We start from the raw sequence: 57,671 nt of genomic DNA, 5'->3' as shown, positions 1-57,671 counted from the left end.
AGGTAGATCACCTGTATGTTGTCCTTTGGGATTGAGTCGTCCATGTTCATGTCCTTCTGGATTCAGATGTGATCCTGCTGTAGCGAAGTCGTTATTCGTAATAGCTGATTGGTGAACATGAATCCCGTGTTTACCTGCGGGTAGATTTTTGACATTCACTTTGATATTCACATTATTCTGATCTTGTGTAAGGATGGCTGTTCCTATCGACTCACCTTTGCTATTTTTGATCTCTACCACTGGACTGTTAACAGAAATCGTTGCAGATTGAGGTTCCCAGTACATTTTGTTACCTAGAAGATCGCTCACATGGCGAATCGGTACATATGTAGTACCACTATATCTAAAAGACTCTGGAACCATACTACCTTGATTATTGTATTGTGCTGAAGTGGTTTTTTGTTCACCATCTACATAAAATTTTAACGCCTCTGTATTCGGAGTCACCGTTGTAGCATCTGCTGCAAATGAAATACCTGAAAAAAATAAAGCTCCACCTAGAAAAGAAAGGACGAGATGTTTTTTACCTAAAGGTTTTTTCATTACGATTATTCCTCCTGTAATTAAAATAGGTTCTTTTTACATTTATACCCTTAAAATTACATTGTAAGCAGAAGGACTCAAAGTTATCCAGAATCTATATACACAATAATATTTAGCATATGTAACCATTTTATTATAAATAAAATATAAGTTATCGATTTTAAGAAGAAAGGGGAAGACATACATATTAGAACGAAATCGAATCAAACCGGTATAAATATATAGAAATAAAAAACAGTAGAATGATTAAATAATCATAATAAGTATTAAAATTATACGTATAATAGAATAATTTCATTAAAATATACCCCATTTGTGTTAAAAATCGTATAAAATAACCGATCATTTTAAAATCCCTTAATTGTATATAATGTTAAATATTAGTTGATAATACCTTAAGTTTGTAATATATTATTTCAGGAATTAAAATTATATCCAAAGGGAGAAATGATGATGAAAAGTATTTCGTTAAAGTTTGTTCTAGTTTTACTTGCAGTATTTATGCTTCAGTTCAACCATGCTTCAGCTGCATCTGCTAAAAGTACACTGAACGTTGGCGAGACATTGGCTAAAGGTCAGATGTTATCGTCCCCAAGCGGTAGATTTAATTTGGTCATGCAAAATGATGGCAACTTGGTATTGTATCGTGATGCTGGCATTCCAATGTGGGATACGAATACTGATGGTGATGTATTCAAATACTATGACACATTTTTAGGTCGTGAATTTCAACGATATCCAGAAGCGTTAACACTTTTCCCTAACACACTACGCGTTACTGATCCTTCTAAAGGTATCGTATTTTGGACAGCAGATGTGAAAGGATGGAGTAATGCACATTATAAAGGTAATGTACCTGCTGGATTAATTGGAGATAGCCTGGTGGTACAAGATGATGGAAACGTTGTTCTTTATGCTACTGGCAAAGGTCCAGTATGGGCTTCGAATACAGGCGGATATTAATACATACACGAGAGCCGTGTTTAGCGGCTCTTTTGTTTTGTTTTATATTGTATAATGAGTTTAAATGGACAGAACATTGTAGTTTGTCGCCAAAAGTAAATGCGTCGAGGAGGTTACAGGTGATGCGCCAAAATATTTATGATGACCCGACTTTTTTTGAATATTATAAAGAGTTACGGAGCACAGGGATTACTTTTAATGATTTTGTAGAGCAACCTGCTTTGAAAGCATTATTGCCGGATTTAAAAGGATTAACAGTACTTGATATGGGTTGTGGATTCGGTAAGTTAGCTTCATATATGGTAGAACAGGGAGCAGCGCATGTGACTGGCGCGGATATCTCGAGCAAAATGTTAAGTATTGCACCCAAGCTTCCAGAGATTACATATATTCATACACCGATAGAAGAATTGGATTTTGAAGCTAAATCGTTTGATCTGATTGTCAGTTCTTTAGCTTTTCATTATGTCGCTGATTATGATCGCCTGATGGCGCAGATTGCGAAATGGTTACGTTCCGGAGGAACATTGGTCTTTTCAACCGAGCATCCAATAACCACAGCCAAGTTAGATATGGAAGGTTGGGTAGAAGATGAGCACGGAGAGAGATTGCATTATGCGATAGATAATTATGGGGAAGAAGGGCAACGTAACACTCATTGGGTTGTTGATAATGTGATTAAGTATCACCGGAAAGTATCTACACTGGTAAATGGCATGATTGCTCATGATTTGATCGTACAACACATCGATGAACCGGAGTCTATTCCAGAAGGTTTGGAGAAAATGCCGAAGCTCACACAAGAGCGTCGCAAGCCTTCTTTTATTTTATTCAAAGCGGTAAAAAAGTAAATGAATAAAGGAAAGTATAAGTGGATGATTGAATGTCTGCTGGTAACGCTAAAGATCAATATAGATCTATAACAAAGGAGAGCAATCTCCTTTTTATTTTGGGAAATGTTAATCTAGAGTAATAAAATGACCGATAGATAAAAAGAAATACCATTATAATAGACGCAGAAAGAAGGTCAATTATGCATTTTTATGAAATTGATATTGCTAAAGTTATGAAAAATCGACAACCATTTATGCTGAATCCTACAAATTATATTTTGACGACAGATGATGAATTGTATCAGTTAGCCGAGCTACCAGCAGGTGTGCCTTACATAACGCAGGAACAGATGATAGAGCAATTGTATAAGCAAAGTGTAGATGAAATAGAGCAATTTATATCTTCTGAGTATAATAAAGATGTGTATATAATTGCTATTGCTACTAGTGAATATTATGATTTTCAATTGTACATAAATACAGAGGAACGATTTAAACATTCTCAAGAAAAATATCTTACAGAAGAAAAAGATATAGTGGAATTGAATTACAGTAAGTATAATTTAGGGAATTTCTCTTTTGATAATCAACTTCATAATGATGAAATTTTAGATATTTTAACTGGAGTACACGTAATTGAGGACAAGGTATCTGACTTTGAAGTCGATGAATTGTATGTTCCGTTGTATGAAGGAGATTTCAATAATATTTCAATAATTATAAACGAATCTCTTATTAAATTTGGTCATTATATTGCAGTACAAGAAGTAGCCAAGCGTTTAAAAGATACAGATATTGAAGCAAAAATAAATAAGACTTCTGATTTTATTTTTTTTGGTGCTATTGGTGATGCCGGAACTGATCGAAGTATTATGATGAGACAAACTGTTGAACGTGAAGTACTGTACAAAGCTCTTCCTGAATTACATCAAGGTGATTTTCAATTTGAACAATTGAAGATGGACTTACAACAACGTTTATTTAATGAACAAGTCAATTACTGGCTTCAAGAGATCAAGAACAATGAGAATCGGATAGGTCAAAGTGTTTTTGAACATTATTACAAAACAGAATATCATGCAATTGAAGCTTTAGCCGAAAATATAGATGATATTGCGAATGATCTATTACCTGCATGGAAAAAAGAAGTAACCAATTATATAGAGTCAGGCGAAGAATCAATAGCACTATTTTATCTCAGTTATGTACTTAGTGAATTTGAAGAAGAAAAGCAAATATATATCACAGAAATCCAAGATCATTTGAACATGATAGAACAAGCAGAGCAACTACAAGAGGAATCTCAAGGCAATATAAAAATGATTCGTGATATTCTGTTGGTAGAATAATTAAATTTTCCGGTAACAATATAGTATTAAAATAATGAAAAAGAGAGAGAAATCTCTCTTTTTTTGTGTTCTTAAAAAAAAAACTGTTTATACACTTTGATTGTCTTATATATATGAATATTTAGATAGCGAAAAGGAAGTGTCATCATGGAGGAACATGAATGGGCGGTGGCTGCTTGTAAAGGGGATGAGCAAGCATTTTATCATCTTGTGTCGTCACATCGTCGAAGGTTATATGGGATTGCTTACAGTTATATGCATAATGAAGCAGATGCACTAGATATTTTACAAGAAACCACATATCGAGGATGGTCTAAATGTCATAAATTAAGTCATCCAGAAGCTTTTATTCCTTGGCTTATTCGAATTCTGATTAACTGCTGTATGGATGAACTGAAACGTCGTAAACGTAATGTTCCTTTGTTAGAAAGACATATGATTGGTAAAGTATCTGAAATGGTACATGATGACAAACTCGATTTGGAACGTGCTTTGGATCGTCTCAAGCCTAATTATCGACATGTATTAATTCTTAAATACTATGATGATATGACTCTTGCTGAAATAGCTAAAGTATTAGGGAAATCAGAAGGAACAGTTAAGACATGGCTTCATCAGGGACTCAAACAAATCAGAACCAAGATTGATATAGGAGGTGAAGTTAGAAATGAAAAATTCGAATGAGTTGCAGCTACATAAACAAGCTCAAGAGATAAAAGAGATTAGTAAACAAGTGGCAGAACAACATTTAGAAAAATCGATCATGCAAGGTATAGAACGTGCTAACCGCCAAAAACAACAAAAGTCGTGGCAATGGAAACGTCCTATTTGGATCACTACTATGGTAGCTATTCTAATATGCACAGTGGGAGGAATATGGATTTCGCATGCTCCAATATCTAACACATCTGTCTCTTTGATTCGTTCGGGATTACCTGATTATATGAATACATTATATAGGCAGAATGGGTTAACCAAATCATTAAAAAGTGCAGTAGATCATGGACTATATCAGCCTATTAATCAAAAAGTAGAATCTGAAAATTATACTTTGAGTATAGAAGGCGTTGTCGCAGATAGTAGCAGAGTGATGATCTTTTATACAGCGAAAAATCGAATCAATGATCAAGGTCGAGCGGAGATTGATAGTGAAGAACATCCTATCCTGATGAATCAGTCGCAAGGTATGAATGTCGGCAACTACTTTGACAATATTATTCTGCCTGATCAGGATAAACTGGAAAATAAAAGGTCAAGTCATGGCTTATTAATTTTTGATTTTGCAAGTTGGAGTGAAGTACCTGATCATATAACATTATCAGCTAAAGTGCATAATGGATTTTATAAAAATAAAGAAGAAACATTAAATATCCCGTTTCAGATTGACACACAGAAATTCGAAGGCTTGAAAAAAGAAACAATATTTAATAAATCGTATACTGTTCAAGGATATACATTTAAACTACTCAAAGTGTCCCAGACACCTTTACGCACAGATACCGAGTTTGCATGGGAACCACAATCTAAAGGAACACTTCAAGGTATCTATTCTAACGTATTTGCTTATGAGCCTAGCGGGAGAATTAAAAGTCCTTTTGTGATTAATAAGTACACTACGTATAAAGAAGGAAGTGCTACTCATTTTATAAATTATAGTGAAAGTAATTATTATGCTTCAGATCAAAGATTATGGGTGGATATCGAAAAAATCAAGCCTGCTTTGGCTAAACCTATATCAATTACTATAAATACTGAGGAAAAGAAAATTCAAGCTACAAGAGATAACAAAATTGAAGTTTCTTCTGTAACACAACAAGATAGTCATATTAAAATAGCATTATCGTACGCTGTGAGTGATCCAGATGCTACTTATATTTTTGACATGAAATCTACTTTTAAAGACGGACTTGGAAAAGAGTATCCTTTAGAAGGAAGGATGCTTTATGGAAACCAAGAAGGACAATATGAATTAAGCTTTGAAAACAAATTTTTAAAACAACCGTTAACTTTTGAAATCTTAGACTATGGTGGAGCACTTCTATATATGAATACACCTATCAAAGAGCAAATTAGAAAATAAATAAAAAAACCATTCCTACTTTCTAAGGAATGGTTTTTTTGATCTTCAAGAAGCCAAAAGTCATCAACATCTAATCATTTATCTTCGCTTTTCAACCAACTGTAATGCATAATCTAAGCTTTCTAAAGTCATAGACACCAGCCCATGCATATAATCTTGATCAGGTTCTTTCAACATGTGAAGTTCTGCCATGTGTTCTACAGGAATGTATTCCAGACAAGCGTTGTACAAATCTTTAACTTGTTCTGAATGTATTTGATCGCCTGTTAAAGCAATCTTCTCCGGGTTAATTGTAGCGATTAAGCTGATTAGCATTTTGGCGGCTAAAGGAATAAAGGTTGAAGACTGATGAAGTTGAGTATATTGTTCTTCTCGTGTTATGCCGAAAGGGAGAAAAGAAATTTCACCTGCAAATCGAGTATTTCCTTTGTGAATATGCCCATCGATCATTAATCCTGCACCGGGGAAGCTTCCTTTGATAAAAGTTACTACTGCTATCGTTTTATCTTGATCATACTGTTGTTTTTGATAAAATCCATAAGCGGTCAGATTCATATCATTTTCAATAATAATATCGATGCCATACTTTTCGTTCAATTGAGATTCTAAAGGAACCCCAATCAGTTCTGAAGCATCACAGATCTGTATCATCCCTTGATGCGCTACACCCGGAATCCCTATCCCGATTGCTTTGATATTGCCATAGGTATGAATCAATCGTTCGATCAAATGATCAATTATTGTCGCATTCACAGAAGACACCTCTTCATGCCCGCTTTCGATATATTCACCTATGGAATTAGCTACAGTATACGTCAGCGAGTGCCGAGTTTCTTCTGCTTTGATATAGATACAAGCAATATAAGAAAAGTGAGCATTATACATAAACTTCTTCGCAGGACGACCACCATGAGAATCTTCTTGTTCATGTTCTAATACTTCGCCCGTTGTTAGTAATTCATTGAGTATTGTTCCACAGGTAGCGATACTTAATCCTGTAGCTTGAGCTAGATTAGCTTTGGTCGCTGAAGTGAGCGATTTTAGAGTTTTTTTAATCACTTCTGTATTGATTTGTTTTACATGTATCGTGTTATGGATAAACGGTTGTATGAGTATCACCTCTATCGAATTTTGATAATAGTTATTAAAAGTATTATAATAAGTAATATTATAATTTAATACCCCATCATTGTCTAATGAAATAAGCAGATACAGGTGGATATTCAAGGAGGCAATCGTATACATGGCAACAGACAAAGAAAAGATGCTGGCCCAGAAATTATATATGGCTGGTGTAGGCGAATTAGCAACAGATAATAAGAAATCTCGGATGCTTACTCGATTATTTAACAACACAACCGAAGAGCAGTGGGAGTATCGGACTGAATTACTTCAGCAATTGTTAGAATCCGCAGGTAAGAACGTATTTATTGAACCACCATTCCGTTGTGATTATGGTTGTCATATTACAATTGGTAATAACTTTTATGCCAATTATGATTGTATTATTATTGATGTTGCCAAAGTAAAGATAGGCAACAATGTGTTTTTTGGCCCACGAGTAGGTGTATATACAGCAGGGCATCCTATCGACCCTGATGTACGCAATACCCTTTTAGAATTTGGTAAAGAAATCACAATAGGTAATGATGTCTGGATCGGAGCAAATGCAGTGATTAACCCGGGTGTAACGATTGGGAACAATGTAATAATCGGTTCAGGCTCGGTGGTCACCAAAGACATTCCAGACAATGTGATTGCTGTAGGAAATCCTTGCAAAGTCTTACGAGCGATTACTGCTGAAGATAAGCAATACTGGGAACAGCAAAAAGCAGAGTATGAAGCAGATATCGAGCATTAAGATTAGACTTGGATCGGTAAGCTATCGGCAATACTAGATCAATACCAAACCAAAAAGGCATGAATACTCTTATGAATCCCAGAGTGCTCATGCCTTTTTATTTTGTTTCTATCTAGCAACGGATACGATCTGCTGATTGCTTATTATTTAGCGCTAACCAACCATTTTACACAATACGCTTCCGAATCCAACCCGAGATTAGATCGGTTAAGATAACCAGTACGATGATTCCTAACAGAATCACACCTACACGATTCCAATTACGCATATTTAGAGCAAAAATCAGTGGTGTTCCGATACCACCAGCGCCCACTAGACCCAGTGTTGTAGCTGAGCGAATATTAATCTCGAACCGATACAACGAATACGAGAGAAATTGAGGAATTACTTGAGGCAATACGGCAAACCATAGAATTTGTAATCGCGTGGCTCCAGCAGCCGTTAAGGCTTCACTAGGGCCTGTTTCAATACTTTCTATCGTTTCTGAAAATAACTTGGCAAGCATACCGATCGAATGGATACCAAGTGCAAGCACACCGGCAAAAGAACCCGGGCCAACAGCTTTGATAAATAAGATCGCAACAATCATTTCAGGAAAGACGCGAATTACACTAAGACTGAACTTACCTGTTCCTGAAACTGGACGACGACGACTCATATTGGTTGCTGCCCAAAAAGCAAAAGGAATACACAGAAAAGCAGAAATAAATGTACCTAAGATTGAAATGACTAAAGTATCAAGTAGTCCACGTAATAAATCTTCACCCGCAGGATCATAGACAAATGACCAATCAGGATGCATAAATCCATCTAAAATAGAGAGGGAGACACTTTTGGCAGTGGATTGAATCCCTTCGAATTTGAGACCATTAAATGCCCAGATATACACAACAACCAGAAAAATAACCCAACACCACGGACGGATTTTGTGCCAGAGTGGCTTAGCCGGTAACGTATGATTCATAGTAATTTCCTCCGCAATACAGTACTTCCGTAATCAATAACCAGTACAATCACAAGCGTTAGCAAAATAATCATAGCTGCGCGATCATATCGGAATAATCCAAGAGAGCGATCCAGTAACAGACCAATACCACCAGCACCCACTAGACCTAGAACAGAAGCTGCTCGTACATTAATTTCAAAAGCATACAACAGATAAGACATGTAATAAGGCAATGCTTGAGGGATTACGCCAAAGACGATTAATTGAATTTTATTGGCACCTACAGCCGTCATAGCTTCCATAGGACCTGGATCAATCGCTTCGATCGCTTCAAAAGTAAGCTTAGCAATAAGTCCAAATGAGAAAAATAGAATCGCTAACATTCCGGCAAATGGTCCTATCCCGAAAATTGCTACAAAAATCGCAGCAAACAATAGATCAGGAATGGTACGCACTAAATTCAGAATCAAGCGTACAGGCAAAGAAACCAAACGACTTTGCACAATATTGTAGGCACAGAGTAACGATACAGGGATTGCTAACAATCCACCTAGCATCGTACCGACCAGTGCAATCTGTACAGTTTCAACCATCGGCTTCCAGATCGTAGGCAAGTAACTCCAATCCGGTGGGAACATTTCACTTAACAAAATGCCCATTTGTGGTAATCCACGGATCAATTGATAAGGAGTAACTTCAGTCTGAATACTACAAAGGACAAGCACGACTATAAAAAATAGCCATGTGAGTATCTTTTTATATTTCTTAGGAGCCGCAGGGGCTTCAATCATCATATTCATAACGGTTCTCCAGAAGTCGCTTTGATATCTGCCGCATCTGGAATCACAGTCACGATATCTTCGCCAGGTGCATTAGCGCCTAATACTTCATCACGATGGATCGGGCGTCCGTAAATATGAGAAAACACATCATCTGTAGCTTCTTCCGGTGTTCCATCGAATACAATTTCTCCTGCCCGTAACCCGATAATCCGAGTCGCATATTCACGTGCCAAATCTATAAAATGCAGATTAATAATCGTAGTAATTTGAAGCTCTTGATTAATACGTTGAAGATCATCCATTACTTGACGAGTTGTTAACGGATCAAGAGAAGCTACCGGTTCATCGGCTAGAATAATCTGTGGTTGTTGTGCTAACGCTCGTGCGATAGACACCCGTTGTTGCTGTCCACCGGATAACTGATCTGCACGACTATATGCTTTTTCTTGCAAATTAACGCGTGCTAACGCATCTAAAGCAAGTTCATGGTCTTCTTTGGGGAACATACCGAATACAGTGCGTAGTGTAGAATGATGACCTACACGACCGGACAATACATTACGCATTACAGTCGAACGTTTCACTAGATTAAAACTTTGGAAAATCATACCGATCCCACGGCGAATACGGCGCAATTTGGCACCTGAAGCCGAAGTGATCGATTGACCGTTAATCTGAATATCACCTTCGCTAATATCGATCAACCGATTGATCGAACGAAGTAAAGTTGATTTACCTGCGCCGGACAGTCCGACAATGACGACTAATTCGCCTTCGTTAATCGTTAGATTGATATGGTTAAGCCCTTTGGTTCCATTAGGATACACTTTGGAAACGTCATTGAATGTAATCATGATTTGCCAACTTTCTATATTCAGAATAATGTACTTCATTAGTCGCATCGTACCTATAGATGAACTCAACAAGCAGATTGCTATGTAAAATAGCAAACACCGTCCGAAAAGAAGGACGGTGCTGCCAAGTGCTCACTACATTCTTTGTTTACTTGGTTGCTTGACCTACAGCTTCTGCATATTTACGAACAGGATCGAAGTTTTTATCGTCGCCTTTTTCATAACCTACATGACTGTAGATTTCTTCAATAATTTTGCTACCTTCTGGATCGTTACCAATATCGATAAAGGCTTGACTGATTTTGTCGCGCCATGCTTGATCCATATCAGAACGTACGCTGATCGTATCGTTAGGAATAGGAGCAGTGAAGTGAAGGACACGTGTTTGTTCAAATACGTCTGGAACATCTTTTTTAACATTGTTACGAGCATCTTGGAAGATCGCTACGGCATCAACTTGACCATTAAGCAGAGCCATTACAGCCGCATCATGACCTTTAATCGTGATACCTTGTACGTCTGTATCTGGATCAATACCTGCTGCTTTCATTTCAGCTGCCGGGAATACATAACCTGCGGAAGAAGTCACATCTTGCCATCCCATTTTTTTACCTTTTAGATCAGCAAGTGTTTTGATGTCCGAATCTTTTTTAACGATAATCATTGATTTGTAAAAGTTTACTTTATCTGTAGTCGGTTGACCTGTCTCATCATTTACACCGAAACGAAGAGCTTGTAGCAATAAGTCTGCTGCTTTACGGTTGTCATGAGCAAGTACGTAAGCATTCGGTGGTAAAAATCCAACATCAATTTGTTTGGAAGCCATTGCTTCTACGATTGTATTGTAATCAGGAGACACTGTTACTTTGACAGGAATCCCTAATTTGTCGCCTAGTAATTGTTCAAGTGGTTTGGCTTTGGCTTCAAGCGTGTCTGCATTTTGTGAAGGCACGAATTGAACTTTTAATTCAGTCGGCACATAGCTAGAAGACTCTGCTGCATTACCTGTTCCTGTAGATGCCGCTTGATTACCACAAGCTGCAAGTCCTGTTGCCAGAGCAACGGTCATACTTAACATTAATATTTTTTTGAACACTTTTATTTCCCCCTAGAAAAGTAGTCTTACTGGTTGTGTAGGTAAAGCTGTGCATGATATAGACTGTAGGCACCGTTTGAAGTATGCAAAACTCCCTTATGTAATCATTTGTAGGTTAGATATTTACTATTTACGATAAGCTAAGGTATAACTATGATAGTTAATATCACTTTTAAAGTTGTTATACATTTGTAAATGATGATAAACAACCCACAAAATTTATTCTACGTTTTTATTGGGAAAGAAGGGTCAGCGCAAATGATGACTTCTGTCAATTATTTGTAAAATATTAAACAGTGGTCAAATGTTTTGTAAAATGGTTACTATTATGAGAGTGAAAGAAGGAGTCTAGAATGAATACCAAGCATCCGATTACAGCTCAATTGCGTTTATTAGGAACAACTGATCTGCATGTGAGTCTGACAGGATATGATTACTATCGTAATGAAGAGACTGTAGATATTGGACTATCTCGTACAGCGACTTTGATTCACCAAGCACGTAAAGAAGTGGAAAATCATATGCTGTTTGATAACGGAGATATTTTACAGGGGAATCCATTAGGCGATTACGCAGCTTCCAGTCTGTTCTGGCAACAAGATTCTTATATAGAAGCAACAGACAAAGTACATCCGATTCATCAATTAATGAATACGTTATCGTATGATGCAGCAACCGTAGGCAATCATGAATTTAATTATGGATTGGATTATTTACAGCAGTGTATAGAAGGTGCCCAGTTCCCATATACGAATGCTAATATTTATCATGCTTCTAAGGATTCAGCAACAGCTCAAGAATCAGATAAGCTACCTGATACATTGTTGCCACCTTACTTAATTTTAGAACGACAAATTTTAGACGATCATGGAGATATACATAATATTCATATCGGTGTGATAGGCGTAGTGCCTCCTCAGATTATGCAATGGGACAAGGCTCATTTAGAAGACAACATCACAGTGCAAGATATGGTGAAAGCGACACAGTATTGGATTCCACAGATGCGTACAGCAGGAGCAGATCTGATTGTGATTCTTGCTCATACTGGATATGTAGACTCTGACGATACAACAGTTCTCAGTGAAAATGCTGTTTTACCGCTAAGTGAGATTGAAGGGATCGATGCGATCTTTTTCGGGCATGCGCATAAGTTATTTCCGGGCAATGAATTTGCTGGTAAACAAGGAGTGGATCTTGAGCAAGGTACGATTAACGGTGTGCCTGCGGTAGAAGCAGGCGTGTGGGGGAGTCATCTAGGCATCATCGATCTGCAATTGCACTATAAGAATGATGTGTGGAGTGTAGAACAAGGTATATCTCAATTGCGTGCGATTTATGATCGTGAACAAAGAGTATCTACTGTAGAACCAGATCTAGAATTAGAACAGATTGCTGCTATTCCGCACCAAATCATATTGGATCATATTCATACACCTGTAGGAGAAAGTACGATTCCGTTATACAGTTATTTTGCATTAGTAATGGATAGTGCTTATGTACAAATTATTAATAACGCTCAAATCTGGTATGCACAACAAGTATTGGCAGATACATTGTACAGTCATCTTCCTATCGTGTCGGCTGCTTCTGCTTTCAAAACAGGTGGACGGTATGGACCACAATATTACGCTTATATTGAAGCTGGCAAAATGACACTACAACATACATCGGATATTTATAATTACGCGAATACGTTATGTGCAGTACGTCTAACCGGGGCAGAGATTCGTGAATGGTTAGAATGGTCAGCAGGGCTTTATCAGCATATTGATCCACAGGTTACTGAAGAACAATCATTGCTTCATCCCGATTTTCCTTCGTTTAATTTCGATATCATCGACGGAATGACGTATCAGATCAATGTGTGTCAGCCACCACGGTATAGTGCAGCAGGACAATTATTGAACAAAGATGCTCATCGTATTGAACAGTTACGTTATGAAGGCAAAGACGTAGAAGATCATGCAGAGTATATCGTGGTGACCAATCAATACCGGGCATATTCGACTCTATTTGCTAATCCTGATGGAAATCGTGTTATTTTAGATGTGCCTGTAGAGAATCGAGAAGTATTGATTCAGTATATTCGTGCACAAAAGGTGATTCATCCAGAAGCCGATCATAACTGGTCGCTTACATTAGGATCATCCTCTGATAAAGAACTGGGATTATCTAAGCCGATGATTACTGTTCCTTCTTCACCGGATGCACAAAAAATCCTATCCGCTCATCCACAGTTAACGTACGCTGGAATGAACGGGGAAGGATTTGCTATTTACCGTATAGAATTATAGTTCAGGATCAGACTCAGGTAGTGGTGTACCTGGTTGTAGAATACTCTTCATATAATGCCGAAGAGTAAAGTCAATAATGTGCTGTTTGTACGGGGATATACTGTTGTCTTTTTTAGACAGTGTATCCTTTTGCTGTGTTTGTGGTTCGTCTTGCTCTTGACCAATCCGTTCGGAAAAGCTAGATAATGTCGTAGTTAACCCGTGTAACATCGCCCAGAGTGAGCGTACAATGATATCTGCTTCGACATCTACAATATATTGTTGATCAATTGCGATCTGTACCGCTTCATGGAGAAAAGTATATCCATTAAGTCGATCGTTCACATCAAGTTCTGCATTTGATACGGATTCTAGATTGCTGATAAACATAATATCATAATGATCAGGATGCATAATCCCATATTCTACATACGTTTTGGATACTAGAAATAGGCGTGCAGGAATATCGTAACCATGTTCTTCTAATTGATTCGCTTGCTTCGTTAACACAGTAAAAAATTGAGAATAGACTTCACGCAATAACTCCTGCACAATGGCTTCTTTATTCGCAAAATAGTGATAAATAGTGGTCGGTGAATATTCGATACGATCTGCAATTTTACGCATCGATACGTGAGCATATCCTTCAGTGACAAAAAGAGTACGTGCCGCATCCATAATTTTGCTTCGTAATTGTTCGTTATCTCGTTCTCTTCTAGCGTGGTGCTTCATGATCGTTTAATTCCTTTCTAAAAATAACAGTTAGCTATACAAATGGAGTACATAAATGGTTAAACAAAATAAAAAGTTATTAATCAGTAATATTTTTCGACAAAAAGAGGCTACGGTTTATCTATCATACTGCAATGTATCACACTCATGCCAATCGCAACTCTGTAAATCTCCTATATTTTGATAAAAAATGACAAAGGTAGTAATGTATATTTCGGCATATGATCGACATTTGTAAAGTGATAAATGAAGCTTATACAAATATTTAATCGCTTACATGATAAAAAATAATTGGGAGTGCTGTCGATATTGCTTTAAAATACCATTATAAGACGAATATGATCCTATCCCAATAGTGGAGGCTGATGTTATGGAAATATATACTAACATTTTATCCAGTGCACGTAAGCAGTTTTTATATTACAAAACGCTCGGTGATAAAGCGATGTCACAATTAGAAGAAGATCAGTTATTTGTTATTCCCAGTGAAGAAAGTAATAGTATTGCGATGATTGTAAAACATTTATGGGGCAATATGCTTTCACGATGGACAGAAATATTTACAACCGATGGTGAAAAGGAATGGCGTAATCGAGATGCTGAGTTTGAAAATGATCTTGCTACAGCGGCTGATATGATCAGCAAGTGGGAAGAAGGGTGGAAGTGTTTATTAGATACGCTGGACCAAGTTGAACCTCAGCAGTTAGAACAGATCATCTATATTCGTAATGAAGGGCATACTTTACTTGAAGCGATCAATCGACAGCTTGCTCATTATCCATATCATGTTGGACAGATTGTATATATTGCCAAAATGCTCAAAACCAGTGAATGGAATAGCTTATCAATCCCACGTCAAAGTTCTGCCACGTATAATCAGAACAAATTTGAACAAGAAAAAGGCATTCGCCATTTTACAGATAGTGAGCTAGAACGATAATGAACAATAGAGAAAGGATAGGAAAGATAGGGCGATGTCATGTATACTAAGGGATAACACATCAACAAGGAGTGCTTGAAAATGACAAACGCTAATATAGGAACTTGGGATATTACACTAGAGGACGATAAACATGATCAGGTACTGCGTTTGCAATTTGACGATCAGATTCAATTGCAGAAATTTATTCTTTCATTAACGGTAGAACAATTACTCACTTCTCATATTTATGATCCAGACCAACGGAGTATGAATGGGAAGACCTATCTATATCATTGTTTTGAATAGATAAAACGATCTGGAAAATGGAGGTATACCGATGGAAATGTTATTTCGCTATAACTGGCAAGTACGTCAAGAGTGGTTCGATTGGTGTGAATCCGTATCAATAGAAGAATTGCTCCAACAACGTACCGGTGGCGTAGGCAGTATTTTGTATACGCTCTATCATATTGTAGATGTAGAATATAGCTGGATTAATGACCTTAGAGATCAACATAGCTTACTCACTGATTTTGAAGACTACCATACAGTCGCTCAATTACGGGCTTTGTCTGATCAATTGCATGTAGAAGTAGGCGGATATGTACAAGCATGGACATCCGATCAAGAAAACCATATTCTTCACAATATACGCAAAGACGGATCAAGCGAATCATTGACCTATGGTGAAGTAATGCGTCATGTGATTGCCCATGAGATTCATCATATCGGTCAGTTATCCATCTGGGCACGAGAATTAGGACGTGAGCCTGTCAGTGCCAATCTGATTCGTAGGGGGCTGACTGTATAAAGGAGCTAATGTATAGACTTCTTGAGGATAAATAAACAGAGCATGTCTACGTTTGTTGGTTCTATGATCAAGCTATCGGTATAGGGGGAATATAGTGTTGTTGAAACGAAAGATTATTGAAACACAGTCTCATTGGGGAACAACATGCAGACATATACATATCACACAAGGTTCCTCTACACTTGTTATTTTATTTCCAGGTAAAAGCTATTCTTGTGATCGTTCTTTACTGTATTATGCGACCCAAAGTGCTTTAGAAAAAGGAAACGATGTTCTTCAATTAGAGTATGGTTATCAGGCAGCTCGAACTGAACTGGAATCTGACCAAATGGATATTTTGGTTAAAGAGTGTACAGAAGTGATCCGTCAATCCAATGCATACAACTACACCAATTACACCAGTATTAGCAAAAGTCTGGGGACGGTAGTAGCAGGAGGCGTATTTGACCAATACAAAGCATTACCTCTACGTCATCTATTTCTAACTCCGCTCGATCAGACATTGCCTTATATTACTCAGTCGCAAGGATTATTGCTATACGGTACCGATGATCCGATGTTCAGTCAGATCAGTCGTGAAAAAGTAAAACATCTGCAACAGATGGAGACGATTGTATTGCCAGAAGCTAATCATTCTTTGGAGTCGTCCAATACAGAGAAGTCGCTACAATTTTTGAGACAAGTGGTTATCCATTATAATGAATTTTTATAATATTAGAGGATTATACCTATAGATTATTTATCTGATTATCATTAAAGCTTTTTATATCCTTTGGATGGACAGTTATCTTTCAAAGGAATAGAAGGCTTTTTGGTGTAGATATATATTTAAAAAATGAAAATTGAAACGTTTAGATTCATTAAAGCAAATACTATGTTATATTTATAAATGAGAATTATTCTCAATAAATAAAAGGAGTGAAAAAATGAATTTATTATCATTACGCAAAGTCTTTCCTATATTCATCCTTATCTTATGTATAGTTGTAGCAGGTTGCGGTGCTACAAGCTCATCTGAATCATCAATGGTTACAAGTCAAACCGATGCTACACAGACTCAATCGGTAGAGCATCTATTCGGAACGACAGCGATTCCATTACATCCTAAGCGTATCGCTTCATACAATCTTGAAGATATGTTGCTTTCGCTCAAAGCTCCATTAGTATTAGGAGTATCTGTGGGTGAAAATTATTATTTAGAAGATCGTCTCAAAGCGCAGCAGGTATCTATTCTAAATATGGATAGTGGCTTAGCCAATCTAGAAGCTTTTGCCGATGCACAGCCTGATCTGATCGTAGCTAGTGCCACGATTGATCGAACTACATATGATCAGTTAAGCTTAATCGCTCCTACCATTGTGTATGATCGTGAAGATTGGAAAAATTCTATTGTCAAAATAGGTAAGGCATTGGATCTGGAAGATCAAGCTCACCAAGTCATTACCGATCATAATCGTCAGGTTCAACAAGCCAAAGCTACTATTACGGAGGCTGTCGGCGATAAAGCAACGATCGCTTTTTTACGGACAACAAGTAAAGATATACGTCTGTATCTGCCAGGGTATCAGAATAAACAAGGTCAAACGTTACCTGGCTATGCAGGCATGTTATACAACGATCTTGGATTGCTACCGATGCCACTGGTGTATCAATTGCAGAAAGACAATCCAGATAAGCAAAATGTAAATCTATCGACAGAAGTACTTCCTGAAGTCAAAGCTGATTATGTGTTTGTCACATCAGGCAGTGCAGGAGGAACAAGCGAAGATTTACAGAAAGATCAGTCTGAATTTGCCGAATTGCAAAAATCACCGATCTGGCAAGCACTACCCGCTGTGCAAAACCATCATCTGTATTCTGTAAATGCCAAGTATTGGATCAGTACGGGTCCGATTGCAGATGAATTGAAAATCAAAGATGCTGTCAAACAGCTAACTACCTCGTCATAACCTCAACAAAATCAGAGAGGAGCACAACTTTTAGGTCGAGCAAAGCGTACACACTATGACTGTGTTTTTCGATCAATCGCATATTTGATGTGTATTCGCCTTGCTTGTACGAAGGCTGAACTACTATAATAGATAGTGCTGCATATTATCGGCTACGTGAGCATGCGTTATAATGCTACATCTGATTTAGGAGGATTTTACCGTTATGACATTTGTTAAAAAAAGCAATTGGGTATCGTTAGCGACCAAATTGTTAATCGTTTCTGCACTAACCGTTTCTATTGTTCCAGCTTCACATATTGTACCCAAAGCTCAAGCAGCAAGTACAGAAAAGCCCGCAGTAATTACGATTGCTGGCAAAGAAGTCGCTTGGGATACAGCACCATTTGTAACCAAAGGAACAACACTGGTTCCTTTACGTCAAGCTGCTCGTGAATTAGGAGCCACAGCACAATGGGATGCGTCAACTCGTTCTGTTGTTATGTATAGTCATGGAGACAAGGTTGTACATACACCCAATACGAATAAGATTACTTTAGATGGATATGAGATTGAAATGCCAGAAGTATCTCGTAACGTATATGGTACGATGATGGTTCCAGCACGCTTTTTATCGGATTCACTTAAAGCGAATTTGACCGTAAGTTCTACACCTGAAGTAACGACGATTAATTTGACACCCGATCAATCGACCGTATATGCAAGCTCTGCCAGAACGGTAGATACGTATTTACAATCTCAAAATTATTCGGGTCTAGCTCTTGTTGCATACAAAGGTAAAGTGGTTATGCGTAAAGGATACGGATTATCTGGTGGCGAAAAAGCAACACCTCCTGATGGTAAATCTCGTATTGCTTCATTGAGCAAATCATTTACCGCATCCGCAGTGATGAAATTAATCGAAGATGGTAAAGTAAAGTTAACCGATCATCTATCCGATTATATTCCAGACTTCCCGCGTGGGAATGAGATTACAGTGCATATGCTGTTATCACATACCGCAGGCTTTAACTCTAACTTCACCCGTACAGAAGGAATGACGTTAGAACAGACAGTAGATGAGATCAAAACCAAACCGTTACGCTTTGAGCCAGGAGAACGATTTAACTATAGTAATCAAGGTTATGTATTGCTAGCTTATATCATTCAACAGGTATCTGGTGAATCGTATGGAGAGTATATCCAACAGAAATTTTTAGATCCTTTAAATATGAAAGACACTGGCGAGACAACACCAGCAACCAAAACGATCACTGGATATGTCAAAGACGGCGATACTTGGGATGAAGCAGGATATTATGTATCTCAATCCGGTACAGGTACGTTTTATTCAACACTGGATGATATGATGAAATGGTACAAATCATTTGATAATCATACGATTCTAAGTGAAGATACGGTCAACAAAATGTTTACAACATATTCCGATCTGAAGCCATACGGTTATGCATTCTTAATTAAAAATGTAGATGGCAAACGCACCATCTATCACAATGGTAGTGGTACAGGATATGCAACAGGATTTACGCATAATTTGGATGATGATGTTCTGGTTATTTTACTAGGTAATCATTATGGAATGGATATGCAGAAAATGCTGGCTGATACACAGACTTTAGCCAATAAAGCACTTGTGAAATAATAGTTTGATCTACTCATGACAAATAATTTATCTATAATAATGAATAAAAAACCACTTTCTGGATCATTTAAGAAAGTGGTTTTTTTTATATTCTCCTAATCATTAATGTGTATAATTGGTAAAGTAGAATATGTAGATTACAAATCAGCTATATCGAAAAGGAGCTATTCCATGAAATCGATTATCAATTACGCGCACAGAGGAGCTTCCGGGTATTGCCCAGAAAATACAATGGCGGCTTTTGAGAAAAGTTGGAAATTGGGAGCAACCGGGATTGAAACTGATGTACAAATGACCAAAGACGGACAGCTTGTCTTGATTCATGATGAGAGCTTGAAGCGTACTACAGGGTACGAAGGTCAGATTAAAGATTTAACATACGATGAAATTAAAACATTAGATGCAGGTTCATGGTATAGCGAGGAATTTGCCAATGAACATGTTCCGTTATTAAGTGAGTTATTGTCCTGGATCGCACCGACAGAGATGATGCTTAATATTGAGATCAAAAACAATATTGAACCCTATATAGGTATTGAAGAAAAATTGGTACGTATGATACAAGAGTATAATTTGACTGATCGTGTGATTATTTCAAGCTTCAACCATTATACATTACAGACATGTCATCAATTAGCACCTGAGATTCAGACAGGTATTCTGTATATGGAAAATCTAGTCCATCCATGGGATTATGTCAAAACATTTGGCGCTTCAGCTTTACATGCTCATTACAGTGCAGTTACATCTGACGGGGTAGCACAAGCAGAGCAAGCCGGAGTGATATATAACGTATGGACGATCAATGATCCTATCGTTATGCGCGAACTGATCGACATGCAAGTCGGCGGTATTATTACCGATTACCCTGATATTTTAGCAGAATTATTAAAAGAGAAAATTATGATATAAATGTAACCTATATAGCTATACATTTCAGAGCGCCTAATGCCGTTATCATACGGAAGGGCGCTTTTTGTCATATTTCGACAAATTCCATGAAGCCAGACTTTCTTTACGTAAAAGAACCAGTTACAATAAAGAATACTGACATGGATAAGGCACTGATTGGAGGTCCTGATGAAAAAAATTCACCCGGGACGATTTCTGAAATTAAACATGATTCGCTTGCTTCGCTTAAAAAAAGGAGCACATCAAGTAGCTATTGGTTTTTCAGTAGGACTATTTCCAAGCTGGTATCCTTTAATTGGTATCGGTCCCATACTCTCATTGGGATTAACCCGTTTATTCAAAGGAGCGATGCCAGCCGCTATTTTCGCCGCTTCACTAGATTCTTTTGTATGGCCTTTAACGTTTTTTCTGAATTATCATACAGGACATTTTTTAGTGACATTATGGCGCTCTGCGCGTCTTCCAGCAAGTATGCCTAATATTGATATTCCAGACTGGCCCGAAGATTATATGCAGCCGATCCATCAGTCTCATCATTGGCGGGATGCAGGAGTTGATTTTATTACAGGAGCCGCTGTAAACAGCATTATCTTTGCGATTATTATTTATATTGTGATCAAATGGGTGATGGTAAAGTATCGTGTACCGCTACTGCGTAGACTGCGAGGTAAAAAAGTTCAACCTTCTGCTTCACAAAAGGACTAATCTGGGGTAATACTATATATTCCACTATTTTTACAACTATTATACTCAAAGATTAATCTACTCGAACCCGTATCATTAGAAGGAGGAACACATGTGAATTTTGGAGCCCGCATGCTCAAAACCGGAATCGCGGTTACGCTTGCTTTGTACATTAGCTCCTGGCTTGATCTGACGCCACCGGTGATTGCTGCGGTTGCTGCTATTTTTGCAATGCAACCATCTATTTACCGCTCTTTCCGTTATTTTCTGGATCAGATTCAGACCAATACATTAGGAGCCATACTAGCACTACTTGGAGGAATGTTTTTCTCCAATGAGCCAATTGCGATTGGCTTGATGTGTGTTGTGGTGATTATGATTTGTTTGCGTCTCAAAATGGGAGATACGATTGGCCTAACATTAGTGACTGTTATTTCAGTAATGGAAGCTTCCGGTCAATGGCAATTTGCACTTAATCGCTTTTCACTCAGTATTATTGGTATCGTGTCTGCCTTTTTGATTAATATACTGGTTGCACCACCGAAGCCATTAGAACAGTTTAAAGGGCAGATTGAGAATACATTCGCTAAATTATCTTTGTTGTTACGAACAGCAGTGTCAGATGAAATTAAAGAGTCTGTTTTCCGTGAAGAAAAAAAAGCGCTAGAAAATTCGATTCAGTCTTTAAGTGATAAGTACAATTTGATGGAAGAGGAACTGAAGAAATTAAAACGAGCTTCTTTCAGTCGACATCGACACATTGTAGTCAATAAACAAATGCTAACAGCGCTTAGGAAAGGGGTAGATGTACTAACTGCTATAGAGCAACATTATTTTCAAGCAGAACGAACTCCACAGTTAGATGATTACTTTGACAATCATCTGGAACAGTTAATTAAGTTCCATGAGCATATTTTGCTGAAGCTCGATAATAAGATTAAAAATGATGGACATGAAGCTGAAGAAGTTGAGCAAGCCAATGATCAATTTTTGGATACCATGATTGATCGCTATCAAGAAAACTTTAGTGGCGTGTTAAGGTTGTCTATTGTAGCAGCTGTGATGTATGATTATGGCTATCAATTAGAACGCCTTAATCGCTTAGTAGATCATACCAGTTCTAAGCATGATACTATTGAAAAAGAAAATGAAGAGAAACAGGACCGCAGAAATTTCCCGACTTGGCCTTGGAAATCATAATAACCAAGTCGATACATCGAAGATGACTGTTTAAAAGGAGACTTATGGGAATGACGAATATCCCCTACACATTAGAGAACTCAATCGGTTACAAACTTTCTATTGCTACACGTCTTGCACACAATCGTTTAAATCAATATTTCCGTGATGGTGGCTATCCGGTCACACATGAACAATGGATTTTGATTTCATTTTTATGGAGACGGGACGGGCAGACACAGAACCGCCTTGCACGCCTATCTCGTAAAGATCAGCCTAGCGTATCGAGATTGATCGATAATATGATCAAACGCGGGATGGTGGTACGTGTACCTCATCCTGACGATCGTCGTACCAATCTGATTTATTTGACAGATTACTGCCGTAGTATTGTTGACGATCTAGGTGATAAAGCCAGTCAGACGATTGAAGATGTATTTAATGGTTTTACAGTCGAAGAACGTAATATCACGATCAAAATGCTTGACCGTATTATCGATAATTTGGATTAATTCCTTTATTTTGTATTAGTTTTCTCTATTTAGGTTAAATAAATAGTAGAGCGAAACTTAATACCAAGGAGGAATTAACAATGATATCTGTAGCAGAAAGACAAAAATGCCTAGAAGCTTGTCTGGAATGTATAGAAGCTTGTAATCAATGTTATGTTGCTTGTCTGGAAGAAAAAGATTTGGATATGATGAGAGGCTGTTTACGACTGGATCGTGAATGTGCAGATATATGTGAATATGCTGCCAAAGCTATGACTTCTCAAAGTCCATATATGCAACAAATTTGTGCATTATGCGCGCAAATCTGTGAAGATTGTGCTCAAGAGTGTGCAAAACATGATCATGACCATTGTCAACGTTGTGCAGAAGCCTGCCGTCATTGCGCTGAAGCTTGTCGGAGTATGGCTGCATGACAAACGATTGTCATACTAAATATCTACAAGAAGGAGAGAGTGATTCTCTCCTTTTTGCGTTGCTCTTTTACTCGTAATCATTTTAAGAATGAATAGATCAATGATGAAAAGTAGTAGATTTATTTGTAACGAGTGAAGATTAATTATACAATATAGAATATGAGCAAGAAGATGAATCAGGAAATATACAGAAGTGCGACACGAAGTCGCCGGCAAAAAACGGGTTAAATCACACCTGCTTATTTGCCGGCGTTTCCTGACGTTTACGACAAAGGAGAAAAAGATATGATTGCCAAAACAGAAAAAGATATCGAAGGATTAAAAAAAATAGGTCGAGTGGTCGCTATTATCCGCGATGAACTGAAAGACATGACAAAACCAGGAATGCGTACGATAGACCTTGATTTGCATGCAGCTAAGTTGTTAGAACAGCATGGCGCACTATCTGGACCTAAAGTGACATATGATTTCCCGGGCTTTACTTGTATTAGTGTCAATGAAGAAGTGGCTCACGGTATCCCAGGGGATCGTGTGATTCAGGAAGGCGATCTGGTGAATGTCGATGTGTCTGCTTCATTAGATGGTTATTTTGCTGATACAGGCGTATCTTTCGTTGTGGGTAAAGGCGATCCGCTTCTGACTCAATTGTGTGAAGCTTCGATTTTGGCATTTGAAGCAGGGGCTCAAAAAATTCGTGCAGGTTCTAAGCGAAGCAATGCAGGTAAAGCAACATATAATACCGCCAAAAAATTAGGATTTAAAATTATTACCAACTTAACGGGACACGGGATTGGTCTATCGTTACATGATGATCCTGAATATATTTTGAGTTATTATGATCCAACAGATAATGGGCTATGGAAAGAAGGCTCTGTGATTGCTTACGAACCATTCGTATCGACCAAAGCAGAAGAAGTAGCAGAAGGTAGCGATGGTTGGACACTCAAAACAGATGATGGTAGCTTTGTAGCTCAATATGAGCACACGATGATTATCACTAAAGGCGAACCTATTATCTTAACCAAATAAATCATTTTAAATCAAATAGAACCATCAAAAAAAGCCGCATTGCTGGACAACTCCAGACATGCGGCTTTGGTATTTGCAATTTGTAATAGATGAGCGTACAATAAAAATTGGTCTGCAAAAGAACATAAATATACCAAAATTATCAATATAGAATTAACATAACATAATTAATATATATTGTCAAATGTATATTTGCATAGAACATTCAGAGATAGATAAAGGAGATGATCCAATATGGCGATAGATGATCAAGATTGGAAAGACGAACAAGCACGGGTAGATGACGTAACCCGTCAGATTAATCGCAAAATGGCAGTGCTTGAACAAGAAGTAGGAGCAGCACGTGGCGATGTTGTCGGTATGCGTAAAGACTTCTGGGATGAAGTAACTGTTAACTTTAGTGAACCGGATGATGTAGGTGAGACTTCAACCAGTTTACGTCAGCAATCACAGGTATTAACCGAGATTGAATTAGCTCACAAGCGCTCCAGTGTAACCTTAGACAAATTACGTCGTTTATCAGGATCACCGTATTTTGGACGGATCGATTTCAAAGAAGTGGGTGAGCCTGCAACCGACCATATTTATCTAGGTATTGGTTCTTTTCTCGATGATGATGAAGAAACGTTTCTGATCTATGACTGGCGTGCTCCGGTATCGAGTCTTTATTATGATGGTGCTCCCGGGCCAGCTTCATACCGTACACCTGTAGGGAATATTGAAGGGAATATGGAATTAAAGCGTCAATTTGTTATTCGTGATGCCAAGATTGATGTTTTATTTGATACAGGGGTTACGATCGGTGATGAATTGTTGCAGCAAGTACTTAGTCATACCGCAGATAATCAGATGAAAAATATTGTAGCTACCATTCAAAAAGAACAAAATAGCGTGATTCGTAATGATCGTAGTCGTTTACTGGTTGTACAAGGAGCCGCAGGCAGTGGTAAAACATCAGCAGCGTTACAACGTGTAGCGTATCTGCTATATCGTTACCGTGATAGCTTGCGTGCGGATCAGATGGTACTCTTTTCCCCGAACTCTATGTTTAACAGTTATGTATCTACTGTATTACCTGAGCTTGGCGAAGAGAATATGTTGCAGACAACGTTTCAAGCGTATCTAGAACGTCGGATCGGAAGAGAATTTGATCTGGAAGATGTTTTTTCACAAATGGAATATCTTTTAGCATGGAAAGATGATCTCGAACACGATGCACGTGTACAAGGAATTCGCTATAAATCATCAGCAACTTATCTCAAAGCGATTCGTCGATATACAGAATTGTTGTTAACCGAAGGGATGGCATTCCGTCCAATTCGTTTTCAAGGTAAAGATATCGTGACCCGCGAACAGATGTTAGATAAGTTTTATGGATTCGATTCCGCTGTCAAATTAGGTAATCGTATCGAATTAATGCGGGATTGGCTACTTAAAGAAGTTAGTTTATTTGGACGCAAAGAACGTAAAGAAGCTTGGGTAGAAGAACAAGTGCAATTGATGAGTACCGATGATTATCATCGTGCCTATACCATGATGCGTCGGAAGCAAAAAGGGAAAATGCCTTCTTTTGATGATTTCCAATTAGAAGCCGAATTGGCTGCTCGAATGGTCGTTAATGATTGGCTCAAACCACTACGTAAATGGGTGAAAAGGCTTCGCTTTGCAGATATCAAAGCAGTCTATCGTAAGATGTTCACAGACGAAGTGTTATTTACCAAAATCAATAATGGCCAATTGCCTGAAGGTTGGGAAGATTTTGCCAAACAAACGGTTAGTCGTCTGGATCAAGGTGAATTGGGATACGAAGATGCTACACCATATCTGTATCTGAAAGAGCAACTGCAAGGATTCCGTTCTAACCATGCGATTAAGCATGTAATTGTCGATGAAGTACAGGATTATTCACCATTCCAGTTGGAATTTATGAAGCGATTATTTCCACGTGCTCGCATGACAGCTTTAGGCGATCTTAATCAAGCGATTTATAGCCATAATTCTGTTTTTGATGAAGAAGATCCTTTGTTAGAATTATATGGTAAAGAAAATAGCGAGATTATTCGTTTGACCCGTAGTTATCGTTCTACGTATGAAATTGTAGACTTTACACGTGGCATGATTAAAGGTGGAGAGCATATTATTCCATTTAATCGTCGTGGAGATAAGCCACAAGTATCTCTCTATGATGATCGTGAATCAATGCATACCGATATTATTCGAGATATTCACGGGTTACAACAGCAAGGTTATCAGTATACAGCGATTATTTGCAAAACGGAGAGTGAATGCGAAGAAGCCTATCATATGCTTAAAGAACAGATCACACTGCGTAAGATTACTAAAAACACACCTGCTTTTGAAAAAGGAACCGTTATTATTCCTGCTTATCTAGCTAAAGGTGTAGAATTTGATGCAGTCGTATTATATGATGCTTCTAGTCAACAGTATCATCGCGAAGCCGAACGCAAATTATTTTACACGGCTTGTACACGGGCGATGCACGTATTACATTTATATGCGATTGATGAAGTGACTCCATTTATTACCGGTATGGATGCAGATCGCTATGTGCTCAATGATCATCGTGGTTAATAGATAGCAATGCATGTGGCTCAATAGTAATAGCATCCACAAAGAATAATGGATAGAAAGAGTAATAGATAGTAAGTGAAAAAGGAGAACTCTTGTGTCATTTCGCAGAGGTTCTCCTTTTTTGCATCTGCTTATTTCATTAGCATTGTCACTCAATAGAATTCTTTTGCAACTCAGTAATGAACGAATTGGAGACACCATTGGTCTGTTTGCGATATTGTGAAGGAGTCGATCCTCGATGTTGCTTGAAGACAGAGATAAAATAACTCAAACTATCAAATCCAACTTCAAGCGAAATATCGACGATTTTGCGATCACTGCTTTCTAACAGTCGACAAGCTTGCTGAGTCCGATAGCGATTAATATAATCGATAGGGCTTTTTTGAGTTAAACTTTTGAAAAAGCGACAAAAATGTCCTTCGCTCATATTGATCTGTTTTGCTAATTCACGTAAACGTAATGGTTGCTGGTAGTTATCATGGATATGACCGAGTACTGTTTTGAGTCGTTGTACTTTATCGCTCGGTGCAGGAATAAGAGCCACTTGAGTATCCATATGCTCAATCATTTGGGCGAAAATCAGATAAAGATACGCTTTGGTAGTCAGTTCGCATGTTACAGTCTGCTGTTTATTGATATCCACAATCTGATTTAGCAACGTCAACACTTCCTGTTCCCAGACTTCTTGTCCGCGAATATGAACAGGCAACACCATTTGCTTACGTAACAATGGATCTATAAATCGCGCTTGTATCATGTCATAGCCTGCACTATTTAACAAAGACATACTAAATACAGTCGCTACAAAGCTACAAGATTCATGTTCCATCTGATATGCAGTATGAATCTCACCACTATTCACAAACACCGCTTCACCCGCATGTACTTCATAAGGAATCGTTCCAATTTGAAACAAAGCACGACCTTTCGTCACCAAAATCAACTCTGGTTCTTCATGCCAGTGACACTCCAAAACAGTCTCTTCCTCAATATCATCCATCGGATACACACTCACCGGATACATCAGACTCCCATGAATCCGATTTTCTTTTAACTCTTCCCGCAATTGCTCCTGAATCACTGACTTCACCGCCTTTAATTCAAAGTACTTCAGATATTTTGGTTGCACAATATAGGTATTGGACGCTCCACAAATAGATTATTATTACGATCACTGTTGTCAGCTAACCCCACAGAACAATTCCATTTGCTCTGCTGTGTAAAGTGTTAATCAGATAAAGGAATATCTCTAAAGGTCAACATCTCTTTTACTGATTTCACTTTTTGGTTCTTATCCATTCCCACTACCCACCACCTTATTGAAATTTCCTGCATTCTTGTGAGAGTGGATGATCTCCTACCACGAGCGGAGGAAAGGAGGCGGTGCTGAAAGAGCGAAGCGATCGCCTTTGAAGAAAAATGCAACTGCTTTAGCAGTCATTCAAAGCATTTTTCTTCACCAGCGACGACAAGCACCACCTCCTTCACGCAGCACTCCCATCAAAGATCCCCCACCCTCATCAAATCAGCCCAATATCAATATCCTTACACATATGATCAAAATAAAAGAAGAAAAGCGCTTTCTTTATCAATATTATTATAACTATAGCAAAACGATTTGCACAAATACATTTTTATAACCAAATCAATATTATTGGGGGAAATGACATGAAATTTACAGATGGCTATTGGATGACACGCAAAGGGTACAGTATGCAACATCCAGTGGATATTCGCGATATCGTAACCAAAAATGATGAATTAACGTTATATGCAGCAACTAAGAAAATTGTACATAAAGGCGATACGTTAAATGGGACATTGCTCAAAGCATCTTTGAGTTCTCCTATCCCGAACGTGATCAAAGTGCAATTTAACCATCACAAAGGTGGATTAAAAAAAGGACCTGAATTTGAATTGGCTCAATTGGAGACCGATATTCAAATCGTCGAAGATGACGATCGTACTGTATTTCAAACAGGAGATCTGACAGCAACCATTCGTAAAAATAGCAATTGGGGAATCAGCTTTGATTTTGCAGGTCGCCATTTAACAGGTAGTGTACACCGGGGTCCAGGTTATATTAACGGTCCTGAAGATACGGTCTTTTTCCGTGAGCAATTGGAATTAGGAATTGGCGAATATATTTATGGCTTAGGCGAGCGCTTTACACCATTTGTCAAAAACGGACAGGTTGTCGATATCTGGAATGAAGATGGCGGTACAAGCAGTGAGCAAGCATACAAAAATATTCCATTTTACCTTTCAAGCAAAGGATATGGCGTATTCGTTAACCATCCAGAGAAAGTATCGTATGAAGTGGCTTCTGAAAATGTATCTAAAGTACAATTCAGTGTTGAAGGCGAAAGCTTAGAATATTACATCATCGGTGGTCGTAATCCAAAAGAAGTGCTAGATAATTACACAACATTAACAGGCAAGCCTGCATTGCCACCGGCCTGGACATTTGGACTATGGTTAACGACTTCATTTACAACTGATTATGATGAAGCAACAGTAAATCATTTTGTCGATGGTATGAAAGAACGTGATCTTCCATTATCTGTGTTCCATTTTGACTGTTTCTGGATGCGTGAATACCAATGGTGTGATTTTGTCTGGGATGAGCGCATGTTCCCTGAACCGGAAGCGATGCTGACACGTTTGAAAGAAAAAGGTCTCAAAATCTGTGCATGGATCAATCCGTACATCGCTGAGAAATCATATTTATTTGATGAAGGTATGGAGCATGGTTATCTTGTTAAACGTGCAGATGGTAGTGTATGGCAATGGGATCTATGGCAAGCAGGGATGGGTCTGGTCGACTTTACCAATCCAGATGCAGTGAAATGGTATAAGAGCAAGTTGAAAGTGCTAATTGACCAAGGCGTAGACTCGTTCAAAACAGACTTTGGTGAGCGTATTCCAACTGATGTCGTTTATTACGATGGTTCTGATCCTGTGAAAATGCACAACTATTACACTTTCTTATATAACAAAGTGGTATTTGAATTATTGGAAGAAAGCTTAGGCAAAAATGAAGCAGCATTGTTCGCACGTTCGGCTACAGTTGGTGGACAACAATTCCCTGTACACTGGGGCGGCGATTGTTCTTCTACATTCGAATCGATGGCGGAATCGCTACGTGGCGGATTATCTCTAGGAGTATCTGGTTTTGGATTCTGGAGTCATGATATTTCAGGCTTTGAAATGACAGCTGCACCAGAGGTCTACAAACGCTGGGTTCAATTCGGTATGTTGTCTTCGCATAGTCGTCTACATGGTAACGAATCGTATCGTGTCCCTTGGTTGTTCGATGAAGAGTCTGTCGATGTGTTACGTGCATTTACGAAGCTCAAATGTCGCCTGATGCCTTACCTATTCGATGCGGCTGTAAACGCGTCTGAGCAGGGTGTACCGATGATGCGTCCAATGGTACTCGATTTCCATGAAGATCCAACGACTCATACATTAGATCGTCAGTACATGTTCGGTGATTCTCTATTGGTAGCTCCGATCTTTAATACCGAAGGATTAGCGACTTACTATGTACCTGAAGGCAAATGGACGAACTTCTTAACAGGTGCTTCTGTACAAGGTGGACGTTGGTATAACGAGACATTCGACTTTATGAACTTGCCTTTACTGGTTAAGCCAAATAGCATTATTGCTCTAGGTGCAGAAGAAAACAAACCAGATTATGATTATACGGATGGTGTAGAACTTCATATTTTCGAACTGGAAGAAGGTCAATCTACTTCAATCCGTTTAGTGAATATGCAAGGTGCACAAGAAGCGATCGTAACAGCTTCTCGTCAAAATAATACGATTGATATCGCTACAGAAGGTACGCTCAAATCGTGGTCTGTTGTATTACGTGGTATTACAAGTGTTGGCGGAATCGTAGGTGCAGAGCAATCTACTGTTGAACACGGTATCCGATTACAAGCACAAGACCAGAAAGTAACGGTAACGCTGTAAGCTATAAACAATAAATAGTACTCTTCATAGAGTCTGTTTCAGTATCCGCAAACAAGCTTGTACATTTGAGATCATTCAATGAATTCAATGAATACGTGGATATCATATGAGGCTTGTGAAAATAATCAAAAAAGACTGCTTCTACACGACGTAGAGGCAGTCTTTTTAATATGTGCAAAGGGAAATATTTCATTTGAATCTAAAATCGATATTATTTAATTTTGATATGAATACTATGCTGCGTCTGAGCAGGTGTTCCTTTGGCTTTGATCATATAGACAATACCTACAAGGATATATAACACGATAAATAGAGCGGAGAAGCGATACATAGAAGTATAACTGGTAATCCCTGCAATAGCTCCTAAGATCATCGCACCGAGCGCTACGCCCATATCCAGTGAGTTGAGGAACATCCCGTTCGCCATGCCACGTTGATGTGGATTGACCACTTGAATCATCCATGTCTGCATGGTTGGTTGTAATGCTCCCCATCCTAGTCCATAACATATCGCTGAACCGAATAAGCCAAGCGTAGAGTGTGCAAAAGATAACAATAATAAACCGGCGATTAATAAGACAGCACCGGGTATGATCAGCGCTTTAGGGCCTTTGCTGTCATAGATTTTGCCTGAAAACGGACGAACTGCAATCACAGCCAAAGCATTAAATAAGAAAAAGTAACCTGGATTAGCAAGATGAGCTTCTTTACCGAATAAAGCGATAAAGCTTACCAATCCACCATATGTTAATGACATTAAGAAATTCAAAAGACTGGGTAATAATAATTTTTTCTCGAATTTAGAAGCTTTAGCAGGAAGCGATGGAGTATCGATTGTTTCAACAACTATTCCTTCTGAAGCTGCTTTGGCTTGGGCAGCTAATTTGCGCTGATCTGCTATGATTTTTTGCTCAGCAATCTTTTTATCTTGCCCTTTAACAAGGCTATAAGCAAGCGGGAACAAAATAAGAATAAATATCGAACCAATAATAATCAACGGTGTAAATCCATATTGCTTTTCAATACTCATCCCGATCAGTGGACCCATCGACATGGAGATTGTAGTCGACAGACCAAAGTATCCCATACCTTCACCCATGCGCTTGCGTGGGATAATATCGGATACCATCGTTGGAAAAGTAGTACTGTACATCCCAAATCCAAATCCAAAAATAACACGCATCACCAATAATAAAATAATAGTAGCACTAAAATAGTATCCAATCGTACCTAGCAGTGCGATCAACAATCCACCAAACAAAATCACATTCCGTTTACCCAGTTCTAAGGCTCTCGCTGAAAATAAACGGGAAACGATCGCTGCTAATGCCATCAGACTTGTACATAGACTGACATAGAAGTCGCCTGCATTATAATGTTCACGCATGTATAAAGGTAAAGAAGATAAGATCATATGCAGATTAAGAAAAACAAGTAAGTTACATGCAGTTAAAATTAAAAATTCTTTCGTCCAAAGACGAGAAGGGGCATCTGCATCTATATTTGCTATCTCTGTTAACGGTTGATCCTGTTGGGATGGAAGGCTGTCTTTTGATAAAAGGTTCTCTTTGTTAGTATGCTCCATAGTCTATATTTCTCTCCATTTCTTTTGCCAATCCTAATTCTTGTGACGCGGTACTTCAGGTGTATCTTCGGCATGAGGTTCTAACTTATTGCGTAATAAATGCAGTAAATGATGAAGTTCTTTGAATTGCTCAGGTGTAAGTAGATTTGTTAAGTCTTGATTATGTTTTTGTTCAATCGCATAGATTTTTTCCATTAATTCGCGCCCGGCAGGCAGAGGATAGACAAGAAAAGCTCTACGATCTTGAGGGTCCATTTCTTTACGAATTAGATTTTTGCGGTGCAATACATCCAATATACGAGCCGTAGTCGGTTGATCTTTGAACACATGCGAAGCTAGTTCTTTCTGATTCATACCTTCTTGTGCACAGACATAATACAATACACTCCATTGTTCAGGTGTAATATCATGTTCTTTTAAATGATAAGCCAAAGACTGACTGACTTTACGATAAGTGGTTCCTAACACAAACCCGATCGATTCTAATTCTTGCACGATATACCCACTCCTTAGCGCCTGCAACTAAAAGCGCGACTTTTTGTGATTGAATAAGAAAGTGATTTGTACGAAGTTAAATATCTTACTTTTCATTGGGTAAAGGCATCATTCAATATAGATGTTATAACAATTATATCTAAGACAATTAAAATTTGCAATAAAAAAGCAGGAATCCGAAGATCCCTGCTTATAAAGTATAATCACTTATACTTGGATGACTTATTTAGTTCCAGCTTCTTCTTTAACTTCTTCTTTAGCTTGAGGAACAGATTCCCAGTCTTTCAAGAAACGTTCGATACCACTGTCAGTCAATGGGTGTTTCCATAGAACTGGAACCAAAGTACCTGGAATAGTAGCGATGTGAGCACCAGCAAGAGCAGCTGCTTCTACATGACCTACATTACGGATACTTGCAGCGATAATTTCTGATTTCAAACCATAAGTGTCTAAGATTGAACGAAGATCGCGAATCAATTTCATACCATCAACAGCGATATCATCTAGACGACCTACGAATGGGCTGATGAATGTAGCGCCAGCTTTAGCTGCCATCAAACCTTGTGCTGCGGAGAAGATCAAAGTTACGTTTGTTTTGATACCTTCTTTAGAAAGTTGGTTACAAGCGTACAATCCTTCTTCAGTCATAGGCAATTTGATAACAACGTTTGGTGCCCATTTTGCGATTTCGTGAGCTTCTTTCAACATACCTTCAGCATCAAGGCTTACAACCTCTGCGCTTACTGGTCCGTCGATAATCGCACAAATTTCGTCGATTACATCTTTAAATACACGACCTTCTTTAGCGATCAATGAAGGGTTAGTTGTTACACCATCTACGATTCCCAAACGTGAAATACGTTTGATTTCTTCAAGGTTACCTGTGTCTAAGAAAAATTTCATTTCTCTTTTCCTCCTCGTAAAATTCTATAATTTGTAAAACGTTAGGCATCCAGCTGCAATTTGTAACATGTATCTACAACACGCCTAGAAATAAACACCTATCATTCTATTAACCAAAATGATCGATATGTACACTTTTAAGCGATTGTTTATTATCCAAGACAAATTGCTGAAAAACAATGTCTATGTATCATTTTTACCATATTTAAAGGATTCACACAACTCTACGTTTTGGTTTTGGAGGGAATTAGAGGTGAACCAAAGACAAACCCAAATCGATATGTTGATTTAAAAAATATGAATAGACCATATATAGTATAAAAATGACCTTATTATTGTCAAAATGAGACTTTCAAAAGAATAAAAAATATTTTTTGAAATGATAGATTCATTCTTAAATATACAATGATTATCAATAATGCTATTCACAAACAACTTCAAAATGACGAAATTAAATTATGAACAATTTGTAGTATGAGGAGTGAATCACTTGTCTAATGAGTCTTCAAATCAAATAAATAATAATGGCAATTATGAAATTTCAGGTCATGGATCCATCAGCATTGTAGATATGATGGTTATCTGTATGCAATATTTCGAAAAAATCGTAGGTAACGATATTATGTTAGGCGTATGTGATTTAAAAGAATTCAAATACTATCGTCCTGCTAAAGAATTGGATCTTGGCTTGCGTCCAGGTACACCTATTTCTCCAGACGATAATAACTTGCGTGCAGCATTGGTAGATGGAATAGCTTCTGTGAGTCGTGTACCTTCTTCTGCGTATGGATTTGAATTGGATGCCGCTTCGGTTCCAATTAAAGATGCAAATGGTAAAGTGATCGGTGCTTTGGCAACAGCGTATACATTGCAGCACAATGAGCTGTTAGGCAATTTCACAGTTGATTTGGAAACGATCAGTGCACAGTTAAGTGATATGGTTCAGACGATCGCTGCTCAATCACAGCAATTATCGGCAACCACAACAGATATTCAGTCCAACACCCGTCAAGCAGTTGAAAATTCTAAAGATGTGAATAAAGTCGCTGGTTTTATCCGTGAAATTTCAGAGCAGACCAACTTGTTAGGTCTGAATGCAGCGATTGAAGCAGCTCGTGTAGGAGAAGCAGGAGCAGGGTTTGGTGTCGTGGCGTCTGAAGTTCGTAAATTGTCTGTTGATACGAAGCAAGCGACACAAAATATCGAGAAATCATTATCCAGTGTGCAACAATCGATTCAATATATGGAACAAGAAATTTCAGCAATTGCTACGTCTTCTCATGAACAAGCACACTTAGTGAATGAATTTAGTGAAGTGGTAGATAGTTTAACTCAAATGAGTCATAAATTTAAAAAGTTTACTGATGAATTTTTGCAATCCCGTCTGTAAAATATAGATATGTTCACATAGCAGTTTCTTGAGTATCATCAAGAGACTGCTATTTTTTTGGTTATTCTTAAATATGGGTAATGATAAAAGAATCTAGTCAATGAAAGGAAGAAGCTAATTTATGAGTGCTATATTTCGCAACGATTGGGCAGATGTACTAGAAGATGAACTGCAAAAGCCTTATTATTTGGAACTTCGTCAATTTCTAGCGCAAGAATATCGGACAGCAACGATCTATCCAGATATGTATGATATTTTTAACGCACTGCATTACACTTCATTAGAATCAACTCGGGTCGTTATTTTGGGTCAAGATCCTTATCATGGTCCAGGACAAGCGCACGGGTTAAGCTTTTCAGTCAAGCCAGGCGTGTCGATTCCACCTTCGTTACATAATATTTATCAAGAGTTACATGATGATCTAGGATGTACGATTCCTAAGCATGGTTCATTGATCCATTGGGCAGAACAAGGAGTTTTATTGTTGAATGCTGTACTGACAGTCAGACGTGGACAAGCGGCTTCGCATCAGAATCAAGGATGGGAGACATTTACAGATCGTGTGATAGAAGCTGTAAATGAACGTGAGACACCTGCTGTATTTATTCTGTGGGGAAGCCATGCACAGCGTAAAGGAGCAGCCATCGACCGTAGTAAGCACCATGTGATTACCTCTACGCATCCCAGTCCTTTTTCAGCGCACAAAGGATTTATGGGCAGTAAGCCATTTAGCCATACGAATCAATTTTTGGAATCACAAGGGATGGAACCGATCGATTGGTGTATAAAGGATTGATTTGCAGAGCATGTAAGCGTTACAATCATAGAGGTTGATCTTTAGCAGAATGATGCTAATCTGTCCTACTATTTTACAGATGATTTGATCCAAAGGAGGATTTTGTCGAGTGGAATACCGTGTAGAGAAAGATACAATAGGCGAAATTAATGTACCTGCTGATAAATTATGGGGTGCACAAACACAGCGTAGTAAAGAAAACTTCAAAATTGGTCAAGAAAAAATGCCGAAGCAAGTGGTCTATGCATTTGCTTTGCTCAAAAAAAGCGCAGCACTGGTCAATCAACAATTAGGTAAATTATCCGCTGATAAAGCACAAGCGATCGCTCAAGCCGCAGATGAGATTCTAACAGGTCAATGGGATGAACACTTCCCATTAGTTGTCTGGCAGACAGGAAGCGGTACACAGTCCAATATGAACGTCAATGAAGTGATTGCACATCGTGGTAATCAGTGGCTTGAAGAACAAGGCAAAACAGATCGTCTACATCCGAATGATGATGTGAATATGTCGCAAAGTTCGAATGATACTTTTCCAACGGCATTACATGTAGCTGGTGTATTGGCTGTAGAAGATCATTTGATCCCTGCGATTGCTAAGCTTCAACAGACGTTTACACAGAAATCAGAAGAGTTCAAAGATTTGATCAAAATTGGACGTACTCATTTGCAAGATGCAACGCCACTTACACTGGGACAAGAGATCAGTGGATGGGAAGCGATGTTGGCGAAAAGTACACGCATGATTACACATAGTGTAGAAGAAATGAAAGAACTTGCTATCGGAGGCACAGCGGTCGGAACAGGAATTAATGCACATCCTGATTTTGGACGACTAACTTCTGAGAAAATTTCAGAATTAACAGGCAAATCATTTGTGACGGCTCCAAATAAATTCCATGCGTTAACAAGCCATGATGAAGTGGTCTATGTACACGGCGCTGTCAAAGCACTAGCGGCTGATCTGATGAAGATTGCTAATGATGTGCGCTGGTTAGCAAGTGGACCTCGTAGCGGTCTAGGCGAGCTTACAATCCCTGCTAATGAACCGGGTAGCTCGATTATGCCGGGTAAAGTCAATCCTACTCAATCCGAGGCGATGACGATGGTCGTTACGCAGGTGATGGGGAATGATGCAGCGATCGGTTTTGCGGCAAGTCAAGGTAACTTTGAATTGAATGTATTTAAGCCGGTAATTATTTATAATTTCCTCCAATCGGTTCAATTACTTGGTGATGCATTGATCTCATTCAATGATCATTGTGCTGTAGGCATCGAAGCGAATGTCGATCAGATTAAACATAACTTGGACAATTCATTAATGCTTGTAACTGCACTTAACCCGCACATTGGTTATGAAAATGCAGCGAAAATTGCCAAGCATGCACATCAAGAAGGGCTGTCTTTGAAAGAAGCTGTATTACAAAGTGGATTGTTGACGGAAGAAGAATTCGACAAATACGTTGATCCTTCTCAAATGATTCATCCCAAAGCGTAATTGCTAGAGTGAGCGAAAGCAGATCGTGAACTACAGCATTGTATAATAAAATGATTCGACGAAGCCTTTTTCAAGTGATTTCTGAATTCATCTTCAGGGTTACAAGAAAAAGGCTTTTTTCTGTTGAGCGATAGAGTGCAATAGATGCGTAAGCTTTAGTTCGTATCCCAATTATCAGCGTAATTGTGAATACATTCGATACCGTTTGAATTTTATAGACACAGATTCGCCATAAATACTTGCCAAGTGAAATTGAATAAGCTACAATATCGTTACAAAGTTAATTGATAATAATTATCATTATCAATCGAACACTAAAAATTGAGATTAAGGAGGGCCCGTGTGAATATATTATCGGATTGCCTCTCACAACTGACAGAACATCTTCGTGGTGATTCATCAGTGAAAGGGCTATTGATTACTGGTTCGGTCGCTTATGGATATTCTTCACCTCATTCAGATATGAATATTATGATTATTGTTTCAGATCAAGAATTTGAAGACCGTTTCCAATCCGGTTCATTGCATTATGATGGAGCCGAATGTAAGGTAGGACGTTCTTTGCAAAATATAGATGGCAAATACATTAGTATGGCGTATTTGGAGAAAGTAGCTCGCTGTGGTAGTGAACCTGCACGGTTTGCTTTTCTAGGTGCTATTGTCGTATTCTCAGATATTCCAGAACTGCGGGATGTATTAAACACGATCACAGAATATCCTATGTCTCTGAAGCAAAATAATATCCATCGGTTTTATGCTCAATTTGAAGCATGGTATGGAGAATGCAAACAAGCGTTGAAGCGTGATGATACGTATTTGCTACATCAAGCAGTGATGAATATGGCGCTATTCGGTGGCCGTATGGTGCTTGCACATAATGAAATGTTGTATCCCGGACATAAGTGGATGATGCGTGTACTAGACAGTGTGAGAGAGAAGCCTGAGCGGTTACGTGAACAGATTCAATCGTTGATGTCTGAACCGAAAGAAGCTGTGATTGAGCAATTTTACCGTCATATTACCGAGTTTCGTAATTGGGGAATTGGTGAGATGAAATGGGCAGACTATGTCATTCGAGATAGTGAGCTTCATTGGATGCAAGGTAGCTTGCCTGTCGCTGAACTTTAGAAGTTTTTTCCACTGAAACAATAAAAGAACAAAATAAAAGCGTCGTGTCTCTGGCTGAGAACGGCGCTTTTATTTTTGGATGAGCACAGGTATAAAACCGTGGCTATTTGGATGCATATTATTATCTGATGTGGATCATCACAATACTATATGAATAGTGTAGGTTGTAGTAGATATAAGCTGCGTCATCTAGTGCAAAACAGGGACAAAGTATTCTCTATATGAACATGCCAGCTTTTCAAGGGAAAGCGGACATGGGATCATTACTTAGAAGCAAGAATAGAAGTTTTACCTAATAAATGCTGGAAGCTGATCATACCGTTACCATACAGATTGTCTTGACCTGCTGCTCCCAAATCAATACTGCCTTGGTTTAGAGCCTGACGAATCTGTGCATTAGTGCTACCTGGATAAGCTTGTTTGAGAATAGCAGCCATACCTGTTACAAATGGAGCAGCAACCGATGTACCACTACGAAGCTCATATTTACCGTTACTAGATGTACTCACAATATCTACACCTGGTGCTGTAAGTTCGATATCAGAACCGCTAGAAGAGAAATCAGCACGTTGTAGATTGTCGTCTATAGCAGCTACAGCGATCACATGGCTAGATTTAGCTGGATATTGAACCGTATCTGTTGCTGCACTAGCTGTACCTTTATTACCAGCAGCTGCGATAAGCAAGATGCCATTTTGATCAGCAGAAGCAAGTACTTGTTCAACCGCTGGAGAATCTTCTGGAAAAGCGATCGACATGTTAACAATGTCCATATGGTTCTGAATAGCCCAGTCTACACCTTTAGCTAAATCTTCTGTTGAACCATTACCTTTGCTATCCAAAATTTTGACTGCGTAGATTTGAGCGTCTGGTGCTTCACCTACAAGACCTTTACCATTCGATTGAGCGCCAATCACGCCTGCTACAAATGTTCCGTGTCCATTATCATCTGCATAAGATTGAGTGTAGCCCACTTCGGATACACCACCAGCGATATTCAATTCAGAGTGAGCAGAAATTCCTGTATCTAAAATAGCGATTTTTACACCTTTACCTGTGTAACCACTATCAGAAGCCATTTGAGCATCAATAGTACCGTATCCCCATGAAGCTTGTTCATTTCCTTTTACATTTACCGTTTTGATATTTCCGCCAAAAGCTTGAGCAGCCGAAGTATAGGTTGTATTTTGTTCGATACTTGTAATGCCTGATTGTGTAGCAAGATCATTCTTTTGATCATTTGTAAGATTGACAGCAACCATGTTTAGATGGTTAAATGCGTGAAGATCATTAGTAGATTGATCAGCTACTTGTGCAATCTGTTCTTTACCTTGATCGTTAGAATAAGAAACGATATAACGTTGAGTAGTTGTATCTGTAGTATTCATAGTTGGTACATATAGTGACAACGTAAGTGGAATAGCGATAGTGGCAATAAGTGCCGTTAATTTTAGTTTGGAGTTTTTAAAGTTCATTAGTCTTAGGTCTCCCTGCTTATTATAGGTATTAAGTATTATATATTTAACCATATTATACACTGTGAAACATATTATTACAATAATCGACAAAAGAAATTTTGTTTTATTTTGTCTTAATATGTCGTATTATGTATTATTTATATCGGTACGATTTTGAGAAAGTTTATAGTTTTCAATTAAGTTGTGCAAAATATTTCAAAAAAATAAAAGACCCGGTCAATAAACCGGGTCTCTTACCTAATTATTTAGACGCTTATTTTATCATTTTATCTATTCATATCACTAGAAATCATTTCATCGACAGTGACATCAGCTACATCACGTACAGGTGCAGTAGGGAAGTAACCGATACTTGATGCATAACTCAACATAGCTGATATAAATTCATAATCAGGTTTGGGGCAGAATACTTCTTGTTGTTCTAACAACTTGGCAGTCTCAGGATTAGCGAGTCGGTAAGGAGAATCTTTAGCGCCATCACCATCTAATTGACCCATTGCTAACAAAAGAGCATCTGCTTGCTTCTCGATAGAAGAATCTAACAGCCATTCAGCATATTCTTTAGCAGGTAAAACATCAATCGAATATCCAAACGTTTGGATCATTGCAATCAAGTCATCGTAGTGAACTTGTTGTGGGTTACAGATATGGAACATTTGACCTGCTGTATCCGGTTGAAGCGCCAGATGAATAATTGAACGACCTGCATAATCTATCGGTGTAAAGTCCATCCATTGATTTGCAGCAGGGGCTTTACCTAATAACAGCATCGCTTTGATCATACGATACATTGCATTACTGTCTATATTACGTTGGAAGCGACCAGTTACCGATTGGCTAGATAAGTTACCTGCGCGATAGATATTGACAGGGATACCACGTTCTCCAGCTGCAAATATTAATTTTTCTGCTTCTAGCTTGCTGTTAGTGTACATATTTTCAGTTTGAAGATCGTCAGCAAGGATGCCGGTTTGTTTTACTTGATCCCATTTGCCTTCTAATGATAAATCTTCAGGAATGCCCATCGTAGAAATATGATGGAAGCGAATGCCTTGACGTGTACTAGCGATCGCTAGTAATTCTGCTGTTGAATAAATATTAGATTTGGCAAATTGTTCTGTATCCCCGAAATGTCGAACATCTGCTGCACTATGGATAATCGCATCAATATGCTCTGTAATCATTTCATAATCGCTATCGCTAAGACCTAGATGCTTACTTTCTAGATCGCCTTCTACAGCAGTTACACGTTTTTCAAAGTCACGTAATACTTCTTGTCCGAAATACAGTTCCATTGTGCCTTTGAGACGTTCTATACTAGCTGCACTACCTGTTTTACGTACAAGGGCATAGATGTGAGCATTACTTTGTTGCAAAAGCTCATACAGCAAGTGTGATCCTAGATATCCTGTAGCGCCTGTTAATAAAACATGAGTGGTGTTCAGCAATCCTGAATAACTGGTTTGAATACGAGCAGGGAACTCCACCAGATCAATAGTGTGTTCAATCGTTGGGCTTGTTGCTTCAATATTCATTTTATCGTCTAACTGAAGAGCATATTCGGCTAACTGGATAATCGTTTTGTAAGCGAACAGATCTGCTATTTTGAGATTAGGAAATTGTGGTTTTAACAATGTAAGAACATGGAGTACTTTCAGAGAATCTCCGCCAATTTCAAAAAAGTCATCGTGAATACCTATTTGTTGCTTATTTAAAACGCCTGACCATGCATCTGCTATCCATTGTTGTGTTTCGTTTTGTGGAGCGACATAATCGGTAGCTGTTTCTTGCATTTCGATATGATCATAAGCGATCAATTTTTTGCGTTCTGCTTTGCCTGTTGGAGAGATAGGAATCTCGTCTAACTGACATACAAATCTAGGCACAAAATAAGAAGGCAGTCGATCAGACAAAAATTGCTTAATCGCAGCTGGAGATAATGCTGTACCATCAATCGTTGTAAAGTAAGCGACTAGCATATTTTGACCGGTTTCATCTACTTTAGGAACCACAACAGCATCTTGCATATTCGGATATTTGTTCAGGCTATCTTCAATTTCACCGATTTCGATACGATGACCTCGAATTTTAATCTGAGAATCGCGTCTACCTACATATTCAATCGTACCATCTGCCAACAATTTAGCTAAGTCACCCGAACGATAGATTTTTTCACCATTACCAGATGGATCTGGCATAAAGGCTGCGGCTGTTTTTTCAGGTTGATCCAGATAACCGTGAGCAATACCTACAGTTGAAATATAAATTTCTCCAGGAACGCCTACAGGAGAGAGCATTTGAAATTCGTTCATGATATAGACTTTATAGTTATCAATAGGGCGTCCAATAGGAACATTTACAACATCTTCACTAAGTGTAGTATCTACTTTATGCATAGTTGCACAAACCGTACATTCAGTAGGGCCATAGGCATTGACCACTTCAATTGGTTTGCCTATTTTCTGTTGGAATGTCCGTACACGTTTGCCATACAATGCTTCTCCAGCAGCAGCAATCAATTTGAGACTGGCTAATCTGGCATAACCTTCGTCAGACAAATAAGCAGATAATTGATTAAAGAATACAGTAGGTAAAGCTGTTACAATTGTTGTTTGTGTACGCTCAATGGCAATTGCAAATTCTTCGATAGACACTCTTTCTTCAGCATCTAATAAGAATAAATGTGCACCATGGAAAAGGGCAGCAATTGTTTCCCAGACAGAGCCGTCAAAGCTATAAGTAGCAAACTGAGTCATCACATCTTGAGAAGTTACATTAAATTCTCTTTGCAAAATTTCGCCTAAGTTGACTACGCCACGATGAGCAACCAATGTACCTTTAGGCTTACCTGTAGAACCAGACGTATAAATAACATAAGCTAGATCATCAGGTAATACAGTAATATTCGGATTGACCAAAAATGCTGGATCAGATGTTAAGTTCAGATATTCAATATCAAGGATGCCTCGTAATGTGGTAATACCTTCAGTCAGTTGAAGAACTTTATTATTGTATTTGTGCTGAATCAATACAAAAGCAGATTGGGTATCTTGTACAATATAGTGATTGCGTTCATCAGGATGGGAAGGATCTACAGGTACATAGACACCGCCAGCTTTCATAATACCTAATAAGCTGATCACACTGTCCAGACTGCGATCAATATACATCGTTACAAATTCACCCTGTTGCAATCCTTGTCTTAACAACAAATGTGCAACTTGGTTAGCACGCTGATTCAACTCTTCATACGTATATTCTGTCCCTTGAAAAGAAATAGCAGTATGTTGAGGATATTTATTTACAGCAGCTTCAAAAGCGCCATGATACGTTTGTTGATCTTGATAAGGGAAAGCAGTGTTATTCATTTCTTGATAGATCGCGTGGTCTTGAGCATTTAATATATCAATAGAACCAATAGCAAGTGCTGTATTATCTAATAATCCTTCTAACAAACGGATATAATAATCCGCAAAGCGTTCAATCGTTGATGCTGTTAGTAAAGAATCGTTATATTCAATCGCAATAGAGAGTGAGGTGGCATGAGCTTCTAATGTCCAGTTCATGACTTGTCCAGGTTGTGCAGGAATCTGCTGTCCAAAATGAAAAACCGTTTCGCTTTTTACAGGAGATGTAGCTGGGCTTGCATCGAGTTGTGAAGCAACATAGTCGACTAAAGACTGAAAATAAGGATAATCTTCGATAGAAAGAGAAAAAGGGAAAAGTCCAGTTGTTGATCCAGATACTGCATGAATCTCGTGTTCCCCCGAGATTCGATAAAGCCATCCAAGGTAAGCAGAAAACAGAACAGCTTGACGCTCAATAGGATTGACTAATGTCCCGATGTATAAAGCAATTTTGGCACCTAGGTCAAAACGATAAACAGCAAACGTATCTTTCTGTTGTTGTCTTGCTTGATCTAGTGGAATTTGCAAAGCAGGTAATTGAATATATTCGTTAGGTGTAAAGGCATTTTCCGACAGTGACATAGAACATCTCTCCTTTGAAGTTGATCGCTGTAATGGTAGATATGAGAAAAGAGTAAGCGATATATGTGATCTAATGATGAAATAAAATATATAATTTTCTTAAAATAAAGATATTAGGATAGAAAGTGAATGCCGTCCACAAGTTCTGTGGAAGGCATTCTTCCCTAAATCAGATTAATCTATTTTGCGTACATGGAAATGAGAGATCAATTCTTGAAGTTGCTCAGCCATTGTTGAAAGTTGGTTAGCTGCATCTGTTGTCGAGATAATCGAAGATTTTTGACCTTCAACGTGCTGAGATACTTTAGCGCTATTTTCTGCTGCAACACTTGCTGTTGTTTTAAGGTTCTCTGTAGTTGCTGTCATTTCTTCTGTACCTGCTGAGATTTCTTGAGTAGCACTAGAAATATCTTGAATTTGCTCGGTTACTTGTTTAGTTACAGATTGAATTTCGGCAAACAGTTTGCCAGTTTGGTCAGCAATAGATAGACCATATTCCACTTCTTCTGTTCCTTTTTTCATTGCAGTTACTGCATTTTGGATCTCTGTTTGAATCTCAGTGATTAAAGTACTGATCTGGTTCGCAGATTGAGCAGACTGTTCTGCAAGGTTACGAACTTCTCCAGCAACCACTGCAAATCCACGTCCATGTTCACCTACACGTGCTGCTTCAATCGATGCATTCAAAGCAAGCAAGTTAGTCTGACCGGAGATTCCTGTAATAATACCTAGAATATTACCGATTTCTTGTGAACGACTTTCAAGCAATTCAACTGCTTTGGAAGTATCATGTACAGAACGAGAGATCAATGTCATTTGTTCTGTTACTTGGTTAACGACTTTATTACCTTCTACTGATTTTTGCTCCATTGAATACGCTTGGTCTGCTACGTTCGAAGAGTTGTTAGCAATCGTATGAATAACGGTTGAAATTTCTCCCATTGCTTTAGCTGTATCTTCTGTAGCTTCTTCTTGATATTTCATACCATTAGCGATGTCTTGAATATTGCTAATCAATGTTAATGAACGCTCACTATTGTCAGATGAAGTATCCATTAGCATTTTGGCAGATTCAGTAACTTGTTGAGAAGCAGATTGTACATTCACGATAACACTATTCATTTTTTCAACCATTTGGTTAAATTTGTGATTGATAATCCCTAGATCATCTTTACCTGTTTTGATATGAATATCTAGATTACCTTTACTTACATCTTCAATTCCACGAATCAATTCGCGAAGAGGAGCTAGTGTTCTACGAACTACAAAGAATTGAAGTAAGAAGATAACGATAAGGAAGAGTACCATGATCGTAATACCACGTACTAACAATTGATTCAGACCTTCTGGTACAGCACTTGCATCTGCATCTACTCCAAAGTAAGCAACAACTTTACCGTCACCATTTTGAATAGGATACAAAATAGTCGTCCATAGTCCAAGATCATCGGTGTAGAAACTTGTAAATGTAGGTTGTTTCGTTTTGAGCATTTCTTGAATTCCGTTTACGATTTCAGTAGGTTGTTCGTACAAATATCCGATATCGATATTTCCCTGTTTTAAAGCTTCCATAACTTTAGTTGGCACAGCGATCAATGATGTTTTATTACCGTCTGCCAATTCCGTCCCGAAAATGTAAGCTTGAGAAATGTTAGGATTATATTTGTTGATATTATCTAAGTAGCTACGGATTTCTGTTTGTTTAGCACCCTCATAACTTTTTTCAGCCACAAGTTTTTCAACATCAGCAAGAGTAATACCTTGTGCAAAAGTGTCGGTTACCGCTTGAACTTGACCATGAAGTTGATTGATTAAGATCGTTTTCTGGGTAAAATAACTGCTTACCAACAAGATGACTCCGATAAGTATGATACTAGCTGCTGAGATTAATAAATTTTTAGCGAAAAAAGATAGTCTACTGATTTTCTTCAATGCTCTCACTCCTATTTTTGGTTGGTGAATCTAAGGTTGCGTGACTCCCTATAAAGCTTATCGGTCAACGTAGTCAACAATCTAAGATTTTGTAGATGGATAAGGATTGTTGTGAGCCTGTTTGTTGACAACAATCAATAAGAAATAAAATAACAAATCAACTAATAGAGAACTAAGCGAATTAGGTATTTAGTATGACCCATAAATCGGCTTGTTTCGAATAATTTGTCGCTTTATTTCCATAAAGCTGTAAAAAATGGCACAGTAACACTCATTTCTATATGTCGGAATTTGTATTCCAATAATTTATAGTAGTTAGTAATTTTCTTTAACTTTATAAACATAGTTCTATAGAATTGAATCAAAAGACCTAAAAAATATTTAGAATTGTATAGTTTTTGTCATTTTTTGCAATAAGAAGGATAGAAATTAGAGAGGAATTGCTTTTGTAATTCTGAATACATTCAGATAAAATAGGATATAAGATGATTACGCATGATATTTTCCTAGCGGTTCATTAAGTACCCATTCAAGCATATTGGACATATCTTCAATACGAGCAAGTTGTTCATTGAGCGAGGTATAAGAAGCAGTTTCAGGCGTTAGACCCTCAAGGCGTGTCTGGATATTTCTTTTCTGCAATGTCAATTCGTTGAGTTTGGATTTGATCTGATTTTCGGTTCGCATAATAGTAAGCTCCTTTTAATTTGTGAATGTGTATAGTATGATGCTGAGAATATTCACCCGTATTCAGTATAGTGCAAATGTTACATGAAATCTATGGATGAGACTCATTCTGTTATTTCATATCCATAACATCGTATCCAATAAATTATTAGACTAAATAATGGAGTGAACAGGTCATGAATATCAAAAAGTTAGCGGCGGAGAAAGCAGTGGACTGGGTAGAAGAAGGGATGATGGTTGGTCTAGGCACAGGTTCTACAGCGGCTTATGCTATTGAAAAAATTGGTGAACGTGTGAAGCAAGGACTACATATACGTGCAGTAGCAACCTCTGTTCAATCAGAAAATCTAGCACGGGAGTGGTCTATACCCATCATTCCTTTTGCTGAAGTAGGAGAAATTGATCTTACAATTGATGGGGCAGATGAAGTCGATCCTAATCTTAACCTCATTAAAGGGGGCGGAGGCGCATTGCTACGTGAAAAAATCGTAGCCGCTCGAAGTCGTCAAGTGATGATCATTACAGGTGAAAATAAAGTAGTACAGAAACTGGGCGCTTTTCCTTTGCCTGTAGAAGTGGTTACTTTTGCTCATGAGTGGACGATTGAGAAATTAGCTAGCTTTGGATGCAAACCTGTATTGCGTCAAACGAAAGATGGCGATGTGTTCAAAACAGACAATGGCAACTATACAGTAGATTGTCATTTCAATGTGATTGAGGATGCAGCACGATTACATCATCAGTTGAATAATATTCCAGGTGTTGTAGATAATGGATTATTTATCAATATGGCTAGTGCAGTTGTTGTTGCTTATGAAAGTGGCGTTATCGAAGTATTACGTGCACCTGTTCGTCGTTCATAAATATAATAAAGCAAGCTAAAAACTAAAAGAAACTGTCTGATAGAGGAAGTGATCAGATAGTTGCTTTTAGTTTAACTGCTATCAGTACACTATATAATTTATAGTTGACAAAAGTGTATTTATATATTATCTTTAAATTAAGATTTATGAATTGATACTATTACAGTATCCAAATAAAAGGAGAGATTTCATCCATGTCTAAAGTTCTTTTTGTTAAAGCGAATAACCGTCCTGCTGATCAAGCAGTCAGCGTACAACTATACGAAGCATTCCTAAACAGCTACAAAACTTCTCATCCACAAGACGAAGTGGTAGAACTTGATTTATTTGCTGAAAATATTCCTTACTATGATGCATTTGTTCTAGGTGCTAACTTCAAAGCTTCTCAAGGTATGGAAGTATCTGCTGAAGAGCAAGCGGCTGTTGACCGTGTAAACAAATACTTAACTCAATTTTTGGGTGCTGATAAAGTGGTTATTGCATTCCCATTGTGGAACTTTGCTGTTCCTGCTGTATTGCATAGCTACTTCGACTACTTGTCTCAAGCTGGCAAAACGTTCAAATATACTGCTGAAGGTCCTGTAGGACTTGCTGGCGGTAAAAAAGTAATGTTGTTACACGCTAGTGGTGGCGTATATTCTGAAGGTCCTGGCGCTGATATCGAATTGGCTGTACGTTATGTACAAACATTGCTTGGCTTCTGGGGTATTACAGATGTTGAGAAATTCATCATCGAAGGTCACAATGCATTCCCGGATCGTTCACAACAAATCGTTGCTGATGGTCTTCAAAATGCAGCAACAGTTGCGCAAAGCTTCTAATTTAAACGTATTTTATTGAAATAAAATCATAAAGCGTCTGCGTATATTTTTCTGAATTTAAATGAAAAACATCGCAGGCGCTATATGTTTAGAATATAACGATTATGATAGTTAGGAGGTTTCATAGATGAAACACTCGTCGATTCAACCGAATCCAGATATGGAAAATGATGGAGAAAAAGAATCTCTTCATTTGTTAATTATATTGTCACGTGCTTATCAGGCTGTGATGAATCAGGTGAATGATGATATTCAAAGTTATGGTCTGAACCCGACTGAATTTGGTGTATTGGACTTTTTGTATCACAGCGAGAATCCACAGCCATTGCAGAAAATAGGGCAAAAAGTACTGATTTCTAGCGGGAATATCACGTATGTGGTCGACAAGTTAGAAAAGAAAAATATGTTATGCCGTCGTGCTTGTGATAATGACCGTCGTGTTATTTTTGCAGAGCTAACTGAAGAAGGCAATCAATTTTTTGAAAGCATTTTTACAGGTCACAAACAAGCTATTATCAAAGCTACGCAAGGATTAAATCATGATGAGAAATTAGATATTATTCCATTACTCAAAAAGCTAGGATATGCTGCCGCAAACAAAGAAGTCTAATCAGTGATTATACCACTGATTAGGCTTTTTTTATTTGAAATTGATAAAACCTATCGTTTTGGTATGAATAATCGTTGACCTCTGTTCCAACAGAGAGTATATTAAATAAAAGTCATTTTTTGTCGCCTTATTAAATGGTCTAAAGTTCGTACCTTATACCATTCAAGTAGAACAATTAACAACTATATCCTCATTACTTTTTAAATCAGGAGGAAGACATGCGAACTTATTTTCCACAACAATTTGAGAAAGTTTCTCCTAAAAAAGTTAGTGATTTTATTTTCGACCAATTAGAAGAATCAATTATTTTAAAAGAATTACTACCTGAAGAACAACTTCCCAATGAACGAGATATGGCGGTTATGTTCAATGCTAGCCGATTAGCGGTACGTGAAGCTCTTTCTCGATTAGAAGAAGAGGGATTGATTGAAAAGCGTGTCGGGGCTAAAGGAGGAACCTTTGTTTTACCTTTAACGCTCAATTCTCATCATCGTCACCGTGAACAGATTGCGAGTAATTGGGAGTCATGGAGCAAAGTATTTGAATACCGTCTGATTATTGAACCAGAAGCTGCTTTTCTAGCTGCACAGCATATTCAAGTCGAACAGTTACATCAACTACAGCAGTATCTAGAGATGAGTATTGAACAAGATTGTTCACGCGAGTTATTTCGTGCGCTGGATGTGAAGTTTCACCTGATGATTGCCAAAGCATCTGATAATGCTTATTTTGAAAAAGCAGTACGAGAGATTCGTACCAAGATCAATCCTGCACTTGATCTTATGCCTTATAGTCAAGAAGTACGGGTACGCAATTCAGATAGCCATTTTGAATTGTTAGATGTACTGCGTGCACATGATGGTGAACACTCTCGAATATTGATGCGTCAACATATTGAACAGTCTGCCTCTTCGATCTATCATCGAGTATTTGATCATGATATCCGAACTCAAGAAAAGGAGAGTGAATCCTTATGAATCATTCTGATCCGCAAGGGATACAAGTGAGACTGTCGCAGTTATTACCTGCTGCGCAGTCTATGCAAGAAAAATTAACTACATGGCGACGTGATCTACATAGACATCCTGAGATTGGTTATGAGGAAGTTCGAACCTCAGCGATTGTAGCAGAGCATTTACAAAGTCTAGGGCTTGAAGTGCAGACGGGTATAGGCAAAACAGGTGTTGTCGGACTGTTGCGTGGTATAGAACCCGGACCAACAATTGCACTTCGAGCAGATATGGATGCTTTACCGATACAAGATGCCAAAGATACGAGCTATGCTTCGCAAACCGCCGGTAAAGCTCATCTGTGCGGTCATGATGCACATACAACCATTTTAATGGGTGCAGCTCAATTACTAAGTAGTCTGGGTAGACCGATATCCGGTAATATTAAATTCGTTTTTCAACCGGCGGAAGAAGGGCTAGCCGGAGCCGATGCCATGATCAAAGATGGGGTACTGGAGCATCCTCATGTGGATGCAATGACAGGCTTACATGTTTATCCGAGTTTGCAGATCGGTGAAGTATCTGTTTGTAAAGGAGTCGCTTTTGCTTCAGCTGACTTTTTCACACTTCGTATTATTGGTAAAGGAGGACATGGAGCACGTCCGCATGAAGGTATTGATGCGATAGCCGTATCAGCACAAGTCATTTCTGCCCTGCAACATGTTACCAGTCGAATGATCGATCCATTAGAAACAGCTGTTGTCAGTATCGGACAGATTCGAGGAGGAACAATGGCAGCTTCGATTGCTTCTGAAGTTGAAATGGTAGGCACAGTACGCACATTATCTGCGGATATCCGTCAGCAAATGCCTACGAAGATTAAGCAGGTTATTGAAGGGATTGTAGGTTCCTTTGGAGCTGATTACGAACTCGATTACCAAATGAATTATCCTGTCGTCAAAAATGATAATCAAATGGTTGATTTTTTGACTGCTACTTGCGATCTGATGGCAGAAGGGCCGGAGTGGCAATATACTCGACCTTCTACAGGTGGCGAAGACTTTGCTTTTTATGCTGAACAAGTACCTGCTGTGTTTTTCCGTTTAGGGACAAGTAATGGACAACTTGAGACTTCATATCCATTGCATCATCCCATGTTCGATCTTGATGAATCTGCACTTCCTTATGGTGTAGCGATGTTGTCTGCTATGGCATTACATTATTTGGATCAACCGATCCGTCACACGCATCAATAACAAAAGTACGATTTAAAAGGGTGGAGTGGAGAAAATGAAAACAAAATCATGGATAACCAGTGGATTATTATTGTTAGTAGTCGCGATTGTATTAGCAGGGTGTGGTAATAGCAAAGAATCATCTACAGATTCAGCTACGAATAGCAAAACATTAACGATCGGGAATGCGACTGATATTGAAAGCTTTGATCCACATAACAATAACAATACCTCTAGTGAAGCTGTACTGGTCAATATGTTCGATTATTTAGTCAAAAATGATAATGAACAAAAGAAAGTGCCTGTGCTGGCTACTTCATGGGAACAAGTAAACGATACAACATGGAGATTCAAGCTACGTGAAGGCGTTACTTTCCATAATGGTGATCCGTTCACAGCCGCAGATGTGAAATACACGATTGATCGTGTAGCCAAAGATAGTGCGCTCAAACAAAACTCGTATTTCAAATCTATTAAAGAAGTAAAAGTAGTCGATGATTACACCGTTGATATGATCACAGATGGCCCTGATCCACTATTATTAAATCGTTTATCCAAAATGGGAGCAGGCATTCTACCTTCAAAATATATCAAAGAAAAAGGAATCGATGCTTTTCTTAAAAGTCCAGTCGGGACAGGTCCTTACAAGTTCAGCAAATGGACAAAAGATGACCGTGTAGAACTGGTCAAAAACGATAAGTATTTTGGAGAAGCACCTAAATGGGATACGGTTGTATTCCGCTCAATCCCTGAAGCTTCTACCCGTGTATCTGAATTGTTAGCAGGAGGCATTGATATTGCTTCAGGTATTCCTTCTACCGATGTAGAACGTATTCAGAGCGAAGAAGGCAAACAAATCGTTAAAGCTCCAATCCAACGCGTACTTCAATTAATTTTGCGTGAAACAGAAGGTACAGTCACAGCTGATCCGAAAGTACGTGAAGCAATTGACTTGGCGATTGACAAGCAAGGGATTGTAGACAGTATTGCAGGTGGAGCAGGGATTGTGACTCGTACATCTGTTACACCGGGTAACTTTGGAGCAGATCCTTCACTATACAAACAGACATTATACGATCCAGCCAAAGCGAAGCAATTATTACAAGAATCCGGTCATACAGGAGCAGAACTGAATATGACGGTCTCTTCTCAATACAAAGAATATGCTGAAGTGGTAGCGGCTATGCTGAATGAAGCAGGGTTTAAAGCGAATCTTGAAGTGCTAGAACCAAGTGCTTTTAGTGAACGATACAGTTCCAAATCATTCAAAGAAATTTTTATGATCGGCATAGGTAATTCATTATTTGACGCATCCAATAACTATAATCGTTATCTCAAAACAGAAGCAGCAGGGGAAACAGATTATAACAATCCTAAAGTTGAAAAGTTATTACAAGATGCGCTTGTAAATATGGATCCAGCATCACGTGAAAAACAATATCAAGAGGTACAACAGATTTTGGCAGAAGATCGCCCAGCAGTGTATTTGTTCCAAATGGAAGGAATCTATGGAGCAGATAACCGTGTGAAATTTACGCCAAGAAGTGATGAAATGTTCTATGCAGATGATATTACACCTGTAAATGGATAAACAAATTAAAGCAGGGATAGCCATATGTCTTCCCTGCTTTTTGTTATAAAAATCGGCAAAAGTTCAGTATATACGAGGTACGGAGGTGATTGGATTGAAAGGCTATATTATAAAGTCACTGCTTCAGGTGATTCCGGTATTGCTACTGGTATCGTTAATTGTATTTATTTTAGTGCGGGTGACCGGTGACCCTGTAGCATTGATGTTACCGGAAACGGCTACAGCAGAAGATCGTGCTGTGCTTACAGAGGCACTCGGCTTGGATCAACCACTGTATAAGCAATACATCACATTTCTAGGAAGCGCATTGCAAGGAGATTTTGGAACTTCTTTTCGTTATGGAGAATCTGCTTTACCACTGGTTTTAGAACGATTACCCGCTAGCTTTGAATTAGCAGTAGCAGCGATGATTTTTGCGATTATTATGGCGATTCCACTCGGTATTTTGTCTGCGGTCAAGCGTAATACATTTACCGACTTATTGATATCAGGTATTTCTGTGATTGGCAAAGCAATGCCTAACTTTTGGATGGGGATTATGCTGATTTTATTCTTTTCAGTAATGTTAGGTGCTTTACCTGTCTCCGGTAGAGGAGGAATAGAGCATTTGTTATTGCCTGCTTTTACTCTGGGGATTGGAATTGGTGCACAGATGACCCGCTTGGTGCGTTCCAGTATGCTTGAAATTCTGAATCAGGATTATATTTTGACTGCGAAGAGTAAAGGGTTACGTCCATTTATTATTATTATGAAGCATGCTTTTCGTAATGGCTTAATTCCTGTTGTCACGATTGTAGGATTGCAATTTACCAGTCTGATCGGTGGCACATTGATTACTGAAACCGTATTTGCTTGGCCAGGACTAGGGCAATTGTTAGTAACAGCAGTAAACACGCATGATATGGCGATTGTACAGGCTTCTGTATTTGTGATCGCATTGATTGTCATTATAGGAAATCTATTGACTGATATTTCGTATCGCCTGCTTGATCCTCGTATTAGATACAGTTGATCAGGAACCAATCGGCAGAAAGGATGGGGTAGACATGCCTGATCAAGGAATGATCCGTCAGTTATTAAAAAGTAAAACTGGCACATTGGGGTTGCTGATTATTGTAGCGGTTGTATTATGTGCTTTATTTGCACCGTGGTTAGCGAGTCATGATCCAGCTTCGGTTGCTCCTTTAAAAAGACTCAAGCCACCGGTATGGTTAGATGGAGGCGAGTCGACTTACTGGTTAGGCACAGATAATCTAGGTCGCGATATCTGGAGCCGAATTGTATATGGAGCTCGGGTATCCTTAATTGTTGGTGTAGGAGCAGTATTGGTGTCCGGCATGATCGGAGCTGTACTGGGATTATTATCTGGATATTATGGGAAATGGATTAATGCCATTATTATGCGGGTTGCAGATTCTTTTCTAGCGATTCCTTCGATATTATTAGCATTGGTTGTACTGGCTGTGACTCAGCCGGGATTGATCACTTTGATTATCGTGATTGGATTAACCAACTGGGTATCGTATGCAAGAGTCATTCGTAGTGAAGTATTAAGTCTCAAAGAACGTGATTTTGTCAAAGCGGCACAATCGGCAGGCGCAGGGCAAGGTCGCTTAATTTTCCATCATATTTTACCAAATGTGATGTCATCGTTGATCGTTATTTCCAGTATGAATGTAGCGACAACGATTCTAATGGAAGCATCGCTAAGCTTTCTCGGATTAGGGATTAAGCCACCAGATGTATCATGGGGCGGGATGCTGAGTGATGGCAGACAGTATATTGCAACCAGTTGGTGGGTCGCTACTTTTCCAGGATTGGCGATTACATTTACAGTATTGGGAGTTATCTTTCTTGGAGATTGGTTACGGGATAAATTAGATCCTCGAATTACAAATGATCAATCGTAAAGACCCTTGCCAATATCAATATAACGATCCGTATAACAATTGTGAAGTATAGATAAGAACGTGATAAGTGAAGGAGACTAGGGTGATGAGTAAAAAGGCGATACAACCAGAAGATTTGTACGATTATCAATGGGTAAGCGATCCTTCTATTCATCCAGATGGATCTATAGCTTATATGCATAAAATCATTGATCGTGAACATAATCAGTACAAAACGCATATTTATTATATTTCAGCAGACCGTAAACACACCAAAAGGATCACTGATGGCGATTATGATACAGCGCCTAGCTGGTCACCAGATGGACGATATCTAGCTTTTATTCGTAAAACCGATAAAAAACCTCAATTGTGGATACTGGATTATAGCTCTGGATCTATGACTCCATACAGTAAGCTGGAACGTGGTATTGGATTATTCCGTTGGTCACCAGATGGACGTTCTATAATTATGACTAGCCGAGTACTAGGTGAATATGAAAAGCAAGCTCATTTACCTGATCGTGGACATATTGTAGAGCGAACGACGCCCAAAGCAGAAGGTTCTGGATTATGGAATGGAACGTACCAACATTTATTTTTATTAGAATTACAACATCGTCAAATAAAGCAATTAACAAGCGGTGAATTTGATGCTTCTTATCCTGTCTGGTCACCGGATGGAACCGAAATTAGTTACCTTGCTCAAAAAAAACCTTCTATTATATATAGCGATATGGATCTAGTTTTTTATAATGATTTGTATACTTTAAATATGGCTTCTGAGCAGACCAAATTACAAACCAGACATGACCTTACTATCAGTCAATTTGCGTATGCACCGGATGGACAGTCATGGACATGTATTGCTAATAATCGAGAATATGGAAGTGGAACTCAGAATCAAGTGTACCGTGTGGATCGTTCAACCGGGCAGATAGACTCGCTCACTCCACACTCTGATATTCAATTCGGTAATTTTATACTGAATGATATGAAGTCAGCTGCGGCTATTCCAGGACCGATCTATGATATAAATGGACAATCTGTCTATGTACTAGGAACCTATCAAGGAAGTGTAGATATTTACCGAATCACTAATCAAGGAACATGTACTGCAATCACCACAGGTGGAAAAGATATTCATCAGCTGGTAGTTGCTCCACAAGGAGATCGATTTGTTGCATTGATAGCAGATGCTAATCATCCTTATGAATTGGTAGAATTACCAGTTGATCCAGTAGCTCATCATCTATCAAGTGATCCCTATCGCTTAACACATACAGCAGATCTGTGGTTATCTCAACATGAAGTCTCTATTCCAGAATCATTTTGGTACACCCATGAAGACGGAATTAAGATTCAAGGATGGTTGATGAAACCTGTACAAGTTACAGACAATAGCGATAACATACCACTGATTTTACAGATTCATGGAGGGCCTCATGCTATGGTCTCTGATGTGTATAGCCATGAGATGCAGACATTAGTATCGCAAGGGTATGCAGTGTTAATGCTTAATCCGCGTGGTAGCTTCGGATATGGTCAACATTTTGCACAAGCATGTCGTCAAGATTTCGGTGGTGGTGATTATCGTGATCTTATCGAAGCTGTTAATCATGTATTACAGCATCATCCTCAATTAGATGAACAGCGATTAGGGATATGCGGTGGTAGTTATGGAGGATTGATGGTCAATTGGATTATTGCTCATGATCATCGTTTTCGTGTGGCTGTCACACAGCGCTGTATTTCCAATTGGATATCCTTTTATGGGATTAGCGATATTGGTATTTCGTATACAGAAGGGATCGTAGGTGGGAATCCATGGGAAGACCTTGATCGGTTATGGTCGCAATCTCCTCTTGCTCATGTACAGCATATTAATACACCACTGCTTATTATTCATGGTGAACAAGATATGCGTTGCCCTATCGAACAGAGCGAACAACTGTATACCGCTCTAAAACGGCAAGGAAAACAAACCAAAATGGTACGTTATCCTGATTCAAATCATACAGTGTTAAAAAGCGGAAAGCCTAGCTATCGTGTCGATCTACTGAGCCATGTCAACGACTGGGTGAAGCAACATATTCATTTCCCAATAGAGGTGAATCCATGACAGAACCATTTCTGGAAAAAGTGAAGTTGTCATTACCAGTAGGTCTGTGGATTGAGAACTGTTTGAGCAGTGGAATACCTGCTGCTCAACTGATCGATTTTATTCATCACAAAGACTTTGCAACCATTGTATCCAAAGTAGATGATCCTAATATGGATATGCTGGATCGCCTACATATCGCTACTGAAATGAACGATCCGTGGGAACGAGCAATGATTGAAGGGTATCGTTTCAAATTTATTCATATTGGTGGAGTGAAACGTTTACTCAAATTGCGCTTTCAATTACAAGAGCATAAAGATTATAGCCAACATGAAAATAGGTTGTCTGGATTGAGATTGACTTCAGATCAGAAGGATATGCTAGAGGAACGAATAGGTATTCAATGGGAAATGGTAGCTGAACTGCAAACGGATTCATATTCTACAACTATACAAATACGTTTAAAAAACGAAAGCTGTTGATTTTTGACAGCTTTTTCTGTTTTTTTACATTTATCTAAGGCTTAAAAGTGGGCTTTATGTATAAAATGCAACCTATAGAACTTGCTTAATTCATCAATCTATGGGAAAATTTCACCAAGGTATACATTCTGGATATGACAATAAGCTGAATAATAAACAGCAGTTGTAAATACATCTTACGATCTGTGCAGGCGAATTGATCCTCGTAAGGTCTTTATGACAGGGAGGTCACACGCATGGCACTACAACAAGAAGGTACAGCAGGACAACAGTTAATCTCAGAAGCGAATCGATTTGCAGAAAA

General features: G+C 38.5%; 51 protein-coding genes (2 of these 51 cut by a window edge). 36 read left to right on the top strand and 15 right to left on the bottom strand.

Going from position 1 to position 57,671, the window contains the following annotated elements:
• Positions 1-543 carry the 5' portion of a superoxide dismutase family protein gene (locus RCP16_RS10735; protein WP_273593663.1) on the bottom strand. 189 nt of this gene lie to the left of the window's left edge, so the window shows 543 of its 732 coding nt (coding positions 1-543); its start codon is at positions 541-543; its stop codon lies off the left edge, out of view.
• Positions 544-996: 453 nt separating this feature from the next.
• Here RCP16_RS10735 and RCP16_RS10730 point away from each other — a divergent pair, with 453 nt between their 5' ends.
• The 5 genes from RCP16_RS10730 (at position 997) to RCP16_RS10710 (ending at position 5,768) form a co-directional block, all read left to right on the top strand.
• Positions 997-1,506, top strand: coding sequence for a hypothetical protein (locus RCP16_RS10730; RefSeq protein ID WP_069326309.1), 510 nt, complete (start codon positions 997-999; stop codon positions 1,504-1,506).
• Positions 1,507-1,628: 122 nt separating this feature from the next.
• A complete protein-coding gene (locus RCP16_RS10725) occupies positions 1,629-2,357 on the top strand; it encodes a class I SAM-dependent methyltransferase (protein ID WP_308642381.1) in 729 nt (242 codons plus the stop codon).
• 182 nt (positions 2,358-2,539) lie between these two features.
• A complete protein-coding gene (locus tag RCP16_RS10720; RefSeq protein WP_308642380.1) occupies positions 2,540-3,688 on the top strand; it encodes a hypothetical protein in 1,149 nt (382 codons plus the stop codon).
• Positions 3,689-3,835: 147 nt separating this feature from the next.
• Positions 3,836-4,372 carry a sigma-70 family RNA polymerase sigma factor gene (locus RCP16_RS10715; protein ID WP_273593666.1) on the top strand — a complete coding sequence of 179 codons (537 nt, stop codon included), beginning with the start codon at positions 3,836-3,838 and terminating at the stop codon, positions 4,370-4,372.
• On the top strand, positions 4,356-5,768 hold the full coding sequence (locus RCP16_RS10710) for a DUF4179 domain-containing protein (protein WP_308642379.1): 1,413 nt from the start codon (positions 4,356-4,358) through the stop codon (positions 5,766-5,768). Before RCP16_RS10715 ends, RCP16_RS10710 begins: the two co-directional genes overlap by 17 nt.
• A gap of 78 nt (positions 5,769-5,846) precedes the next feature.
• Here RCP16_RS10710 and RCP16_RS10705 read toward each other — a convergent pair whose 3' ends face one another.
• Complete coding sequence (locus RCP16_RS10705) at positions 5,847-6,827, bottom strand: ROK family protein (RefSeq protein WP_308642378.1); 981 nt, start codon at positions 6,825-6,827, stop codon at positions 5,847-5,849.
• A 184-nt stretch (positions 6,828-7,011) separates the two neighbouring features.
• Here RCP16_RS10705 and RCP16_RS10700 point away from each other — a divergent pair, with 184 nt between their 5' ends.
• A complete protein-coding gene (locus tag RCP16_RS10700; protein WP_308642377.1) occupies positions 7,012-7,629 on the top strand; it encodes a sugar O-acetyltransferase in 618 nt (205 codons plus the stop codon).
• A gap of 166 nt (positions 7,630-7,795) precedes the next feature.
• Here RCP16_RS10700 and phnE (RCP16_RS10695) read toward each other — a convergent pair whose 3' ends face one another.
• The 4 genes from phnE (RCP16_RS10695) to RCP16_RS10680 all read right to left on the bottom strand — a co-directional run bounded on the left by phnE (RCP16_RS10695) (position 7,796) and on the right by RCP16_RS10680 (position 11,307).
• Positions 7,796-8,593, bottom strand: a complete 798-nt coding sequence (phnE, locus tag RCP16_RS10695; protein WP_069326312.1) for a phosphonate ABC transporter, permease protein PhnE — start codon at positions 8,591-8,593, stop codon at positions 7,796-7,798.
• A complete protein-coding gene (phnE, locus tag RCP16_RS10690; RefSeq protein WP_083243336.1) occupies positions 8,590-9,375 on the bottom strand; it encodes a phosphonate ABC transporter, permease protein PhnE in 786 nt (261 codons plus the stop codon). The genes phnE (RCP16_RS10695) and phnE (RCP16_RS10690) overlap by 4 nt, the downstream gene beginning before the upstream one ends.
• On the bottom strand, positions 9,372-10,211 hold the full coding sequence (gene phnC, locus RCP16_RS10685) for a phosphonate ABC transporter ATP-binding protein (RefSeq protein ID WP_083243337.1): 840 nt from the start codon (positions 10,209-10,211) through the stop codon (positions 9,372-9,374). Before phnC ends, phnE (RCP16_RS10690) begins: the two co-directional genes overlap by 4 nt.
• 148 nt (positions 10,212-10,359) lie before the next feature.
• Complete coding sequence (locus tag RCP16_RS10680; protein WP_069326314.1) at positions 10,360-11,307, bottom strand: phosphate/phosphite/phosphonate ABC transporter substrate-binding protein; 948 nt, start codon at positions 11,305-11,307, stop codon at positions 10,360-10,362.
• 353 nt (positions 11,308-11,660) lie between these two features.
• Between RCP16_RS10680 and RCP16_RS10675 the strand changes: the two genes are divergently transcribed.
• Positions 11,661-13,604 carry a bifunctional 2',3'-cyclic-nucleotide 2'-phosphodiesterase/3'-nucleotidase gene (locus RCP16_RS10675; protein ID WP_308642376.1) on the top strand — a complete coding sequence of 648 codons (1,944 nt, stop codon included), beginning with the start codon at positions 11,661-11,663 and terminating at the stop codon, positions 13,602-13,604.
• On the opposite strand, the gene RCP16_RS10670 is transcribed toward RCP16_RS10675, so the two are convergent.
• Positions 13,599-14,315, bottom strand: coding sequence for a TetR/AcrR family transcriptional regulator (locus RCP16_RS10670; RefSeq protein ID WP_308642375.1), 717 nt, complete (start codon positions 14,313-14,315; stop codon positions 13,599-13,601). The genes RCP16_RS10675 and RCP16_RS10670 overlap by 6 nt on opposite strands.
• A 370-nt stretch (positions 14,316-14,685) precedes the next feature.
• On the opposite strand from RCP16_RS10670, the gene RCP16_RS10665 reads away from it, so the two are divergent.
• The 13 genes from RCP16_RS10665 (at position 14,686) to helD (ending at position 26,960) form a co-directional block, all read left to right on the top strand.
• A complete protein-coding gene (locus tag RCP16_RS10665; RefSeq protein ID WP_308642374.1) occupies positions 14,686-15,255 on the top strand; it encodes a DUF1572 family protein in 570 nt (189 codons plus the stop codon).
• A gap of 81 nt (positions 15,256-15,336) precedes the next feature.
• The gene (locus tag RCP16_RS10660; RefSeq protein ID WP_069326318.1) at positions 15,337-15,543 is read left to right on the top strand and encodes a hypothetical protein; all 207 of its coding nucleotides are present in this window, start codon (positions 15,337-15,339) and stop codon (positions 15,541-15,543) included.
• 31 nt (positions 15,544-15,574) lie between these two features.
• A complete protein-coding gene (locus RCP16_RS10655) occupies positions 15,575-16,048 on the top strand; it encodes a DinB family protein (RefSeq protein WP_308642373.1) in 474 nt (157 codons plus the stop codon).
• A gap of 97 nt (positions 16,049-16,145) precedes the next feature.
• On the top strand, positions 16,146-16,760 hold the full coding sequence (locus RCP16_RS10650; RefSeq protein WP_308642372.1) for an alpha/beta hydrolase: 615 nt from the start codon (positions 16,146-16,148) through the stop codon (positions 16,758-16,760).
• Between the two features lie 214 nt (positions 16,761-16,974).
• A complete protein-coding gene (locus tag RCP16_RS10645) occupies positions 16,975-17,997 on the top strand; it encodes an ABC transporter substrate-binding protein (RefSeq protein ID WP_308642371.1) in 1,023 nt (340 codons plus the stop codon).
• 205 nt (positions 17,998-18,202) lie between these two features.
• On the top strand, positions 18,203-19,639 hold the full coding sequence (locus RCP16_RS10640) for a serine hydrolase domain-containing protein (protein ID WP_137222582.1): 1,437 nt from the start codon (positions 18,203-18,205) through the stop codon (positions 19,637-19,639).
• A gap of 171 nt (positions 19,640-19,810) precedes the next feature.
• Positions 19,811-20,551 carry a glycerophosphodiester phosphodiesterase gene (locus RCP16_RS10635; RefSeq protein WP_308642370.1) on the top strand — a complete coding sequence of 247 codons (741 nt, stop codon included), beginning with the start codon at positions 19,811-19,813 and terminating at the stop codon, positions 20,549-20,551.
• 168 nt (positions 20,552-20,719) lie between these two features.
• Positions 20,720-21,256, top strand: coding sequence for a DUF2062 domain-containing protein (locus RCP16_RS10630; protein WP_069326323.1), 537 nt, complete (start codon positions 20,720-20,722; stop codon positions 21,254-21,256).
• A 93-nt stretch (positions 21,257-21,349) separates the two neighbouring features.
• A complete protein-coding gene (locus tag RCP16_RS10625; protein ID WP_069326324.1) occupies positions 21,350-22,435 on the top strand; it encodes an FUSC family protein in 1,086 nt (361 codons plus the stop codon).
• A 50-nt stretch (positions 22,436-22,485) separates the two neighbouring features.
• Complete coding sequence (locus RCP16_RS10620) at positions 22,486-22,926, top strand: MarR family winged helix-turn-helix transcriptional regulator (RefSeq protein WP_069326325.1); 441 nt, start codon at positions 22,486-22,488, stop codon at positions 22,924-22,926.
• Positions 22,927-23,006: 80 nt separating this feature from the next.
• Positions 23,007-23,339, top strand: a complete 333-nt coding sequence (locus RCP16_RS10615; protein WP_308642369.1) for a four-helix bundle copper-binding protein — start codon at positions 23,007-23,009, stop codon at positions 23,337-23,339.
• Positions 23,340-23,624: 285 nt separating this feature from the next.
• Complete coding sequence (map, locus tag RCP16_RS10610) at positions 23,625-24,368, top strand: type I methionyl aminopeptidase (RefSeq protein ID WP_069326327.1); 744 nt, start codon at positions 23,625-23,627, stop codon at positions 24,366-24,368.
• 234 nt (positions 24,369-24,602) lie between these two features.
• A complete protein-coding gene (gene helD / locus RCP16_RS10605; RefSeq protein WP_308642368.1) occupies positions 24,603-26,960 on the top strand; it encodes an RNA polymerase recycling motor HelD in 2,358 nt (785 codons plus the stop codon).
• 148 nt (positions 26,961-27,108) lie between these two features.
• Here the strand turns inward: helD and RCP16_RS10600 are convergent, their stop codons facing one another.
• On the bottom strand, positions 27,109-28,041 hold the full coding sequence (locus RCP16_RS10600) for a helix-turn-helix transcriptional regulator (protein WP_308642367.1): 933 nt from the start codon (positions 28,039-28,041) through the stop codon (positions 27,109-27,111).
• Positions 28,042-28,628: 587 nt separating this feature from the next.
• Here RCP16_RS10600 and yicI point away from each other — a divergent pair.
• Positions 28,629-30,941 carry an alpha-xylosidase gene (gene yicI / locus RCP16_RS10595; protein ID WP_308642366.1) on the top strand — a complete coding sequence of 771 codons (2,313 nt, stop codon included), beginning with the start codon at positions 28,629-28,631 and terminating at the stop codon, positions 30,939-30,941.
• Positions 30,942-31,152: 211 nt separating this feature from the next.
• Here the strand turns inward: yicI and RCP16_RS10590 are convergent, their stop codons facing one another.
• From RCP16_RS10590 to fsa, 3 genes are all read right to left on the bottom strand, one after another.
• Positions 31,153-32,526 carry an MFS transporter gene (locus RCP16_RS10590; protein ID WP_308642365.1) on the bottom strand — a complete coding sequence of 458 codons (1,374 nt, stop codon included), beginning with the start codon at positions 32,524-32,526 and terminating at the stop codon, positions 31,153-31,155.
• Between the two features lie 33 nt (positions 32,527-32,559).
• Positions 32,560-33,021 (bottom strand): MarR family winged helix-turn-helix transcriptional regulator, encoded by a 462-nt coding sequence (locus RCP16_RS10585; protein ID WP_083243340.1) that lies wholly within the window; start codon positions 33,019-33,021, stop codon positions 32,560-32,562.
• A 222-nt stretch (positions 33,022-33,243) separates the two neighbouring features.
• A complete protein-coding gene (gene fsa / locus RCP16_RS10580; RefSeq protein WP_069326331.1) occupies positions 33,244-33,924 on the bottom strand; it encodes a fructose-6-phosphate aldolase in 681 nt (226 codons plus the stop codon).
• Positions 33,925-34,510: 586 nt separating this feature from the next.
• Between fsa and RCP16_RS10575 the strand changes: the two genes are divergently transcribed.
• The 4 genes from RCP16_RS10575 to RCP16_RS10560 all read left to right on the top strand — a co-directional run bounded on the left by RCP16_RS10575 (position 34,511) and on the right by RCP16_RS10560 (position 38,736).
• Positions 34,511-35,314, top strand: coding sequence for a methyl-accepting chemotaxis protein (locus tag RCP16_RS10575; protein ID WP_308642364.1), 804 nt, complete (start codon positions 34,511-34,513; stop codon positions 35,312-35,314).
• A 121-nt stretch (positions 35,315-35,435) separates the two neighbouring features.
• Complete coding sequence (locus RCP16_RS10570; protein WP_308642363.1) at positions 35,436-36,110, top strand: uracil-DNA glycosylase; 675 nt, start codon at positions 35,436-35,438, stop codon at positions 36,108-36,110.
• A 109-nt stretch (positions 36,111-36,219) separates the two neighbouring features.
• The gene (fumC, locus tag RCP16_RS10565; protein WP_069326333.1) at positions 36,220-37,608 is read left to right on the top strand and encodes a class II fumarate hydratase; all 1,389 of its coding nucleotides are present in this window, start codon (positions 36,220-36,222) and stop codon (positions 37,606-37,608) included.
• Between the two features lie 342 nt (positions 37,609-37,950).
• Positions 37,951-38,736 carry a hypothetical protein gene (locus tag RCP16_RS10560; RefSeq protein WP_069326334.1) on the top strand — a complete coding sequence of 262 codons (786 nt, stop codon included), beginning with the start codon at positions 37,951-37,953 and terminating at the stop codon, positions 38,734-38,736.
• 263 nt (positions 38,737-38,999) lie between these two features.
• Here the strand turns inward: RCP16_RS10560 and RCP16_RS10555 are convergent, their stop codons facing one another.
• The 4 genes from RCP16_RS10555 to RCP16_RS10540 all read right to left on the bottom strand — a co-directional run bounded on the left by RCP16_RS10555 (position 39,000) and on the right by RCP16_RS10540 (position 46,822).
• Entirely contained in the window at positions 39,000-40,211 is a 1,212-nt protein-coding gene (locus RCP16_RS10555; RefSeq protein WP_308642362.1) for a S8 family peptidase, read from the bottom strand.
• A gap of 269 nt (positions 40,212-40,480) precedes the next feature.
• Complete coding sequence (locus RCP16_RS10550; protein WP_308642361.1) at positions 40,481-44,203, bottom strand: non-ribosomal peptide synthetase family protein; 3,723 nt, start codon at positions 44,201-44,203, stop codon at positions 40,481-40,483.
• Between the two features lie 174 nt (positions 44,204-44,377).
• Complete coding sequence (locus tag RCP16_RS10545; RefSeq protein WP_069326337.1) at positions 44,378-46,135, bottom strand: methyl-accepting chemotaxis protein; 1,758 nt, start codon at positions 46,133-46,135, stop codon at positions 44,378-44,380.
• 489 nt (positions 46,136-46,624) lie between these two features.
• The gene (locus tag RCP16_RS10540; RefSeq protein WP_069326338.1) at positions 46,625-46,822 is read right to left on the bottom strand and encodes a hypothetical protein; all 198 of its coding nucleotides are present in this window, start codon (positions 46,820-46,822) and stop codon (positions 46,625-46,627) included.
• Positions 46,823-46,998: 176 nt separating this feature from the next.
• Here RCP16_RS10540 and rpiA point away from each other — a divergent pair, with 176 nt between their 5' ends.
• The 11 genes from rpiA to RCP16_RS10485 form a co-directional block, all read left to right on the top strand.
• Positions 46,999-47,685, top strand: coding sequence for a ribose-5-phosphate isomerase RpiA (rpiA, locus tag RCP16_RS10535; RefSeq protein ID WP_308642360.1), 687 nt, complete (start codon positions 46,999-47,001; stop codon positions 47,683-47,685).
• 194 nt (positions 47,686-47,879) lie between these two features.
• Positions 47,880-48,506, top strand: a complete 627-nt coding sequence (locus RCP16_RS10530; protein ID WP_069326340.1) for an FMN-dependent NADH-azoreductase — start codon at positions 47,880-47,882, stop codon at positions 48,504-48,506.
• Positions 48,507-48,633: 127 nt separating this feature from the next.
• Positions 48,634-49,116: a MarR family winged helix-turn-helix transcriptional regulator gene (locus RCP16_RS10525; protein ID WP_308642359.1), complete on the top strand. Its 483-nt coding sequence runs from the start codon at positions 48,634-48,636 to the stop codon at positions 49,114-49,116.
• Between the two features lie 218 nt (positions 49,117-49,334).
• Entirely contained in the window at positions 49,335-50,093 is a 759-nt protein-coding gene (locus RCP16_RS10520; RefSeq protein ID WP_308642358.1) for a FadR/GntR family transcriptional regulator, read from the top strand.
• Positions 50,090-51,322 (top strand): M20 metallopeptidase family protein, encoded by a 1,233-nt coding sequence (locus RCP16_RS10515; protein ID WP_308642357.1) that lies wholly within the window; start codon positions 50,090-50,092, stop codon positions 51,320-51,322. The genes RCP16_RS10520 and RCP16_RS10515 overlap by 4 nt, the downstream gene beginning before the upstream one ends.
• A 34-nt stretch (positions 51,323-51,356) precedes the next feature.
• Positions 51,357-52,892, top strand: coding sequence for an ABC transporter substrate-binding protein (locus RCP16_RS10510; protein WP_308642356.1), 1,536 nt, complete (start codon positions 51,357-51,359; stop codon positions 52,890-52,892).
• 94 nt (positions 52,893-52,986) lie between these two features.
• Positions 52,987-53,904 carry an ABC transporter permease gene (locus RCP16_RS10505; RefSeq protein WP_069326344.1) on the top strand — a complete coding sequence of 306 codons (918 nt, stop codon included), beginning with the start codon at positions 52,987-52,989 and terminating at the stop codon, positions 53,902-53,904.
• 34 nt (positions 53,905-53,938) lie between these two features.
• Positions 53,939-54,802, top strand: a complete 864-nt coding sequence (locus RCP16_RS10500; protein ID WP_137222612.1) for an ABC transporter permease — start codon at positions 53,939-53,941, stop codon at positions 54,800-54,802.
• Positions 54,803-54,887: 85 nt separating this feature from the next.
• Positions 54,888-56,903 carry a S9 family peptidase gene (locus RCP16_RS10495; protein WP_308642355.1) on the top strand — a complete coding sequence of 672 codons (2,016 nt, stop codon included), beginning with the start codon at positions 54,888-54,890 and terminating at the stop codon, positions 56,901-56,903.
• Positions 56,900-57,367, top strand: a complete 468-nt coding sequence (locus tag RCP16_RS10490; protein ID WP_308642354.1) for a hypothetical protein — start codon at positions 56,900-56,902, stop codon at positions 57,365-57,367. The genes RCP16_RS10495 and RCP16_RS10490 overlap by 4 nt, the downstream gene beginning before the upstream one ends.
• Before the next feature lie 236 nt (positions 57,368-57,603).
• A protein-coding gene (locus RCP16_RS10485) for a cobalamin B12-binding domain-containing protein (RefSeq protein ID WP_273593689.1) crosses the window boundary here: on the top strand, positions 57,604-57,671 show its beginning. The gene runs 1,027 nt beyond the window's last position; the window shows 68 of its 1,095 coding nt (coding positions 1-68); it begins with the start codon at positions 57,604-57,606; its stop codon lies off the right edge, out of view.

The organism is Paenibacillus nuruki, assembly GCF_963311185.1.
Taxonomy (GTDB): domain Bacteria; phylum Bacillota; class Bacilli; order Paenibacillales; family Paenibacillaceae; genus Saccharibacillus; species Saccharibacillus nuruki.
The sequence above is the reverse complement of the archived record's forward strand: the minus strand, read 5'-3'. Positions and strand labels throughout refer to the sequence as shown.

Excerpts from the sequence above, each read along its gene's own strand:
- rpiA (WP_308642360.1), top strand. The coding sequence starts at position 46,999 with ATGAATATCAAAAAGTTAGCGGCGGAGAAAGCAGTGGACTGGGTAGAA.
- RCP16_RS10590 (WP_308642365.1), bottom strand. The coding sequence starts at position 32,526 with ATGGAGCATACTAACAAAGAGAACCTTTTATCAAAAGACAGCCTTCCA.
- RCP16_RS10710 (WP_308642379.1), top strand. The coding sequence starts at position 4,356 with ATGAAAAATTCGAATGAGTTGCAGCTACATAAACAAGCTCAAGAGATA.
- RCP16_RS10550 (WP_308642361.1), bottom strand. The coding sequence starts at position 44,203 with ATGTCACTGTCGGAAAATGCCTTTACACCTAACGAATATATTCAATTA.
- RCP16_RS10665 (WP_308642374.1), top strand. The coding sequence starts at position 14,686 with ATGGAAATATATACTAACATTTTATCCAGTGCACGTAAGCAGTTTTTA.
- RCP16_RS10500 (WP_137222612.1), top strand. The coding sequence starts at position 53,939 with ATGCCTGATCAAGGAATGATCCGTCAGTTATTAAAAAGTAAAACTGGC.
- RCP16_RS10630 (WP_069326323.1), top strand. The coding sequence starts at position 20,720 with ATGAAAAAAATTCACCCGGGACGATTTCTGAAATTAAACATGATTCGC.
- RCP16_RS10620 (WP_069326325.1), top strand. The coding sequence starts at position 22,486 with ATGACGAATATCCCCTACACATTAGAGAACTCAATCGGTTACAAACTT.
- RCP16_RS10720 (WP_308642380.1), top strand. The coding sequence starts at position 2,540 with ATGCATTTTTATGAAATTGATATTGCTAAAGTTATGAAAAATCGACAA.
- phnE (WP_069326312.1), bottom strand. The coding sequence starts at position 8,593 with ATGAATCATACGTTACCGGCTAAGCCACTCTGGCACAAAATCCGTCCG.
- RCP16_RS10645 (WP_308642371.1), top strand. The coding sequence starts at position 16,975 with ATGAATTTATTATCATTACGCAAAGTCTTTCCTATATTCATCCTTATC.
- helD (WP_308642368.1), top strand. The coding sequence starts at position 24,603 with ATGGCGATAGATGATCAAGATTGGAAAGACGAACAAGCACGGGTAGAT.
- RCP16_RS10700 (WP_308642377.1), top strand. The coding sequence starts at position 7,012 with ATGGCAACAGACAAAGAAAAGATGCTGGCCCAGAAATTATATATGGCT.
- RCP16_RS10525 (WP_308642359.1), top strand. The coding sequence starts at position 48,634 with ATGAAACACTCGTCGATTCAACCGAATCCAGATATGGAAAATGATGGA.
- RCP16_RS10715 (WP_273593666.1), top strand. The coding sequence starts at position 3,836 with ATGGAGGAACATGAATGGGCGGTGGCTGCTTGTAAAGGGGATGAGCAA.
- RCP16_RS10540 (WP_069326338.1), bottom strand. The coding sequence starts at position 46,822 with ATGCGAACCGAAAATCAGATCAAATCCAAACTCAACGAATTGACATTG.
- RCP16_RS10570 (WP_308642363.1), top strand. The coding sequence starts at position 35,436 with ATGAGTGCTATATTTCGCAACGATTGGGCAGATGTACTAGAAGATGAA.
- RCP16_RS10510 (WP_308642356.1), top strand. The coding sequence starts at position 51,357 with ATGAAAACAAAATCATGGATAACCAGTGGATTATTATTGTTAGTAGTC.
- RCP16_RS10615 (WP_308642369.1), top strand. The coding sequence starts at position 23,007 with ATGATATCTGTAGCAGAAAGACAAAAATGCCTAGAAGCTTGTCTGGAA.
- RCP16_RS10655 (WP_308642373.1), top strand. The coding sequence starts at position 15,575 with ATGGAAATGTTATTTCGCTATAACTGGCAAGTACGTCAAGAGTGGTTC.
- RCP16_RS10555 (WP_308642362.1), bottom strand. The coding sequence starts at position 40,211 with ATGAACTTTAAAAACTCCAAACTAAAATTAACGGCACTTATTGCCACT.
- RCP16_RS10660 (WP_069326318.1), top strand. The coding sequence starts at position 15,337 with ATGACAAACGCTAATATAGGAACTTGGGATATTACACTAGAGGACGAT.
- RCP16_RS10725 (WP_308642381.1), top strand. The coding sequence starts at position 1,629 with ATGCGCCAAAATATTTATGATGACCCGACTTTTTTTGAATATTATAAA.
- RCP16_RS10575 (WP_308642364.1), top strand. The coding sequence starts at position 34,511 with ATGCAATATTTCGAAAAAATCGTAGGTAACGATATTATGTTAGGCGTA.
- phnE (WP_083243336.1), bottom strand. The coding sequence starts at position 9,375 with ATGAATATGATGATTGAAGCCCCTGCGGCTCCTAAGAAATATAAAAAG.
- RCP16_RS10635 (WP_308642370.1), top strand. The coding sequence starts at position 19,811 with ATGAAATCGATTATCAATTACGCGCACAGAGGAGCTTCCGGGTATTGC.
- RCP16_RS10640 (WP_137222582.1), top strand. The coding sequence starts at position 18,203 with ATGACATTTGTTAAAAAAAGCAATTGGGTATCGTTAGCGACCAAATTG.
- fsa (WP_069326331.1), bottom strand. The coding sequence starts at position 33,924 with ATGAAATTTTTCTTAGACACAGGTAACCTTGAAGAAATCAAACGTATT.
- RCP16_RS10495 (WP_308642355.1), top strand. The coding sequence starts at position 54,888 with ATGAGTAAAAAGGCGATACAACCAGAAGATTTGTACGATTATCAATGG.
- RCP16_RS10730 (WP_069326309.1), top strand. The coding sequence starts at position 997 with ATGAAAAGTATTTCGTTAAAGTTTGTTCTAGTTTTACTTGCAGTATTT.
- RCP16_RS10520 (WP_308642358.1), top strand. The coding sequence starts at position 49,335 with ATGCGAACTTATTTTCCACAACAATTTGAGAAAGTTTCTCCTAAAAAA.
- map (WP_069326327.1), top strand. The coding sequence starts at position 23,625 with ATGATTGCCAAAACAGAAAAAGATATCGAAGGATTAAAAAAAATAGGT.
- yicI (WP_308642366.1), top strand. The coding sequence starts at position 28,629 with ATGAAATTTACAGATGGCTATTGGATGACACGCAAAGGGTACAGTATG.
- phnC (WP_083243337.1), bottom strand. The coding sequence starts at position 10,211 with ATGATTACATTCAATGACGTTTCCAAAGTGTATCCTAATGGAACCAAA.
- RCP16_RS10515 (WP_308642357.1), top strand. The coding sequence starts at position 50,090 with ATGAATCATTCTGATCCGCAAGGGATACAAGTGAGACTGTCGCAGTTA.
- RCP16_RS10530 (WP_069326340.1), top strand. The coding sequence starts at position 47,880 with ATGTCTAAAGTTCTTTTTGTTAAAGCGAATAACCGTCCTGCTGATCAA.
- RCP16_RS10490 (WP_308642354.1), top strand. The coding sequence starts at position 56,900 with ATGACAGAACCATTTCTGGAAAAAGTGAAGTTGTCATTACCAGTAGGT.
- RCP16_RS10675 (WP_308642376.1), top strand. The coding sequence starts at position 11,661 with ATGAATACCAAGCATCCGATTACAGCTCAATTGCGTTTATTAGGAACA.
- RCP16_RS10670 (WP_308642375.1), bottom strand. The coding sequence starts at position 14,315 with ATGAAGCACCACGCTAGAAGAGAACGAGATAACGAACAATTACGAAGC.